52 protein-coding genes (2 of these 52 running past the window's edge) are annotated in these 57,671 nt (G+C 37.2%); 29 read left to right on the top strand and 23 right to left on the bottom strand.

The genetic code is table 11. The annotated features are described in order from the left end of the window. The 3 genes from Q0983_RS11255 to uvrB form a co-directional block, all read left to right on the top strand. Positions 1-578, top strand: partial view of a T9SS type B sorting domain-containing protein gene (locus Q0983_RS11255; RefSeq protein WP_299552919.1) — the end only. 4,327 nt of this gene lie to the left of the window's left edge; the window shows 578 of its 4,905 coding nt (coding positions 4,328-4,905); the start codon falls outside the window, past its left edge; its stop codon occupies positions 576-578. A 170-nt stretch (positions 579-748) separates the two neighbouring features. Beyond that, positions 749-6,463 carry a T9SS type B sorting domain-containing protein gene (locus Q0983_RS11250; protein ID WP_299552916.1) on the top strand — a complete coding sequence of 1,905 codons (5,715 nt, stop codon included), beginning with the start codon at positions 749-751 and terminating at the stop codon, positions 6,461-6,463. Positions 6,464-6,539: 76 nt separating this feature from the next. After that, entirely contained in the window at positions 6,540-8,543 is a 2,004-nt protein-coding gene (gene uvrB / locus Q0983_RS11245) for an excinuclease ABC subunit UvrB (protein WP_299552913.1), read from the top strand. A 67-nt stretch (positions 8,544-8,610) separates the two neighbouring features. On the opposite strand, the gene Q0983_RS11240 is transcribed toward uvrB, so the two are convergent. Further along, positions 8,611-9,024, bottom strand: coding sequence for a TerB family tellurite resistance protein (locus tag Q0983_RS11240; RefSeq protein WP_299552910.1), 414 nt, complete (start codon positions 9,022-9,024; stop codon positions 8,611-8,613). A 395-nt stretch (positions 9,025-9,419) separates the two neighbouring features. Continuing rightward, on the bottom strand, positions 9,420-10,610 hold the full coding sequence (gene sucC, locus Q0983_RS11235) for an ADP-forming succinate--CoA ligase subunit beta (RefSeq protein ID WP_299552908.1): 1,191 nt from the start codon (positions 10,608-10,610) through the stop codon (positions 9,420-9,422). Positions 10,611-10,808: 198 nt separating this feature from the next. Here sucC and lysA point away from each other — a divergent pair, with 198 nt between their 5' ends. The 3 genes from lysA (at position 10,809) to Q0983_RS11220 (ending at position 14,628) form a co-directional block, all read left to right on the top strand. Then, positions 10,809-12,044, top strand: coding sequence for a diaminopimelate decarboxylase (gene lysA, locus Q0983_RS11230; protein ID WP_299552905.1), 1,236 nt, complete (start codon positions 10,809-10,811; stop codon positions 12,042-12,044). 222 nt (positions 12,045-12,266) lie between these two features. Continuing rightward, complete coding sequence (locus tag Q0983_RS11225; protein ID WP_299552902.1) at positions 12,267-12,995, top strand: hypothetical protein; 729 nt, start codon at positions 12,267-12,269, stop codon at positions 12,993-12,995. A 334-nt stretch (positions 12,996-13,329) separates the two neighbouring features. Continuing rightward, a complete protein-coding gene (locus tag Q0983_RS11220; protein WP_299552899.1) occupies positions 13,330-14,628 on the top strand; it encodes an APC family permease in 1,299 nt (432 codons plus the stop codon). Here the strand turns inward: Q0983_RS11220 and Q0983_RS11215 are convergent, their stop codons facing one another. Beyond that, entirely contained in the window at positions 14,629-15,189 is a 561-nt protein-coding gene (locus Q0983_RS11215) for a hypothetical protein (RefSeq protein WP_299552896.1), read from the bottom strand. It abuts the gene before it with no gap. Then, on the bottom strand, positions 15,179-16,030 hold the full coding sequence (locus Q0983_RS11210) for a PPK2 family polyphosphate kinase (protein ID WP_299552893.1): 852 nt from the start codon (positions 16,028-16,030) through the stop codon (positions 15,179-15,181). Before Q0983_RS11210 ends, Q0983_RS11215 begins: the two co-directional genes overlap by 11 nt. Positions 16,031-16,506: 476 nt before the next feature. On the opposite strand from Q0983_RS11210, the gene Q0983_RS11205 reads away from it, so the two are divergent. Then, positions 16,507-17,235: a hypothetical protein gene (locus tag Q0983_RS11205; RefSeq protein ID WP_299552891.1), complete on the top strand. Its 729-nt coding sequence runs from the start codon at positions 16,507-16,509 to the stop codon at positions 17,233-17,235. A 90-nt stretch (positions 17,236-17,325) separates the two neighbouring features. Here Q0983_RS11205 and Q0983_RS11200 read toward each other — a convergent pair whose 3' ends face one another. From Q0983_RS11200 to Q0983_RS11175, 6 genes are all read right to left on the bottom strand, one after another. Further along, complete coding sequence (locus tag Q0983_RS11200; protein ID WP_299552889.1) at positions 17,326-18,489, bottom strand: sigma-54 dependent transcriptional regulator; 1,164 nt, start codon at positions 18,487-18,489, stop codon at positions 17,326-17,328. Positions 18,490-18,491: 2 nt separating this feature from the next. Further along, entirely contained in the window at positions 18,492-19,328 is an 837-nt protein-coding gene (locus tag Q0983_RS11195; protein WP_299552886.1) for a mechanosensitive ion channel domain-containing protein, read from the bottom strand. A gap of 4 nt (positions 19,329-19,332) precedes the next feature. After that, positions 19,333-20,646 (bottom strand): ABC transporter permease, encoded by a 1,314-nt coding sequence (locus Q0983_RS11190; protein ID WP_299552883.1) that lies wholly within the window; start codon positions 20,644-20,646, stop codon positions 19,333-19,335. A gap of 2 nt (positions 20,647-20,648) precedes the next feature. After that, the gene (locus Q0983_RS11185) at positions 20,649-21,575 is read right to left on the bottom strand and encodes an ABC transporter ATP-binding protein (protein ID WP_299552880.1); all 927 of its coding nucleotides are present in this window, start codon (positions 21,573-21,575) and stop codon (positions 20,649-20,651) included. A gap of 439 nt (positions 21,576-22,014) precedes the next feature. After that, entirely contained in the window at positions 22,015-23,130 is a 1,116-nt protein-coding gene (gene dnaJ, locus Q0983_RS11180; protein WP_299552877.1) for a molecular chaperone DnaJ, read from the bottom strand. Positions 23,131-23,139: 9 nt separating this feature from the next. After that, the gene (locus Q0983_RS11175; protein WP_299552875.1) at positions 23,140-23,700 is read right to left on the bottom strand and encodes a nucleotide exchange factor GrpE; all 561 of its coding nucleotides are present in this window, start codon (positions 23,698-23,700) and stop codon (positions 23,140-23,142) included. Between the two features lie 148 nt (positions 23,701-23,848). Here Q0983_RS11175 and Q0983_RS11170 point away from each other — a divergent pair, with 148 nt between their 5' ends. The 5 genes from Q0983_RS11170 to Q0983_RS11150 all read left to right on the top strand — a co-directional run bounded on the left by Q0983_RS11170 (position 23,849) and on the right by Q0983_RS11150 (position 26,723). Then, positions 23,849-24,502: a YceI family protein gene (locus Q0983_RS11170; RefSeq protein WP_299552872.1), complete on the top strand. Its 654-nt coding sequence runs from the start codon at positions 23,849-23,851 to the stop codon at positions 24,500-24,502. A gap of 79 nt (positions 24,503-24,581) precedes the next feature. Next, positions 24,582-25,487 (top strand): DUF1080 domain-containing protein, encoded by a 906-nt coding sequence (locus tag Q0983_RS11165; protein WP_299552869.1) that lies wholly within the window; start codon positions 24,582-24,584, stop codon positions 25,485-25,487. 69 nt (positions 25,488-25,556) lie between these two features. Then, entirely contained in the window at positions 25,557-26,129 is a 573-nt protein-coding gene (locus Q0983_RS11160) for a VanZ family protein (protein ID WP_299552867.1), read from the top strand. A 170-nt stretch (positions 26,130-26,299) separates the two neighbouring features. Further along, complete coding sequence (locus tag Q0983_RS11155) at positions 26,300-26,518, top strand: hypothetical protein (RefSeq protein WP_299552864.1); 219 nt, start codon at positions 26,300-26,302, stop codon at positions 26,516-26,518. A gap of 4 nt (positions 26,519-26,522) precedes the next feature. Beyond that, the gene (locus tag Q0983_RS11150) at positions 26,523-26,723 is read left to right on the top strand and encodes a type II toxin-antitoxin system RelE/ParE family toxin (protein WP_299552863.1); all 201 of its coding nucleotides are present in this window, start codon (positions 26,523-26,525) and stop codon (positions 26,721-26,723) included. A 129-nt stretch (positions 26,724-26,852) separates the two neighbouring features. Here the strand turns inward: Q0983_RS11150 and Q0983_RS11145 are convergent, their stop codons facing one another. Together Q0983_RS11145 and Q0983_RS11140 are read right to left on the bottom strand one after the other, a co-directional pair. Further along, positions 26,853-27,527, bottom strand: a complete 675-nt coding sequence (locus tag Q0983_RS11145) for a uracil-DNA glycosylase family protein (RefSeq protein WP_299552861.1) — start codon at positions 27,525-27,527, stop codon at positions 26,853-26,855. 260 nt (positions 27,528-27,787) lie between these two features. Beyond that, positions 27,788-30,304 (bottom strand): sugar-binding domain-containing protein, encoded by a 2,517-nt coding sequence (locus tag Q0983_RS11140; protein WP_299552858.1) that lies wholly within the window; start codon positions 30,302-30,304, stop codon positions 27,788-27,790. Positions 30,305-30,473: 169 nt separating this feature from the next. Here Q0983_RS11140 and Q0983_RS11135 point away from each other — a divergent pair, with 169 nt between their 5' ends. Further along, a complete protein-coding gene (locus Q0983_RS11135) occupies positions 30,474-30,617 on the top strand; it encodes a 30S ribosomal protein THX (protein WP_299552856.1) in 144 nt (47 codons plus the stop codon). 52 nt (positions 30,618-30,669) lie between these two features. Here the strand turns inward: Q0983_RS11135 and Q0983_RS11130 are convergent, their stop codons facing one another. The 4 genes from Q0983_RS11130 to Q0983_RS11115 all read right to left on the bottom strand — a co-directional run bounded on the left by Q0983_RS11130 (position 30,670) and on the right by Q0983_RS11115 (position 34,176). Next, positions 30,670-31,344: a hypothetical protein gene (locus Q0983_RS11130; RefSeq protein WP_299552853.1), complete on the bottom strand. Its 675-nt coding sequence runs from the start codon at positions 31,342-31,344 to the stop codon at positions 30,670-30,672. A gap of 51 nt (positions 31,345-31,395) precedes the next feature. Next, a complete protein-coding gene (yaaA, locus tag Q0983_RS11125) occupies positions 31,396-32,154 on the bottom strand; it encodes a peroxide stress protein YaaA (RefSeq protein WP_299552850.1) in 759 nt (252 codons plus the stop codon). Between the two features lie 408 nt (positions 32,155-32,562). After that, on the bottom strand, positions 32,563-33,600 hold the full coding sequence (locus Q0983_RS11120; RefSeq protein ID WP_299552847.1) for an RluA family pseudouridine synthase: 1,038 nt from the start codon (positions 33,598-33,600) through the stop codon (positions 32,563-32,565). Positions 33,601-33,615: 15 nt separating this feature from the next. Further along, entirely contained in the window at positions 33,616-34,176 is a 561-nt protein-coding gene (locus tag Q0983_RS11115; protein WP_299552844.1) for a PASTA domain-containing protein, read from the bottom strand. Positions 34,177-34,438: 262 nt separating this feature from the next. Between Q0983_RS11115 and Q0983_RS11110 the strand changes: the two genes are divergently transcribed. From Q0983_RS11110 to Q0983_RS11095, 4 genes are all read left to right on the top strand, one after another. Continuing rightward, on the top strand, positions 34,439-35,413 hold the full coding sequence (locus tag Q0983_RS11110; RefSeq protein WP_299552841.1) for a D-alanine--D-alanine ligase: 975 nt from the start codon (positions 34,439-34,441) through the stop codon (positions 35,411-35,413). A gap of 163 nt (positions 35,414-35,576) precedes the next feature. After that, complete coding sequence (gene coaD, locus Q0983_RS11105) at positions 35,577-36,032, top strand: pantetheine-phosphate adenylyltransferase (protein WP_299552838.1); 456 nt, start codon at positions 35,577-35,579, stop codon at positions 36,030-36,032. Then, positions 36,029-36,508: a nuclear transport factor 2 family protein gene (locus tag Q0983_RS11100; protein ID WP_299552836.1), complete on the top strand. Its 480-nt coding sequence runs from the start codon at positions 36,029-36,031 to the stop codon at positions 36,506-36,508. The genes coaD and Q0983_RS11100 overlap by 4 nt, the downstream gene beginning before the upstream one ends. Positions 36,509-36,606: 98 nt before the next feature. Then, on the top strand, positions 36,607-37,020 hold the full coding sequence (locus Q0983_RS11095; RefSeq protein ID WP_299552833.1) for a HEAT repeat domain-containing protein: 414 nt from the start codon (positions 36,607-36,609) through the stop codon (positions 37,018-37,020). A 95-nt stretch (positions 37,021-37,115) separates the two neighbouring features. Here the strand turns inward: Q0983_RS11095 and Q0983_RS11090 are convergent, their stop codons facing one another. The 4 genes from Q0983_RS11090 to Q0983_RS11075 form a co-directional block, all read right to left on the bottom strand. After that, positions 37,116-38,735 carry a SulP family inorganic anion transporter gene (locus Q0983_RS11090; protein ID WP_299552830.1) on the bottom strand — a complete coding sequence of 540 codons (1,620 nt, stop codon included), beginning with the start codon at positions 38,733-38,735 and terminating at the stop codon, positions 37,116-37,118. Between the two features lie 109 nt (positions 38,736-38,844). Beyond that, a complete protein-coding gene (locus Q0983_RS11085; RefSeq protein WP_299552827.1) occupies positions 38,845-39,210 on the bottom strand; it encodes a hypothetical protein in 366 nt (121 codons plus the stop codon). Positions 39,211-39,502: 292 nt separating this feature from the next. Continuing rightward, positions 39,503-42,928 (bottom strand): T9SS type A sorting domain-containing protein, encoded by a 3,426-nt coding sequence (locus tag Q0983_RS11080; RefSeq protein ID WP_299552824.1) that lies wholly within the window; start codon positions 42,926-42,928, stop codon positions 39,503-39,505. Between the two features lie 172 nt (positions 42,929-43,100). Beyond that, positions 43,101-43,682, bottom strand: a complete 582-nt coding sequence (locus Q0983_RS11075) for an NUDIX domain-containing protein (RefSeq protein WP_299552821.1) — start codon at positions 43,680-43,682, stop codon at positions 43,101-43,103. A gap of 130 nt (positions 43,683-43,812) precedes the next feature. Between Q0983_RS11075 and pyrE the strand changes: the two genes are divergently transcribed. Together pyrE and Q0983_RS11065 are read left to right on the top strand one after the other, a co-directional pair. Further along, on the top strand, positions 43,813-44,457 hold the full coding sequence (gene pyrE, locus Q0983_RS11070; protein ID WP_299552818.1) for an orotate phosphoribosyltransferase: 645 nt from the start codon (positions 43,813-43,815) through the stop codon (positions 44,455-44,457). Positions 44,458-44,510: 53 nt separating this feature from the next. Beyond that, positions 44,511-44,906, top strand: a complete 396-nt coding sequence (locus Q0983_RS11065) for an SRPBCC family protein (RefSeq protein ID WP_299552815.1) — start codon at positions 44,511-44,513, stop codon at positions 44,904-44,906. Between the two features lie 66 nt (positions 44,907-44,972). Here Q0983_RS11065 and Q0983_RS11060 read toward each other — a convergent pair whose 3' ends face one another. Further along, entirely contained in the window at positions 44,973-45,701 is a 729-nt protein-coding gene (locus Q0983_RS11060) for a biotin--[acetyl-CoA-carboxylase] ligase (protein WP_299552813.1), read from the bottom strand. Between the two features lie 93 nt (positions 45,702-45,794). On the opposite strand from Q0983_RS11060, the gene rsfS reads away from it, so the two are divergent. The 9 genes from rsfS to Q0983_RS11015 all read left to right on the top strand — a co-directional run bounded on the left by rsfS (position 45,795) and on the right by Q0983_RS11015 (position 52,947). Continuing rightward, complete coding sequence (rsfS, locus tag Q0983_RS11055) at positions 45,795-46,166, top strand: ribosome silencing factor (RefSeq protein ID WP_299552810.1); 372 nt, start codon at positions 45,795-45,797, stop codon at positions 46,164-46,166. Between the two features lie 9 nt (positions 46,167-46,175). Beyond that, positions 46,176-48,161: an ATP-dependent zinc metalloprotease FtsH gene (gene ftsH, locus Q0983_RS11050; protein WP_299552808.1), complete on the top strand. Its 1,986-nt coding sequence runs from the start codon at positions 46,176-46,178 to the stop codon at positions 48,159-48,161. Between the two features lie 120 nt (positions 48,162-48,281). Beyond that, positions 48,282-48,890 (top strand): LUD domain-containing protein, encoded by a 609-nt coding sequence (locus tag Q0983_RS11045; RefSeq protein WP_299552805.1) that lies wholly within the window; start codon positions 48,282-48,284, stop codon positions 48,888-48,890. Between the two features lie 149 nt (positions 48,891-49,039). Continuing rightward, positions 49,040-49,861: a phosphatidate cytidylyltransferase gene (locus Q0983_RS11040; RefSeq protein WP_299552802.1), complete on the top strand. Its 822-nt coding sequence runs from the start codon at positions 49,040-49,042 to the stop codon at positions 49,859-49,861. After that, positions 49,851-50,501 (top strand): phosphatidylserine decarboxylase family protein, encoded by a 651-nt coding sequence (locus tag Q0983_RS11035; RefSeq protein WP_299552800.1) that lies wholly within the window; start codon positions 49,851-49,853, stop codon positions 50,499-50,501. The genes Q0983_RS11040 and Q0983_RS11035 overlap by 11 nt, the downstream gene beginning before the upstream one ends. Then, on the top strand, positions 50,501-50,767 hold the full coding sequence (locus Q0983_RS11030; RefSeq protein WP_299552796.1) for an acyl-CoA-binding protein: 267 nt from the start codon (positions 50,501-50,503) through the stop codon (positions 50,765-50,767). The genes Q0983_RS11035 and Q0983_RS11030 overlap by 1 nt, the downstream gene beginning before the upstream one ends. A gap of 15 nt (positions 50,768-50,782) precedes the next feature. Continuing rightward, a complete protein-coding gene (locus tag Q0983_RS11025) occupies positions 50,783-51,922 on the top strand; it encodes a DUF6786 family protein (RefSeq protein WP_299552793.1) in 1,140 nt (379 codons plus the stop codon). After that, entirely contained in the window at positions 51,919-52,299 is a 381-nt protein-coding gene (locus Q0983_RS11020) for a VOC family protein (protein ID WP_299552790.1), read from the top strand. Before Q0983_RS11025 ends, Q0983_RS11020 begins: the two co-directional genes overlap by 4 nt. 117 nt (positions 52,300-52,416) lie before the next feature. Further along, positions 52,417-52,947, top strand: coding sequence for a DUF4468 domain-containing protein (locus tag Q0983_RS11015; protein ID WP_299552787.1), 531 nt, complete (start codon positions 52,417-52,419; stop codon positions 52,945-52,947). Positions 52,948-53,007: 60 nt separating this feature from the next. Here Q0983_RS11015 and Q0983_RS11010 read toward each other — a convergent pair whose 3' ends face one another. After that, entirely contained in the window at positions 53,008-55,641 is a 2,634-nt protein-coding gene (locus Q0983_RS11010) for a valine--tRNA ligase (RefSeq protein ID WP_299552784.1), read from the bottom strand. A 411-nt stretch (positions 55,642-56,052) separates the two neighbouring features. Between Q0983_RS11010 and Q0983_RS11005 the strand changes: the two genes are divergently transcribed. Further along, entirely contained in the window at positions 56,053-56,478 is a 426-nt protein-coding gene (locus Q0983_RS11005; RefSeq protein WP_299552781.1) for a DUF1573 domain-containing protein, read from the top strand. 52 nt (positions 56,479-56,530) lie between these two features. Here Q0983_RS11005 and Q0983_RS11000 read toward each other — a convergent pair whose 3' ends face one another. After that, on the bottom strand, positions 56,531-57,671 hold the 3' portion of the coding sequence (locus tag Q0983_RS11000; RefSeq protein ID WP_299552778.1) for an aspartyl protease family protein. 200 nt of this gene lie beyond the right edge of the window; only the last 1,141 of its 1,341 coding nucleotides appear in the window; the start codon falls outside the window, past its right edge — the gene reads right to left on this strand; it ends in the stop codon at positions 56,531-56,533.

Here is a 57,671-nt window from a genome sequence, read left to right as displayed (position 1 = left end):
ATCCGTCGGAAATTGGTGATTATTGGGTGACCGTAACCACCCCTAATTTAATTGGCAGCGATTGTGATTACACACATAATTTCACCGTATTTGAATCCCAGGAGGCCGAAATAAACTTTACGACTACCGTAGATTTTGCTGATCCCAACAGTATTACAGTGGATGTAAGCGGTATTGGAAATTATGTTTATATTCTAGATGATGGTGAACCACAAACGTCTAATGTATTTGAAAACGTAACTTATGGCCCTCACCTAGTAACTATAAGGGATTTGAACGGCTGTATGGATATCTCGGAAACCGTGGTAGTTATAGATGTTCCTAAATATTTCACGCCTAATGATGATACATTTAACGATACCTGGCATATCATAGGCATCGAAGAAATCCCGGGAACTGTGGTATTTATTTATAACAGACACGGCAAACTACTCAAAACGTTACCCCATAATTCTATTGGCTGGGACGGAACCTTCAATGGAGAAAACATGCCATCAGATGATTATTGGTTTGTTGCCAAAGTGGTTCAGGAAGGGGAGTCATTTGATGTCAGGGGACACTTCGCATTAAAGCGATAGAGAACTTTTCTTATCTATTCTTACCAGTAATTAGTGGTTTTATTCTTTTTATCTAAAAGTTTTAAACCTTTAAGGAGTATTAGGGTCTAAAATAAATTAAATATTTATTTTAGGGGTTCGTTCTGTTCAAAGCAGTCGAATTACCAACAACTAAACTATAAAAAATTGCAATGCAAACTAGCTCCCATACAAGAAACCTGCTATTTGTTTTAGCATTTCTTATTTCTGGTATTGGATATTCACAACTTAGCAAAAAGCATTATATCCCGCCTTTAACAAGTGGTCCCAATAATGCAAACCCTGAAGATCAATATATCTACATATCAACACCTACTACTTCTCTGGTGCCATACACTATAACCGAAGTTGGTGGAACAACCATTACGGGTAGCGTTTCAAATGCCACACCTCAGGTAGTAAGTATCGGATTTGGTTATGACACTCAATTGTTTCAGGATTATGATGATAGCAGTACGGTCACTAATAATAAAGGCTACATTATTGAAGCCGAAGCTCCCATTTATGTATCAGTAAGAATGAATGCCGGTAGTGCACAGGCAGGAGCTTTAGTAAGTAAAGGACTTTCTGCTTTAGATACCACTTTTAGAATAGGAACCTACACCAGTGAAAATCCACAGGCTAACTATGTCAGTTTTATATCTGTAATGGCTACAGAAGATAATACGGCTGTTACTTTTAGTAATCTTGCTGCCGGTTTAATCATTGAAAATTATGCAGGTACCACCCCAATTAATGTTAGTTTAAATGAGCATGAAAGCTATGTTATAGCTATCAAAGGAGATATTAACATACCGTCGTTAATGGATGGCCTCATTGGTTGTTTAGTTACTTCTGATAAACCCATTGTAGTTAATTGTGGTTCTGCCAATGGTAGTTTTGGTAACGGAGGAGGAAGAGATTACGGCATAGATCAAATAGCCGGATTATCCAAAGTTGGAAATGAATACATCTTTGTTAGAGGAGATGGCACCAACGATTGGGAAAATGTATTGGTTGTAGCTCATATCGATAATACTAGTGTTAGCATCAATGGTAATGCTCCTGTCACTACATTAAATGCAGGAGAATATCATGTAATTGAAGGAAATAACTACAGTGCAGCTGGAAACATGTATGTTGAAACCTCCCAGGATGTTTTTATGTATCAGGGTGTTGGTTCAACTGGAGAGGCTAATCAGGGGATGTTTTTCGTGCCTCCTTTAAGCTGTGAAACCAGGGGAAATATTGACAACATTGCTAACATTGACAGAATAGGTAGTTTAAATTATGTAGGTGGTGTCACTATAGTTACCAAAGCAGGTGCAACAGTTACCGTAAATAATCAACCGTTATCCAATTTTGCAACGGTTGGCCCTAGTGCTGTTACCGGGAATACTGATTATGAAACCTACAGAATCACAGGGTTATCCGGTAATATATCTGTTCAAGGTAATGATGAATTATACGTAGCTTATTTTAATGTAAATGGTGCCGCCACATCAGGAAGTTTTTATTCCGGATTTCAATCCAAGCCAGAGTTTAATTTTGATGTCCAGCATGCCATCTTGGGAAATTGTATTGGTAATAACTTAACGCTAACAGTAGCAAATGCGCAAAACTTTGAAAGCTTTGAATGGCAATTTGATGACGGATCAGGGTATATTGTTTTACCGGTCACAGACCCCTTCATAACTCCAACGGTTCCCGGAAAATATAAACTGGTTGGAGAATTACCATGTGATGGTGGTTTTCTTGAATCTGTGGAAGTACCAATTAGTATTTGTCCGGATGATATTGATAATGATGGAATCATCGACAATCTAGATATTGATAATGATAACGACGGTATTCTAAACTGTACGGAATCCAGGGGAGATGTAACTATCAACCTGAATAATTTAAATAACCCGGTTTTAGAGTTTCAGGATACTACCACCAATCCAACTATAACAAGTGGTACCTATACTACCAATAGTAGTTCGGGAGGCACCAATACTTTTGTTGGCGATAATTTAGGAAATTTTACCAGTACGGTAGAAGCAGCAGCAAGTGCGGAAGGAGCGTATTCAATGACTTTTACCGAATCTGTAAATGTTAAGTTATCTGAAGATACGTCTTATACCCATACATCCGTAGATGGCGAATATTACATTGTTAGGATCTTTCCGGCAAATAAAAACATAACTTTGGTAGATCCGGACGGCAGACTGGTAGTAGATTCTAACTTTGACGGTCTTTGGGAAACCGGTGTCACTCAAATTTCAGGTTCTGAGATTCATTTTAAATATAATCCAACACCCGGTGGAACCACTCCTTTTGCATTTTTTGCTAATCAGGTGGATGGATTCGAATTCGTTCATAGATTAAGTAATTTAACTGATACGTCAAACTTTCAGGCAAATATTGCCTTAACCTGTTTTAAAAAGGATAATGACAATGATGGCGTAAAAGATGAGCTGGACTTAGACAGTGATAATGACGGCATCCCTGATTTTGTTGAAAACCAGGGTATATTAGTTGCTTTATCAGGTATTGATGTGGATACCAATGGATTAGACGACGTGTATGATCTTAATGCATTACCAATAGATACCGATGTGGATACCGTTTATGATTTCTATGATCTGGATAGTGATAACGATGGTATTTATGATTTGATTGAATCCGGGCAATTAGGTACTTTGTCCGATACCAATTTGGACGGCATAGAAGATGGTCCGATCTACGGTATAAATGGATGGGCAGATGCTGCTGAGACAGCTCCGGACAGTAATCTAATCGGATACGCTCCTAATGACTTGGACACCGACACAATTTTCTCTTACCTGGATTTAGATAGTGATGGTGACACCTGTAGTGATGTTATTGAAGCCGGTTTTTCCGATGGTAATGCAGATGATCTGCTTGGTGATAATCCGGTAGTTACTGACACTAATGGTTTAGTTACCAATGCTTCTGACGGATATACCATTCCAAATAGCAATTATCTGGATTATGCGCCTATTACCATAACAACGCAACCATTAGATACAGAATCCTGTGAGCTTTCAACAACCGTAATATCATTGGTATCATCAACCTATGATACCATTCAATGGGAAGTAAGCACCGATGGAGGTTTAAATTGGAGCACTATTGTTGATGATGCCACATATAGCGGTTCACAAACAGCAGATTTAACTATTACCAACACACCTTTATCTTTTGATACCTACGAATACAGGGCTTTTTTAGAGTTGTCCGGAAATAGTTGCGGATTATATTCCGATCCTGCGGAACTCACTGTTATTCTTTTGCCTATAGCTAATACAGCACCGACTATGTTATTATGTGATGATGACAATAATGGTACCATGCCTTTTGACCTGAATTCCCAAAATAATGCCATAACTACGGTTACCGGAATGACCATTACCTATCACACCAGTCAGGCCGATGCTGATAACGACGTAAACCCCATTACCAGTCCGTTTGAAAGCGGTAATACAACGATTTATGCACGTGTTGAAAACAATGCAAATACCACCTGTTTTGATACCTCCAGTTTCGATTTGGAAGTTTATGAAAGTCCGTTCCCCTTGTTAACGGTTACACCACTTCAGGAATGTGACGATACTTCTGTAGGGACTGATATTGATGGCTTAAAAGTGTTCGATTTAACCCAAAAAGAAACCGAAATTTTAAATGGCCAAAGTGCAGCGGACTTTACGCTAACCTACTTCACCGATGCAGGTTATACCAATCAAATACTTACACCAATAGCTTTTGCAAATACGGTTCCTAACGTACAACCTGTTTATGTTAGAATGACCAATAACGCCTATAACACTTGTGTTGCAGAAACCACATTTAATGTTGAAGTTTTCACTTTACCGGTGGTCAATAACCCAAATACATATTCACAGTGCGACGATGCATCGAATGACGGGCAGGCATTTTTCAATTTAACATTGGATCAAATTAAGGAAGAGATCAATCCAAATTATATTGCCGAAGGATTAGTATTTACCTATTATTTGACGCAAGGTGATGCTCAAAATGCTGTAAATCCTATTCCAACACCGGATAATTATCAGGATTCGCCGGGATTTACTCCTGAAACCGTTTGGGTGCGAGCAGAAAACCCTAATGGTTGCTACAGAGAAGTTCCTTTAACCTTAGAAGTAACGCCATCCAGTGTCGCCTTAAGCAGTTACAGTCCGGCCCCGCTTTTCCAGTGTGACGAAACCGGTTCTACCGTTCGCGGTAATGTGGCCACTTTTGATTTGACCCATATTCACGATCATATTTCTAACGTAATTTTTTCAACATTCAACGTAACGGTCCATTTTTTTGAGACACAAATGGATGCCGAATTAGAAACTAATGAAATACCGGATATTGTTAATCATCAAAACATAAATTCACCTATTTCCCAAAGTATTTGGGTGCGCGTAAAAAGTGATCTGGGGAACAATTGTTTGGGGCTTGAAGAATTTCCAAACCTTTTAAATGTTGAGGCTTTACCCTTTGCTAATCCGGTAACCATGGCGAGACAATGTGATTCTGACACTACGGACACAGTCATTTCTTATCCGTTCGATACCGCTTTGGTAGAATCTACCGTTTTAAACGGACAATCACTGGCAGATGTAACGGTTACTTACAATTATGTTGATATAACAGGAACACCGGTTACGTCAAACACACTTCCAAATCCGTTTGTAACCGAAACTCAAACTATAACTATTACCGTTACCAATAACACAACGCAGGATCCTGATGGTGCTTGCGATGATGTAACTACCTTAGAATTTATTGTAGATGAACAACCTGTTATTGCCGACCCGGTGGATCCACAGGAAGTCTGTGACGGTGCTAACGGCGATATTGATGATGACGGTTTTTATCCTTTTGACACGTCCTCATTTGTCGGAACGATTTTAGGTACGCAAACCAATATGGAGATCTACTTTGATTATGTTGATGAAAATGGCGTTCTTGTTTTAGACAGTCCTACACTACCAAACCCATTGGTTTCAGAAAATCAAACCATTAACGTTGAAGTTATCAACCCGATCAATACCGGTTGTTTTGCAAGTACTTCCATAGATTTGATCGTCAATCCCTTACCGGAGTTTTATATAGATTCAGAACATATAGTTTGTACTTCAGACCCAACGTTCACTGTTGAACTGGATCCGGTAGAGGCTAGTGTTATTGAAACGTTCACTTATGAATGGCGCTGGACGAGTTTAGACGGAAGTACTGTAAATCAATTATTACCGGAAACAACCCCAACAATTTTTGTTTCTACTCCAGGCACATACCATGTAACGCTTACAAAAACGGATGGCACCGGATGTTCAAGAACCAGGGATATTTTTGTAAACGCTTCAGAGATAGCAACTATTACGGAAGAAGATATAACTGTTGTTGATTTTACCGAAAACAATAACACGGTCACTATAGACCCCACAAATCTTGGGCAGGGAAATTATGAATATGCTTTAGTTGAAGAAGATTCCAACTTTATTATTTACCAGGACGAACCGGAATTCACTAATGTCAGACCCGGCTTTTATACTATTTCTGTAAATGATAAAGATGGCTGTGGCGTGGCTACTTTAGATATATCCGTATTAGGATACATGAAATTTTTCACACCAAATAACGATAGCTATAATGACTACTGGCAAATAATCGGTGTTAATGAATCCTTCCAAACTAACAGCCGAATTCTGATTTTCGATCGCTACGGAAAACTTATAAAGCAAATTTCCACCTTACAAGACGGTTGGGATGGTACATTTAACGGCAATCAAATGCCAACGGACGACTATTGGTTTAAAGTGTTTTTAGAGGATGGCAGAGTGTACTCAGGGCATTTTACCTTAAAACGTTAAATCATAAATTTTTAAATACGTATTCCAAAATCCAACTTCTTTAAGTACTTTTAAAAAAGACTTATAAAGAAGGCCTATGCAGTTTAAAATTGAATCAGATTTTGGTCCGACCGGTGATCAACCCGAAGCTATAGAACAATTAGCAGAAGGCATTAATACCAACGAAAAATACCAGACTTTATTAGGCGTAACAGGTTCAGGTAAAACCTTCACCGTGGCCAATGTTATTGAAAAAGTACAAAGACCTACGTTGGTTTTAGCTCATAACAAAACTTTGGCGGCGCAATTATATTCTGAATTCAAACAGTTTTTCCCAAATAATGCGGTTGAGTATTTCGTGTCGTATTATGATTATTACCAACCCGAAGCCTATATTCCGGTTTCGGGCGTTTATATTGAAAAGGATCTGTCTATAAACGAAGAAATTGAAAAAATGCGATTGAGCACCACGTCTTCCCTACTCTCCGGTAGAAGAGATGTACTGGTAGTAGCGTCGGTATCTTGTTTGTATGGTATAGGCAACCCGGTAGAGTTTCAGAAAAATGTGGTCACGCTGGAAAGAGATCAGGAAATTTCCAGAACGAAGCTTTTACACCAACTCGTTCAAAGTTTATACTCAAGAACGGAAGCAGAATTTAACCACGGAAACTTCAGAATAAAGGGTGATACGGTGGATATTTTTCCGAGTTATGCCGATAACGCCTATCGTATTCATTTTTTTGGTGATGAGATTGAAGAGATAGAATCTTTTGACATTCAAACAAACCGGGTTATTGAAAAATATGATCGACTGAATATTTACCCGGCAAATATGTTTGTTACCTCTCCTGAGGTGTTACAAAATGCTATAAAGGATATTCAGGACGACCTGGTAAAGCAACATGATTATTTTAAAGAAATAGGCAAACACCTGGAAGCAAAACGCCTAAAGGAACGCACAGAATTTGATTTGGAAATGATCCGTGAATTAGGGTATTGCTCAGGTATTGAAAATTATTCCCGCTATTTAGACGGCAGACAAGCCGGATCAAGACCGTTCTGTTTACTAGATTATTTCCCGGATGACTTTTTAATGGTTGTTGACGAAAGCCATGTCACCATTTCACAAGTTCATGCCATGTACGGTGGTGATAGAAGCCGAAAAGAAAATCTGGTTGAATATGGTTTCAGACTCCCGGCGGCTTTAGATAACAGACCTTTAAAGTTCGAAGAATTTGAAGCGTTGCAAAATCAGGTCATTTATGTAAGTGCCACACCTGCTGATTACGAACTACAAAAAACCGATGGCGTTTATGTTGAACAGGTTATTCGCCCAACGGGGTTGCTGGATCCCGAGATTGAAGTACGTCCAAGTTTAAATCAAATAGATGATCTAATTGAAGAAATTCAGCTACGGGTTGAAAAAGACGAGCGCACCCTGGTTACCACGCTTACCAAACGCATGGCAGAAGAATTGACCAAGTATTTGGATAGAATTCAAATTCGCTGCAGATACATTCATAGTGACGTGGATACTTTAGAACGTGTAGAAATCATGCAGGATTTACGCAAAGGTCTATTTGACGTTTTGGTTGGTGTTAATTTGTTGAGAGAGGGGTTAGATCTACCGGAAGTATCTCTTGTTGCAATTTTGGATGCCGATAAAGAAGGCTTTTTAAGATCGGCGCGTTCACTGACACAAACTGTTGGCAGGGCTGCCAGAAACATTAACGGAAAAGCCATTATGTATGCTGATAAAATAACCAACAGTATGCAAAAGACCATTGATGAAACTAACTACAGGCGGGACAAACAAATGGATTACAACACGAAACATAATATAATACCAAAAGCTTTAAACAAAAGCCTCGATAATGCCCTGGCTAAAAATTCAGTAAGTACCTATAAATATGAAATGGACGCTTTAAAAGCTGCCGAACCGGAAAGCGACTACCTGAGCAAACCCGAATTAGAAAAAAAGATAAAGGAAAAACGCAAACAAATGGAGGCAGCTGCCAAAGCTTTGGATTTTATTGTTGCAGCTAAATTACGTGATGAAATTAAGGCCTACCAAAATAAACTGGAAAAGCTAAAAGTTTAAACTTTTAGCTTTTCCATTACCCAAAAGGGTTTCCACAACACTAATATAATATACTTAGCAGATTTTATTAATTGTATTGTGTTTTAAAAATATCAATCAACACGTCAGGGGGTACTATTTTATTCGGAAAACTTTCCATTAAATACAATACTTTGGTAATGGATTCATGACTTAATCCCATACGTAAACCAAAATTGTATAGCTTTATAACTCCGGAAGAATTATTTTCTCCTCCGTATTCCTGTTCAATATTCATTAGCAACACTAACCTATGAAACTGAACAATGCGTTCGCTATGTGACTTTAAATGGGTATAACTTACAGGGTGCTCTATCAAATATTCAAAATCTTCTCGCGAAATATCAAGCTGTTTTGCAACACCTAATAAAAAGTTATACTCTATTTCCTTTATGTCTTTATCATACTTTGCAAAAGCGATCATTTCAGATAAAAGACTCAATTTTTCGACTCTATTAATCATTATCGTGGGGATTAATTAATTACATTATAAAGGTACACAGAAGACCATTTTAATAATCGTGGATATAATGTAACTTATCGAAAAACAGGGCGTTTTTAATCGTAGTTTTTATTTAGTTCATCTCATTTTGACTTAAAAAAACAAAATAACCGGCCATTTTTCAAGTTAACTTCTCTTAGATGAATTTGCATTAATAATTTGAAAATCAACATTTTAACACTTTAAAACCCAATTCAAAAAGACTTAATATAGAATTAACTTTAAGGTAAACTGGTCAAAAACTCGAAAAACGCTAAAAAGGACCGGGTGTTACTGCAAAATCGATGAAATGCAAGGTGAGAACAAAAAAAGGAGCAACACCTGTTGCTCCTTTAATTATATAATATAAAAATGCCTTAAGACAATACTTCCTGTACTTTGTCAGCCGCTTCCTGGAACTCAGTAGCACTTAATACCGCTAAACCGGAATTATCAATTAATTCTTTTGCTATATCGGCATTGGTTCCCTGTAGACGCACAATAATAGGCACGTTAATATTACCCATGTTTTTATAGGCATCAATAACACCTTGGGCTACGCGATCACAACGTACAATACCTCCAAAAATATTGATCAGAATAGCTTTTACAGCAGGATCTTTTAAAATGATCTTAAAAGCAGCCTCAACACGAGCCGCATCTGCCGTACCTCCAACATCCAAAAAGTTGGCCGGCTCACCTCCTGCTTGTTTAATTAGATCCATGGTAGCCATGGCTAAACCGGCTCCGTTTACCATACAACCAACATTTCCGTCTAAATCAACATAATTCAAGCCAACCTCTTTAGCTTCAACTTCAATTGGGTTTTCCTCACGTAAATCTCTTAAATCTACATAATCCTTATGTCTGTAAAGCGCATTGTCATCAATAGTCACCTTAGCATCAACTGCCAAAATTTTATTATCGCTTGTCTTTAAAACCGGATTAATCTCAAATAAAGACGAATCAGATTTCACATAAGCCGTATAAAGTGCCGTGACAAATTTGGTCATTTCTTTAAAAGCAGTTCCCGATAAACCAAGGTTAAAAGCAACACGTCTGGCCTGGAATGGTAATAAACCAACAGATGGGTCAACCTCTTCCGTAAAAATTAAATGCGGTGTTTCTTCTGCAACTGTTTCAATATCCATACCGCCTTCAGTAGAATACATGATCATATTGCGTCCCGTTCCCCTGTTTAATAAAACAGACATATAGTATTCCTCTGTGTCACTTTCTCCCGGATAATAAACATCTTCAGCTACCAAGACCTGGTGTACTTTTTTACCTTCTGCAGAGGTCTGAGGCGTGATCAGGTTCATACCTATAATTTGGCCTGCCAGCGTTTCTACTTCCTGTAAATTTTTAGCAAGCTTAACGCCTCCACCTTTTCCACGTCCCCCAGCATGTACCTGTGCTTTAATTACATGCCAGCTGGTACCGGTTTCATTCGTTAATTGTTTTGCAGCAACAACAGCCTCATTTGCATTTTGGGCAACAATACCGCGTTGGATACGCACTCCAAAACTGCTTAATATTTCTTTACCTTGATATTCGTGTAAATTCATAATTTGCTCAATATTTTAAGAAAAGCAAATGTATGTAATAGCAATTACTTTCGCTAATATTTAAATGCGAAAACTATCAATATTTATAAAGTTTTTTCTAAAGTTAAATAATTAACAAATTGTTTAATTTGTATAATTTTTTAGTTATTTATTTTTTATTCGGTTGAATAAAATATCTTTGGCAAAAATTTGAAAACTATGACGGAAAATCAATTGCTTAAAATAGCACAAGATTTTGGAAGCCCTGTGTATGTATATGATGCAGAAAAAATTGAAGGGCAATATAAAAGGCTTACTAATGCTTTTAAAAGTGTAAAAAGTTTAAAAATAAATTATGCGGTCAAAGCATTATCAAATATATCCGTATTAAAACTTTTAAATAGTCTGGGCTCCGGTATTGATACCGTTTCCATACAAGAAGTACAACTTGGTTTGGCTGCCGGATTTACACCGGAACAAATTATTTTTACTCCTAACGGCGTTTCTTTGGATGAAATTGAAGAAGCCGCTAAATTAGGTGTAAAGATCAATATTGATAACCTTTCCATATTGGAACAATTTGGAACAAAACATCCTGATATACCCGTATGCATCCGTATCAATCCGCATGTCATGGCAGGAGGAAATGCTAAAATATCTGTTGGTCATATCGATTCTAAATTCGGGATCTCCATTCATCAGATTCCTCATATTTTACGTATTGTAGAGAATACCAGCATGACCATTAATGGTATTCACATGCATACCGGAAGTGATATTTTAGATATTGAAGTGTTCCTGTATGCCAGTGAAATATTATTTGAAACAGCTAAGCAATTCAAGAATTTAGATTTTATTGATTTTGGTTCCGGTTTTAAAGTCCCTTATAAAGCGGGTGATATAGAAACCAATATTGAAGAACTGGGTAAAAAACTATCGGCCAGGTTCAACGCATTTTGCAAAGAATACGGTAAAGAATTAACACTGGCTTTTGAACCGGGTAAGTTCCTTGTAAGCGAATCCGGACACTTTTTAGTTCAGGTGAATGCTGTTAAGCAAACCACGTCAACGGTTTTTGCTCAAGTTGATTCTGGTTTTAACCATTTAATAAGACCTATGTTCTATGGGTCTCACCATGATATTGTAAACATTTCAAACCCTAAAGGGCGTGAACGTTTCTATACCGTGGTAGGCTATATCTGTGAAACCGATACTTTTGGAAGCAACAGGCGTATTAATGAAATTAGCGAAGGGGATGTTCTATGCTTTAAAAATACCGGTGCCTACTGCTTTTCCATGGCAAGTAACTACAACTCCAGGTATAGACCCGCTGAAGTATTATGGTACAAAAACAAAGCACATTTAATTAGAAGAAGAGAAACATTTGATGATATTATCAAGAATCAAATTGAAGTAGATTTTACTTCAAAAAAAGAAAAAGAATTGGTTAAATAATCCAAGGTTAAATCTTAGTTAAAAATGCTCAACACATGTTGGGCATTTTTTTTACATATAAAAAAACCCTATATTTAGTATCGAAATCTATAATAGCAGACTACTTTCTCCCTTCCCTAATAGCAACAATTAACCCGATTGCCCTAGATTAATTTTAATACATAATGATGTTAGAATCGTTCTGACACGTGTATATATATTAATAATTTAAAACCAACCAAAATGAAAAAATTATTGTATTTAATGTTACTACTCCCCTTACTGGTAGTAGCACAGGAAAATGAATCCTTTTTATTAAACCTATCGGAGATTACCGTAAAAACAGGCCATGACGCCCAATTTGTTGAAGGTGTCAAAGCATGGAAAGAATGTTATCTGGAAAATAAGGGAGAAGACAACTGGAATATGTGGCGACGTGTCCAGGGAGAAGGCAATGTTTACACTATGACCAGTGTCATGGCTAATTGGGCTGAAATGGATGAAAAAGGCGACCCGGCAGGAAAGGAATGCAGAATGATTGTTGTTAACTTGATTATGCCTCATGTAGAAAGTGTGCATTATAATATAGCACGTTCTAAACCCGATGTCAGCAGAAGTGCTCCGATGCCTGAAGATACCGGATTGGTATGGGTCTATAGCGTACAGGTTAATAATTCTACCGATTTTAATGAGGTCGTATCCGAAATTAGTAAAGCGGTTAAAAAAGCCGAAGGAGACGGGCGAGGTACCTGGTATAACGTTATGGGAGGCGCACCGGAAGTTCCTCATTACTTTATCGGTATCCCATTTAAAAACTTTGCGGCCTTAGATGTTGAAAGGGATGGGGTTTGGAAGGTTTATGAAAAAGCCCATGGTAAATCTAAAACGGATGCGCTTAGAGCTAAATTCAGAGCTTGTGTAGACAAAGATTGGTCTTACATGTATACGCTCCAAAAAGAATTATCAAACTAAGTTTTTAAAATCCATATGATTCATAAAAAAGTCCATCTAAATTGTTGGACTTTTTTATGTGTACCTCTATTAAATACATTTTAAACCAAAAATAATTAACCACTAAACCAACCACAATGAAAACCACTTTAAAGCCTTTACTTTTCTCAATGCTTCTTTGTGTTATATCTTGTAAAGATGTACAAGTTGAAAAAAACATTACCATGTACTCCGATGTTTGGCCATTATGACATTTTTATTGGTTATTGCCCAGGGCAGTGGTGAACAATTTATTTATTTTCAGTTTTAAAACAAATAAATGATATTTGAGCTATTTGCATAACAAGAGTAATCTATGAAACAACAAGAAGAAGGACTAAAAAGGCGTATTGGTGTCATCGGTTTATCCGCCAACGTTGTAAATATCATTATAGGTGCCGGTATTTTTGCACTTCCGGCCATTATAGCATCCAAAATGGGAGCTTCCAGTATTATTGCCTATGCTTTTTGCGGTATTTTAATAGCGCTTGTCATGCTATGTTTTGCTGAAGCGGGAAGTAAAGTAACCAATACCGGAGGCCCCTATACTTATATAGAAACAGCCTTTGGAAATTATGCAGGCTTTTTAGGAGGCATTTTTGCTATTGGAGCAGCTTTGTTTGCTGATGCTGCCGTTTCAAATGCCCTGGTGAATATTTTAGCTACTGCGGTTCCTTTTTTTGAAAATGGTTATGTTCGCCTGTCTTTTCTTGTTCTTATTTTCTCAGGCTTTGTGTATGTTAATATTATAGGCATTAAACAAGGTATTGGCCTGGTGAAGTTCAATACTATAGCGAAACTTACACCGTTGCTGATATTAGTAACTATTGGATGGATTGGTGCCGATATGACCAACTTAAAAATGGATGGTTTTCCGGAAATAAAAACCATAGGAGAAACTTCGTTAATCTTATTTTTTGCTTTTCAGGGTGCAGAAACCGGATTGGTGGTTGGAGGTGAAGTTTTAAATCCGAAAAGGACGATCCCCAGGGCTATTTTTATTAGTATTTCGGTAGTCATAATAATGTATCTTTTAATTCAGTCCGTATCCCAGGGCTTGTTAGGAGATGAATTACCAAATTTTGAAGCAGCCCCCCTGGCGGAAGCAGCAAAAGTGGCCTTTGGGCCTATAGGCTTCTCCCTGCTGTTTATCGGTGCGGTTGTGTCTATGTTCGGGTTTTTAAGTGGGTCCATACTGAATAACCCACGTATATTGTACGCCCTGTCAAGAGATCGTGTTATCCCGATAAAAGCACTTTCTAAAATTCATAAAACGTTCGCTACGCCCCATATAGCAATAATCTGTTATGGAATCATTGGTTTTATATTGGCCGCCACCAGTAGTTTTAAAACGCTTGCTGTTATAGCCAGTAGTGCTATGTTGTTAGTTTATTTGGGCGTGGCCTTATCGGTCATCAAACTAAGAAGATCACAAAAAAAACATGATACAGCATTTAAAATTCCGGGAGGTTTCACAGTACCTGTACTATCCGTCATAATAATCCTGTATTTCCTATCTAATATTTCTGCTAAAGAAATGATCGGAACCACAATTTTTATCGGCGTTCTATCTCTGATCTTTCTGATAATTAAGGTCGCTTCAAAAAGAACGTAATTATTCTCTGAGCTTACCCTGAAACACCGATACTTTAGAATTAAACGGATTCCCGGAAGCACGCCTTAACATAACCACTTGTCCGCAATGCCATAAAGCATCCGATATTGGGCCATTAATAATATTCCAAAAAGGAACCGACGTAGCTTCAAACTTAAATGTTTCTTTCGAGTTTTTAAACGCATCCGATACCACTTTCAAATTTAAAAGTGTTTGTTTGCGTTTTTCAGCAAAATCTAATTCGCTTTTATTTTCGTCTTTATTATGTTCTAAAACACTATTTCTTATAAACCGTGATAATCCGTAAATATGGTCAATGGTTTCTTGTGAAGTACGACCGGATTCACTGGGTTTATAAGCCAAATCAATGGCTCTTAGCCCTTCTGTAGCCCAATAATACCTGAATCCAAGGCCATCAACCATTCTGGCTACTATTAAATTAGAATTGTAGGTTTCGGGATACGCCTCTATTTTGCTAAAAGGTAATGCTTCAGAATCGTTTTGAGAAAAGCTTGGGGTTGTTAATAACAAAACGAAAATTAAAATTAATCTATTCATCATTTAATTGCTGTTTATATAGTTCTATATTGGCTTTAATATCATCCTCTAACTCAGGTTCAGCTATATCAGTATATGTTTTAAGTGTATCGTAAATAATTTTAGCCACCATATATCTTGCTGATGGCTTATCATCTGCCGGAATGGTATACCAGGGGGCATATGGCTTTGATGTTCTGTTTATAGCCTCTTCGTAACACACTTGATATTTATCCCAAAGTTTGCGTTCCTTTAGATCGCCCGGAGAAAATTTCCAATTCTTTTCCTGTTTGTTCAGGCGTCTTAAAAGACGATACTTTTGCTCTTCTTTAGACAGGTTCAAAAAGAATTTAAAAATGATGGTTCCGTTATCAGCAATATGCTTTTCAAAGTTGTTTATTTGTTCAAATCTAGCATCCCAAAAGGCATCATTGATATCGTCTACCGAGTGAACCGCTGGTATATTTTCACTTAATATATAACCCGGATGTACCCTGGTAACCAATACATTTTCATAATGGGTTCTGTTAAAAACCCCAAATTTTCCTCTTTTAGGCAATGCAATATAGTGCCTCCAAATATAATCGTGTTTCAACTCTAATTCCGTAGGTACCTTAAAACTATGCACCTCGACGCCCCTAACATTAAAGTCTTTAAAAACCTCTCTGATCAAACTGTCCTTTCCAGCAGTATCCATACCTTGTAAACACACCAAAACGGCATACTTACCGTGGGCATACATAGTATCCTGAAGTTTTCCCAGTTTCTTTCTTATTTGCTTTAATTCTTTCTCGGCATCATCAATAATTACCCTGGTTGGCCTGTCTTTTAAGGAAATATTTGAAGTTACTTTATATTCACTCATATGGATTAAATTATATTTTCCCTAAAGATACTAAAACCCGTAGTATCTCAAATGCAAGAAAAAGTACATCATCATAACACCAAAACAGCCTAGAGAACAGAACTTCTATTACACCGGGATTATAAAATATCTAAGGAGACAAACTCTAATGTAAAAGAATCATTTATATTTTTTTAATAATGTTCTAATAGCAAGAATGATTAATATCAAGGAAACCACAACGAGAAAAAAAGGGAAATCTCCTGTCTCATTAATAGGTGTCGATTTAGGGTCAACAGGGCCACTAAAAGGTTTGCCTTTTTGCAATGAAATACAAATCATAATATCAAAATATAGTAAAGCTTAAAAAAAATAGTTAAACAAAAGTATCTAATATTTAAACACTCTAATTTTATAATTTCGATGAAATGCACGCCCATTAAATATGTTTTTTATACTTTTGAACGAACCTACTTACTAACCAACCCCAAATTACGATGAAAAAAGCCTACATTTTTTTACTCGCACTTTTAACGGTTTCACAGATTTTTGCACAGGATTTTTGTTCTGATGCCGATTCCAATCTGATATATGCCTATTCCAATGTAAAGGATGCCTACGAATCAAATAATTTAGATCATTTAAAGTATTATTCAGAAAAGTCCTTAAAGTCTTTTGAAAAGGCAAAAGTCAATTTAAAGCAATGCGGTTGCGAGTCCGCTTATAATTTGGCTTATAAAGGCGCAGAGTTATTGTCAAAAGTAGCACATGCCGAAACTTTTGAAGATGGTCGCTTCTTTGTAAAAAGAGCCAAAGAAATTGGGCAACAAACCATAACCGCCTTAAATGAATTTACAGCTGAAGCCGGTGCAGGTAAAGCCGATGAATTAAATGCCTTGCAGATTGAAAAAGAACGATTGGAGCAACAGCGGCTTGAATTAAAACGAAAAGAGGAAGCTATTGCCAAAAAGCTGGAGGAGCAAAAAGTAAAGGCTTCTAACCTTGAAAAAGAAAAACTTATTAAAAAATATGAAGAAGCCCTATCTTTAAATATTGAAACTTATAATGAACTTTTAAGAAGGTACGGAAGCAGTTCTGAGCTTTCTGTCAGCAATAAAAGTAAAGATGAATTATTAAGTGAGGAACCTGAAGACATTAAAGCTTACTTCATTGATAATATTAAAAAAGTAACCAATTCCTATTTAGCGGAATTGAATAACATTTAAAAAATGTCATTCTGAACGCAGTGAAGAATCTCTTAATTAGTTTTGTGAAAGATGCTTCACTGCGTTCAGAATGACAAACAGCTTTTTATTTTACTTTGCCGCAAAAAGTTTTACATCCTGTTCACTGACTTCACTACCTCCAAGAATGATCAAACGTTCAACTACATTTCGTAGTTCACGAATATTACCCGTCCAGTCATAGTCTTGAAGCAACTTGATGGCCTTGTCTGAAAATGCTTTTTTAGCGGTTCCCTGCTCTCCTGCTATTTTATCAGCAAAATGATTTACTAATAACGGAATATCATCCCGTCTTTCATTTAAAGCCGGTACTTTAATAAGTATGACCGCTAACCTGTGATACAGGTCTTCCCGGAATTTACCGTCTTCTATTTCCTTTTTTAAATTTTTGTTGGTTGCTGCTATGACGCGTACATTCACTTTGATGTCTTTATCACTTCCAACACGTTGAATTTTGTTTTCCTGCAATGCCCTGAGCACCTTTGCTTGCGCCGACAAGCTCATATCACCAATCTCGTCCAGAAAAATAGTACCGCCATTGGCCGCTTCAAATTTTCCGGCTCTGTCTTTAGCAGCACTTGTAAAAGCACCCTTGACATGACCGAACAATTCACTTTCAATCAATTCACTTGGTATGGCAGCACAATTTACCTCAATCATATTACCTTTGGAACGTTCACTCTTTTCATGCAGCCAATGCGCTACAATTTCCTTACCGGTACCGTTTGGCCCTATAATTAAAACACGGGCATCTGTTGGTGCTACTTTTTCAATAATGTCCTTTATTTGAGAAATGCCTTCACTCTCGCCTACCATTTCATACTTCTTACTGACCTTTTTCTTTAGTATTTTGTTTTCTACAACTAACTCTTTTCGGTCTAAGGCGTTTCTAACCGTATTCAGTAACCTGTTTAAATCCGGTGGTTTCGATATATAATCATAGGCTCCCAAACGCATGGTATTTACAGCCGTATCCAGATCACCATGACCGGAAATCATGACAATAGGAATTTCAGGTTTTATCTTTTTAACGGCTTCCAGTACTTCAACACCATCCATTTTTGGCATCTTAATATCACAAAGCACTAAATCGAAATCATCATTTTTTATTTTTTCTATTCCGGCCAAACCATCTTCGGATTCTTCTACCTGATAGGTGTCACTTTCTTCGGAAAGAATTTTAACAAGTACTCTTCTAATAGCCGCTTCGTCTTCAATTACTAATATTTTAGGCATTCTTATGGGTTTTGATTATACAGATACACATCTCTTTGCGGAAACGGTATCTTAATATTATTCTCATTAAATGTTTTGTCTATTTTATAACGCAAATCACTTTTTATAAGTGGTACGTTAAAACTATCGCTTATATAGAAATGCAATTTAAATTTTAAAGCACTATCGCCAAAATCCTCAAATAATACAATAGGCTCGGGATTGTTTAAAATAGCTTCTTCCTGAACCGCTATTCCTAAAAGCAATGCTTTCACTAAATCAACATCCGTACCATAAGCTACACCAACCTCAACAAATTCCCTGGTCACCACATTATTTTGGGTCCAGTTGTATAAAATTTCGGTTAAAAATTTATGATTAGGAATTACAAGGATCTTATCATCATTGGTCACCGCTTTCGTAGTTCGTAAATTTATCTCGGTAACCTTTCCCACTTTTTTATCTATTTCAATAACATCATTTATAGCCACCGTTCTATCGACTAAAATAAAAATACCGGAAATAATATCCTGAAACAGCTTCTGCATGCCCAGACCAATACCGACAAACAATGCTGTAGAGGCTGCCAAAATAGCTGTTACCTGAACTCCGGAAGAGTCTAAAGCAACTACAATTACCACACAAAAAATGAGGTATTTTAAAAAGGAGAAGACAGCTTTAAACCTGTATTTATCTTCTTCCTTTAATTTTCTGGTTGTAAAGACTCTTATAGCCTTTAACATCAAATGGGTTAGAAAAAGTACAACGATCAAAAGCACCACTGTACCTACAGTGATTCTAATGGTTTCATCAGCATTTTCAATGAGTACTTTAGATAAAAATTCTTTTATTGTCTCCATTAACTTAGTATTTCATCCACTTAATCAGTTCTTTATAACCTGGTTTTTTACCGTACATTAATATACCAACCCTGTAAATTTTTGCTGCGAACCACACTGTAAACATAAAAGTTCCTATTAAAATTAATAGTGATAATAATTGTTGCCATATGGGAACACCAAACGGAATCCGCATAAGCATCACCACCGGGGATGTTAAAGGTATATATGAAAATACCGTTGAAACGGTACCATGCGGATCTTCAATAACGGTAAAAATACCAATATAAACTGCCAGAATTAAGGGCATTAAAATGGGCAACATAAATTGCTGGGTGTCGGTTTCATTATCCACGGCGGCTCCAATGGCAGCATACAAGGAGCTGTATAACAAATAGCCACCAATAAAGAAAAAAATAAAGGCTACAATGAGGTTCATTAAAGGCATATTAGTTAAAGCCTGTTTAAATGATTCGAAATAGAATTCCACGCCCTCACGTTGTGATGCCATTTCCATAAGTTCTTGTTGCGGCATTGAAGAATCTATTAAACTTATTCCTAAAACAAGAGAAACAATGGTCATTAAAAGGCCTCCGAATATCACCCAAATAACAAATTGTGTAATGCCCGCCAGGGATGTTCCGATAATCTTCCCTAACATAAGCTGCACCGGTTTTACCGAAGAAATGATCACCTCAATAATTCTGCTGGTCTTCTCTTCAATAACACTACGCATGATCATGTTCCCGTAAATGATGATGAACATGAACAACAAATAACCCGCGGCACAACCAAAAATAAGTTTAATGATGCTATCCACTTTTGAAGATTCCTCACCTGAAAAATTCTCTTGTCCAATATTTATATAGACTTTGGAGGCTTCTATTTTTGAAATATCAATGTCGGCTTCTTCAAGTTTTAAATTGGTAAAGTGATTTCCAAGTTTTTCTTCCAGGTCTGTAATTAGCGGTAATGATGGTGATTCCTCGGAATAAAACTTAATATGCTTTGAAACAGAGTCCAGATCCGTAAACTTTTCTATATGAAGTAACCCGTAACTAGAACTTTCATCCACCAGTTCTTTGGCAACGTCTAAGGACATCCCTTCCAGGGGATCATAAGTTGTCTTATCCGTGCTTTTAAAAACGTCTTTAACCAAACCGGATTCATCTAATATGGATATGACCCTTACTTTTTCACTATTAAGATTAGATAAATAGGCCACAACCGCAATAAGTGCTATCATGATAATAGGACTTAAAATAGTCATTATTATAAACGATTTGTTTTTAACCTTGGTTAAATATTCCCGTTTTATGATGAGTGGAAGGTGGTTCATAATTAATTATTCTGTACGGTTTGAATAAAGATATCGTTAGCACTTGGTATGACTTCTACAAAATGGTTAATATGTGCCCGTTGGTTTAAAAATGAGATCAGGTCCTGGGCAGATCCACCATTTTCAAGCTTAATATTTAATTTTAGATCATCATTTAACGACTTAAAACTAGCTTCGGAAACCGTAAATTTTTCGGTCAAACTCGATTTTAAAGCCGATTTGTTTTCAGCCTCCAGGCCTACTTCAAACGTATTGGTTTTGTACTGTCTTTTTATATCGGTCAGTTTCCCTTCCAGTATTTTGTTCGACTTATGAATTAAAGCAATATCATCACACAATTCCTCGACAGATTCCATTCTGTGGGTTGAAAAAATAACTGTAGCGCCTTCTTCACGCAAGCGCAGGATTTCGTCTTTAATTAAATTAGCATTTATGGGATCGAAACCGGAAAAAGGTTCATCAAAGATCAATAGTTTAGGTTGGTGTAAAACGGTTACTACAAACTGTATTTTTTGAGCCATTCCCTTTGAAAGTTCCTGTATTTTCTTGTTCCACCAATCCCCTATTTCCAAACGGTCAAACCAATATTTTAAGCGTTGTTTCGCTTCGGCTTTACTTAAGCCTTTTAGTTGTGCTAAATACAAGGCCTGCTCTCCTACTTTCATAGATTTATACAGTCCGCGCTCCTCCGGTAAATACCCAATATCTTTTATATGTGAAGGGTTCAGGGAATCACCGTCTAAATGTACGGTTCCGGAATCCGGCATAGTAATTTGGTTGATGACTCTGATCAAGGTCGTTTTTCCTGCACCATTAGGCCCCAAAAGCCCAAAAATACTCCCTTTAGGAACCTGTATTGATACGTTATTGAGTGCTTTAAAGTCTCCAAAATTTTTAGAAACTTCATGAACTTCTAATAAGTTGCTCATACTTTTTTAAACAGTCTTGTTGGTTTGTAAATATATTAAATGTTTGTCTGAGACTTTTAGGAATAGTTACAAATTAATCATTTAATAAACATTAGGTATTCAGAGGGAAACTCAATGCAAGCCCTTACATATAAATTCTTATACAGAAAAATACAAAACAGACCCCGCTCTATTGCGGGGTTAATTCAACTTACGATGTTGGGAACCTTTAAAGGCTCCCCAACATAGAGTTTCATTAAAACAAAACCCATCCTTAAAACAATATTAAGGATGGGAAAAAAATTGCTATGAAAAAGAAAAATTACCACTAATATAAATTAGTGATACATCAAATATAGTTCTTTTTTCAATACTTTTAACATTTATAGCCTATAACTTGTATTTTAATCGTTTAAAGGTTTTAATAAGAAATACCTGATCAGTACTTAAAACACTGGTCTTAAGAGAACATATCTTTTACTTTTTCAAAGAATGATTTATCCGAACTTTCCGGTTTAGGCTCAAAATGTTCATCTTCTCTCATATTTTCGAAAAATTCCCGCTGTTGTTTGCTCAATGTTTTTGGGGTCCATACATTCACATGCACCAATAAGTCACCTTTTCCGTAACCGTTAATACTGGGGATCCCTTTTCCGCGTAAGCGTAATATTTTACCGGATTGCACGCCGGCTTCCACTTTAATACGCACCTTTCCGGTAACCGTATCTATTTCTTTGGAAGTTCCTAAAACAGCATCCGGATAACTCACATACAGATCGTAATGTAAATTATCGCCTTCCCGCTGTAATTTATCATGCACCTCTTCTTCAATAACCACTAAAATATCACCTGAAATACCATTCCCCGGAGCTTCGTTCCCTTTTCCCGACACTTTAAGCTGCATACCATCTACCACACCGGCAGGTATTTTTATTGAAACCGTTTCTTCCGTAACTTTTAAACCCTGGGCATCAGCGTCAGCCGGTTTCTTATCAATGATTTCACCTGTACCTCCACAGACATTACAGGGTGATGACGTTTGCATTCTACCTAAAATCGTATTGGCTATACGGGTTACCTGTCCGGTACCATTACAGGTAGAACAGGTTTTGTACGTGGTTCCAGGTGCTTTAACTTTACGCTTAACCTTTATTTTCTTTTCAACACCATTGGCAATCTCTTCCAGTGTTAATTTTACGCGAATACGAAGATTACTTCCCTTGACCCTGCGTTGGCCGCCACCACCGCCAAAACCGGAAAATCCGCCACCAAAAGCACCACCGAAAATATCACCAAACTGACTGAATATGTCTTCCATATTCATGCCACCGCCACCAAAGCCGCCGCCATTTTCAAAGGCCTGATGACCAAACTGATCGTATCTGGCTTTTTTATCGGCATCACTCAATACCTCATAGGCTTCAGCAGCTTCTTTAAATTTTGCTTCGGCTTCTTTATCATCCGGATTCTTATCCGGGTGAAATTCTATCGCTTTTTTCCGATATGCCTTTTTAATTTCAGAAGCACTGGCGCCTTTGCTAACGCCTAATACCTCGTAATAATCTCTTTTTGCCATGTTCTTTTTTTATTGCCCGATAACCACTTTAGGGAAACGAATTACTTTATCCCCTAACTTATAGCCTTTCTCAATAACATCAATGATCTTGCCTTTTAAATCTTCAGCAGGAGCAGGGATTTGAGTCACCGCTTCATGATCGTCTGCATTAAAATCGTCTCCTTTTTCCACTTTTATTGGTGCCAGTCCTTTTTGCTCCAAGGTTGATAACATTTTTTGATAAATAAGCACCACGCCCTTACGCAATTCTTCAGCTTCTTTATCTTCTTCAATATGCATTAAGGCTCTCTCAAAATCATCAATAACAGGTAGTAAGGCAACCATAACTTCTTCACTGGCCGTTTTAAACAAATCTAGGCGCTCTTTTGATGTGCGCTTTTTATAGTTTTCAAACTCAGCGAATAATCGCAAGAACTTATCTTTTTCCTGCTTTACTTCTTCGTGAAGCTTTTCTTCAACGGTTAGTGTCTCTACCGGTTCTTCAACTTGCTCCTCTACTTCAACAGTCTCAGTCTGTGCAGACTCCATCTGTTCTTGTTCCATATCTGTATTTTTATCTTTTTTGCTCATCGCTAAATTTAATTTAAGCCATTACTAAAATGAATTGGCAAAAGTACTGCCATTATTATAAAAATGTCAAAATGTCACCAATTATTTTTTAATTTTTTTTGTAAAAGCAATTAACTAACTTTACCCATAGAACACTAAAATTTAAATCATGAAAAAAAGTCTTTTATCTATTTGTATTATGGCAACTATAACCGTCATGGTTTTTGGTTGCAAAGACAAAGCTAAAGAAGCTGAAACCAAAGCCGCCGAAGAAACAGCCGTTGCTGAAGCGTCTTCTGAAAAATACACCGCCAATGTTGCGGAATCTTCTATTCAATGGCAAGGTTTTAAACCCACCGGGAAACACAACGGCACTATTAATATTGCTAAGGGGGCTTTTGATGTAAGCGATGGCAAAATAGCCAGCGGCAGTTTTACTATTGATATGAACTCTATTGTTGACCTGGATATGCCTGCTGATGATGAATACAATGCTAAATTAGTTGGGCATTTAAAAAGCGCTGACTTTTTTGATGTTGAAAAATTTCCAACAGCGACCTTTGAAATTACCGGTGTTGAAGAAAGTGAAGGTAAAACCATGCTTTCCGGTAATTTAACTTTAAAGGAAAAAACCAACAACATAACATTTCCAGTGAATGTTTCTACAGCAGACAACGCCTTAACACTTACCAGTGAAACCTTTACCATAGACCGTTCCAAATGGGATGTAAAGTATGGCTCAAAATCATTTTTTGATGATTTAGGAGATAAGTTTATTAATGATGACATCGAGTTAACCGTATCTGTAAAAGCAACAAAATAATAACTTTTTAAAGTTTATTTATGCTATCAAACCACTTTATGACTATAGAGTGGTTTTTATTTTTTTAAAATTAAAAATCATGAAGCGCTTTTTAACCATCATCTTACTTGTTTCCATTTTTCTTTCCTGTCAATCTGCAAAAAAACAGACAAATCCGGACACTGAGCAATGGATTTCTCTGTTTAATGGAAAGGATCTAACGGGTTGGGATATTAAATTTTCAGGGCATGAGTTAAACGACAATTACAAGGAAACCTTCTTTGTTCAGGACAGTATGCTAAGAATCAGTTATGACAAGTATGAAAACTTTGATGATAAATTTGGGCACATGTACTACAAAACGCCCTTCTCTTATTACAAACTAAGTTTTGATTATCGTTTTACCGGTGAACAAATACCGGGAGGGTCTCATTGGAATGTCAGGAACAGCGGCGTCATGTTGCATTCACAGTCAGCGACAAGTAATGAAATCGGGCAAACCTTTCCGGTATCTGTAGAATTGCAATTATTAGGCGGACTGGGCGAAGAAGACAGAACCACCGGTAATATTTGCACACCCGGAACCGCTGTTGTTATGAACGACGCTATTAATTTTGACCATTGTATAAAATCAAATTCCAAAACCTATCATGGGGACCAGTGGGTGCATGTAGATGCTACGATTATGGGTGGCGAATCCATGGAATTCATTATTAATGGCGAATCTGTGCTACGTTTTGAAAAGCCTCAAATAAATGGTGGTTTTATTAATGAAAATCAACAAGGCAAAGATTGGGAACATGCTAAAATTATTGAAAACAGAGACGACTGGATCGCTAAAAAAGGCACTATTTTAACTGAGGGTTATATTGCTTTACAAGCGGAAAGCCATCCCATTGATTTTAAAAACATAAAGCTATTGGACCTTTGTGGCTGCATGGATAAAAAAGCTAAAAACTACAAGTCTTATTATGTAAAGGACAAGCCTGAGAGTTGTGAGTATTGATGCTGAATCATTCTCAATTTCCATTATTTTTGTTGGTATGCTATGCTACCCTAAATATGAGGGAATCAAATGAAAAGAAAGTCTTCTTTTTTTACTTCTACACGTGAAAAACGCCTTTGGTTTTGGGCCTTTGCTGTTTTTGCAGCTATTTTTTCAACACTTTTCATTGGACAACCTTTAGCAAATCAATCAAGAGATCAAAACGTACAGGCTGTCTTTTTTGTTTTTGGAATGTTACTGATTGCAATAGCAGTGGTAATGCATGGATTAAAAACGAAACCAAGCAAAATTGAATTAACGATTATTTTGGGAATCATTGCGGTTTATGTTATGTTTATTTTTAGGCTAGGCGCTCCCGAACGCAGTCACCTGATAGAATATAGTATACTAACCATTTTCATACATAAAGCCCTTACCGAAAGGGCAAATCAAAGAAAACTAATGCTTAAACCTGCTTTTTTCGCATTGGCACTTACCATATGCATAGGAGCATTTGATGAAACTATCCAATTGGTTTTACCAAATCGTGTGTTCGACCCTATAGACATCTTGTTTAACGGAATAGCGGCAACCATGGCCATTGCTTCCAGTCTAATTTTAATTTGGGTACGTGAACATGTTACAAATCGGAAAAAACAATAAAATAATCATAGCACAATCCTACCTCGTTACCATTAAAACCAGTGTAACGAAACTAAAAAAACGCCTGATACTGCAGCACCCTAAAATCAAAGGTGGTGAAAATCTGAAATTTAGAACTCATAATAAGATGAGGTGTTTTTTTTGTAAATTTGTTTAAATAAAATAGAAAAATGGACATTCAAACAACAAAATTAATGTTACTCAAAATTATCTTGGAAAATGAGAATTCTGAGTTTATTCAGCGTGTGGCTGATTTTGTTAAAAAGGAAACACCTGATTTTTGGAATGAATTAAGTTTATCTGAACAAAAGGAAATTAAACAAGGCATTAAGGAATTAGAAGATGGTCAAAGAGTTTCCTATGAATCTTTCCTAAAGAAAATTTCTTAGTGGAATGAAAGTATTCCTATCTGCATTGGCAGAATCCAAACTTTTAGCACTTTCGGAATATTTGTTAGACAATTGGGATTTAAAGACTCGGAACAAGTTTATTTCCAAACTAAAGGAAAAAATTGAACAAATCTCTGAACAACCAGACAGCTGCCCTAAATCATCTGAATTTGACAATCTTTATAAATGTGTTGTTACCAGGTAAACCACATTTTACTACAGGGTATTAGTTGAAAAGAATGAAATAGAAATCATTACAGTTTTTGATACCAGGCAACACCCGGAAAAGCTGAAAAAAGATTTAAAATAAAGGATTAAAAACTCACAAACAAACCTAAAAAAACTCCCGATACTGCCTCACTCTAAAATCAAAAGTGGTGAAATCGGGATTTTTAGCTTTTAATTCCTGATATAACTTCATACTGCCAATGGCTCGGTTGGCACTACCGGAAGCTGAGGTTAGGGAGACGGTTTTTATTAAACGAGATTCTTCACTACGTTCAGAATGACATAGGGAAAATTGATGGATTCTTGGAATGTCATTATTCACCAATGCTAATTTCAAGCCATAATCTTTGATATGTTTTCTAAAAAAATATTCAGGGCCGTTTTTGCTATTGCCGCCGGTAAATAAAATAGTGTCAATATTTGGATACTGTTTTAAATAACCAACAACGTCGCGCAGTTTAATATTGGTCATTCCTAAATCGGAGGCATCCACCTTTTCGCGTTCCGCACTTGCAACAATATCACAAACGCCTATTTTGTGCTTGATCAAAAACTGTTTACGTTCTTCAATGGCTTCCAGTGAATTATCATAACGCAAACCTAAATTGTGGATCTTATCAATGTATAGCCATAAGGAATTGTAATAACTACCATAGCAGAAATTTACGTCCTTTTCCAATAAGTCACCCGTTGAAAATCGGGGCGGCGGTAAGGTTCCTACGATCAATTTGGTGGTATCCTCTTGTATAAATGGCGGGTATGGATGTTTGTGTATAAACATGTGGCTTTTTAGTACATGAATATACACAAATATTCCATGTTCTTCTTGATATAATCACGCTTGGTGTGATCACTCGATGTGACAAGGTGGCTATTTTTTCCATTTGTCAGTTCGAGTGTTTTTTTCGTAAAGCATTGGAGAAAAAAATGTATCGAGAACCTTGGTTTGACGGAGACCTAACGGATTTGATATGGTCTGATCAATTACTTCTCGATACAATTTCTCGTATCTCAAAATCACTCGAAGAGACATTTACTTATTTATTTCTTATCCCCAAAACCTCTAGCCCTTGGTATTTGTGTACCACTTTGGTAGCTATCTCCGGTATAGTCATCGAAGAAACGGTAATAGTTCGGATACCCATATTTAGCTTCGAGCTTATGACGTTCATCGCGCCATTTTTTGAACTTTTTAGTAGCTTCCTGTTGGTCACCAATTAAAAAGAAATAATCGTTTTTAGAAACCACATTTCCCGAAGCATCCGTGAGCTCAAGCTCCACAAAGAAACGCTTATCTACCTTACTTAAAACATCGGCAGAGATATCCTCAAATTTTAAAGCACTGTTCGCTTTAACCGTACCAATTTTAAAGGTTTGAGATTTTAGTTTTTTACCATGATCGTCCTTAAGCACAATACTTGCCTTACAGCCGCTATAGTCTTTAAACAAATCATTGATCACCCATAATTCACCAATAAACGGTTCTTCTTTAGACCACCTACGCTTTTTAAACCCAAGGTTAATCAATAAGGGTTGGTAAGCCTTTTTTACAAAATTATAAGAACGTTTCGGCTCCTGGTAATTGTCTATAATACCCCATTTCATATCCGGCCAATAGGTTATATAATGACACAGTGCGATACCACTTAAGTTTGGTTTTTGTCTTCTAAAATATTCAATCCCGTTTTGGAATATAATCCCTTGAGTATCTTGAGAGGCATTCACAAATTCCTCTAAAGACCCCGTCATTTCGTCACCAAACACATCCCAGTTTTGCATACGCAAGCGCACCAAATCGGCCCAGTGATGCCCCCAACTTAATCCTGGCGTCCACAACTCCTCCTCAGGAATAAACTTCTTCAAACTTTTCACAGAAGGTACGGAAGTGATGGCAAATTCAGGTATAATGGGATATTCCAGGGTTTGCAACCAATCTTCGTGAAGGAAGGTCCCCATGCCATAGAAGTACCTTAAAGCATGTTTTGCTTCTTTTGGTTTAAATCCGGCTTCCTGAGACACTTCACAAGTCAATGGAGAATCCGGTACATAAGGTAACCTGGCATAAGCCTGTAACGAATCTCCCAAGCGTTCCAAAAAGGCCCTTCCAAAGTTAGGATCCCGTGTTCTTAACATCATTTCTTCACCACCTTCCATCATAATCAACGACGGATGGTTTCTGCGTTCCTTGATCACACGAACGCCTTCATTAAAAATTTCGGCAAGTACTTTTTCATCATTTGGAATATTACCGGTTCCTAGCGGAATAATGTCCTGCCAAACGGTAATACCCATTTCGTCACAATACTGGTAAAATTCAGGGATCTCAGGGGGATGCCACCCAAAGATTCTAATATTATTCATATTGGCTTCTTTAGCCATCTGAATCAGTTTTTTGTATTCATGGATATTGGTTCTACCAACAAAGATGTCTGGCGGACCTCCCCAACAAGCAGATCGAATGAAGTGGAATTTACCATTGATATAGGTAGACCTCGGGAAACTTACATCAACATCTTTTACAAACCCGGGATTCCATTTGGAAGTGACTTCACGGATACCGAAGGTAGTTTCATTAAAATCCTGATTGATCTCCCCATCCTTTAAGGAGATCCTTAGCTTATATAAATTGGGTTTTCCCATATCCCAGGGCCACCATAATTGCGGATCTTTAATATGAATATCATGCTCCACTTTATGGATTCCAGGTCTTACTACAGCCGAAAACTTCACCGTCTTTACATCCGAACTAAAGTTTTTGCCTTCAACCGTAGCGATAAAGTTCATGGTTTTAGCTTTGGCTTCGGTATTTTCAACGGTCAGTTCCAATTTCACGTTGGCCGAGCCATCTTTATTGATGGAAGTATTGGCATACACATCTTCAAAGCGTACTTTTCCTGAGGATACCATTTTCACTTTTCTATGGATCCCAAAAGGCGCCAAATCCCTCCAGTAATCCCCAAACCAAGGGGTCTTTTTACCGGCAACCAAAGCATTCACCTGCGGAGGTGGATCCAACTTAACCATAAGCATATTGGTACTTGGTAATCGTTTTTTTGCGATGCGCAAATAATCCGTAACATCAAATGAAAAACCAGAAAAAGCACCTTCATGCCTTCCTAAGTGATGACCATTCAACCAGACATCGCAGGCATAGTCCACACCCTCAAATACGATTTTAACCACCTTATTATCTACAGACTCTGTTACGTTAAACTGATAGGAGTACCACCATTCGTATTGTTGTACCCATTGGGCTTTGACACTATTTCTTCCAAAATAGGGGTCTTCAATGACACCTGCTTTCCATAAGTCGGTGTAAACATCACCAGGAACTTTGGCGTGGTTCCACACATGGGTTTCAATATCTTCAGGTGGGATTTTATGCAATCCTTTTTTAACCCCTTCCCCGGGAAGCATCATTTTCATGGTCCATTTTACTCCACTTAGGTCCCGAACCAATTGACTGTTCTCTTCATGGGAAATTACGGTATTGGGTTGACCAAATGCCGTTACGGCCATAAAAAATAGTAGTGTACATAATTTTAGTTTAGTTAACATTTTCATTTTTTTTCTTTTTATCTCGGGTAAAATTATAACTATGGAATACAAAATTACATGACATTGATCATTTTTAAATCATATATGAAATATATTTTTATATACAAAAACTATACAGGTCTTACTAAATTTAAAATATTTTTATTATTTTGATGAAAATCAATTAATTATGGGAAAAGGCGATAAAAAATCCAGACGCGGAAAAATAACAAATGGTACTTACGGTGTAAGACGTCCGCGAAAAAAGAAGGTTAAAACAGTGGTAAAAAAAGCTACAACTAAAGCCAAAAAAGCTAAGGCTGAAGCCAAATAATCAAGGTGTCTTCGTCCTATTTTGACAGGAATCACCTGAAGTGATGTTCTAATTATAGTGTTTGCAATACTTTTTCAGCCTCTAAAATAGTAGTTCTATACAAGCGCCTATTGGGCCTGGTCATGTGTTGGGCTTCAGAAGCTATAGCTTCCAGTATGTCTTTGGCTTCCGTGTTCTTATTTCTGCTTAACAAAAACTTCGCATAAATTAGACGTTCGTTATAAAACGAAAAACGAACATCAATACATTTTAAATTGTCCTCGGCATCATCTGGTTTCCCTTCTTTTTCTAGTGCCAATCCGTACAAAAATTGCGTTCTGGACTTTTTAAATTCAGAATGCGTTTTTATACTTTCGGCATATTCTAAAACACCTTTGTAATCTCCTAACTTGTAAAACGCCTCTATCATATTTTTGATAACATAAAAGTCGTTTTGAAAATTCCCATCCAAGGCATCTTTATAATGCCTTATAGCATTTTCATAATCACTGTTTTCTAAATAGGCATCAGCTAAATTCACCCGGTTTTGATACGATTCTGAAAACGCTAACTGCTTTTCCAAATCTTTGATCTTTTTAGTTGGATTGATGATATGTGTGATCTCACTCGTAATTTTTTCAGCATCGCGCTTATTGTAAACCTGGGTGACCAAATAAATAATAGACCCAACAACCGGAAGAAATAAGATCAAAAATACCCAATAGTACGGATTTCTGTATTTAATCATATGATAAATACAATAGCCCTGAAGGAAAAGAATTAAATAGTACCACATAGACTATCTAATAAAAACCAGCTCAGTATCAGACGACATGTCTTCACTAAAACCGTAGCCTTCATAATTAAAGCCTTTTACATCATCAAGCGTATTGGCATTGGTATCAATAATATAGCGTGTCATATAGCCTCTGGCCAGTTTGGCAAAGGTCATAATGGTTTTATATTGTCCGTTTTTAAAGTCTTTGAAATTAGCTGTAACCACCGGCACTTTTAAAGCCTTGGCATCAATGGCTTTAAAGTACTCATTACTGGCCAGGTTCAGGAATAGTTCATTATCATCCAATTCATCATTTAAAGCTGATGTAATGGTCTTTTTCCAGAACTCATATAAGTTTTTGTTTTTCCCTACAGGAAATTTGGTTCCCATTTCCAGACGGTATGGTTGAATTAAATCAGTTGGTTTAAGCAAGCCATATAGCCCTGAAATGATACGAATCGTATCCTGAAGTTTTTCCAGTTTGTCCTGCGGTATGGTATAAGCATCTAACCCTCTGTAAACATCACCGCTAAACGCATAAACAGCAGGCCTTGCATTATCTGCCGTAAAGGGTAATTGCCAATCCTGATTGCGTTGATAATTTAACTGCCCCAACGCATCTGAAATACTCATAAGTTTTGATAAACTTCTGGCAGATTTCTTTTTTAACAGTTTATTTAAGCGTTCCGCTTGTTTTAAAAAACAGGCTTCGGTATTTAATGTGGTTGGTAATTCACTTTCAAAATTAAGTGACTTGGCAGGTGACAGTACTAGTTTCATAAATATAGGCTTCTTTGTCATTTCCGTGAAGACGGAAATCTTTTCATAATAAAACCAAAGTTACAACTACTAAAAGACTTTTGAAAATAAGATTACAATCTTGAATTTGTAGAAACTTTCGACTAATTCACCTTTATCAGTTTGGTTGCCATTTATTATTATTGAGTTGCATTATAACAATAATAAACCCTAAATAAATGACTTTGCTAAACTAAGGGCTAGCGCTCGACTCTCTCGGACGCTATTTTATTACGACTTAAAACAATAACATTTGTTGTAAACGAGCGCCGTCCGTGGATTCCTGCCCAAGTTTATCTTGAGCGAAAGCCGAAAGGCAGGAATGACAGAATGCAACTCCCTACTCCTCAAAACAATTATGATAAATTCAGAATCACTGGAAGTGACGTTTTAGTCTACTTCCTGATGCTTTGAATACCCTTTCCACTTATCAATACACTGCAGCATATCATCCGGAATGTCTGAAGTAAATTGCATAAACTCGCCTGTTCCGGGATGTGTAAATCCAAGTGTTTTAGCATGTAATGCCTGACGTGGCAATACTTTAAAGCAGTTCTCTACAAACTGTTTGTATTTGGTAAAGGTAGTGCCTTTTAAAATTTTTTCGCCACCGTAACGTTCATCGTTAAACAAGGTATGCCCAATATGTTTCATATGCACGCGAATTTGGTGTGTACGCCCGGTTTCTAACTTACAAGACACCAAAGTCACATAGCCCAAACGCTCCAGGACTTTGTAATGCGTTATGGCCGGTTTGCCTTTTTCAGCTTCATCACCAAGAAACACGGTGTTTTGTAACCGGTTCTTTGGATGCCTGCCAATATTGCCTTCAATGGTACCTTCGTCGGCTTCAACATTACCCCAAACCAGCGCTACATATTCCCGTTCACTGGTTTTTTCTGCAAACTGTAGTGATAGATCAGCCATGGCTTTTTCGGTTTTGGCAATCACTAAAAGCCCGCTGGTATCTTTATCTATCCTGTGAACCAATCCCGGGCGTTCACTGGAATTGTTAGGCAAATTATCAAACCTGTAGATCAAAGCATTTATTAAGGTCCCGGAATAGTTACCATGCCCCGGATGCACCACCATACCGGCAGGTTTATTGACCACCAACAAGTCATCATCTTCATATACCACATCAAGCGGAATGTCTTCGCCAATAAGTAAATTTTCATACGGGGGATGGGTAAACAACACCCTGATATCGTCATTCGGTTTTACTTTATAACTGGCTTTTACCGGGGTGTCATTAACGTAAATACTACCATTTTTTGCAGCCGCCTGAATTTTGTTTCGGGTAGCATTTTCTACAAAATTCATCAGGTATTTATCTATGCGCAAGGGAGTCTGCCCTTTTTCAACCTTAAAAGCATAATGCTCATACAGGGTATCTTCATCGGGCAATTGTGGCGTATGGTCTTCCATTAAATAGTGCGGGCATTATTTTCTTCGACGCTTTCCGTTTCCAAGCACCAGGTCTATCACAGATGTTTTTGCAAGTTTATCACCCGGTTTTAAAAGCTTTCCTTTATGATACATCTTTAAAACCAGATCTCTACCAATATTATCTTCATAGCTTATCTTCCCTACTTTAAATTCCAGGGCCTCTAAATTGGGCTTGGCCTGCCTAAAGGTACGCTCTCTTAGATCCGGTACTTCAATTTTTCTGTATCCGGACGGATTAAGCGTTAAGTATATCTTTCTGTCTTCCTTGACCTGGGTTCCGGCAACAGGCTCTTGCTCTATTACTGAAAACCTGGGGTAATCCGGATTAAAATTGGCTGAATCCTGAATTTGCATCACCAAATTATTCTCATCCAATTCCAGTTGCGCCACGCTTATTGACTTGCCTTTTAAGTCCGGAACGGTTTCAAAATCACCATGATTGGTATAGCCTTTTAACCACCATAACATTAAAACACACAATACGATTACGGCAACAACAGCCAACAAAATTTGTTTGAAAAATGTTTTACTAACTAAGAATTTAACAAGGCTCATGTGTAGAATTTTGAATACCGCAAAAGTACATGATTTTTTTCATTTGAAAATTCGCTGACAAATGAAAAAAATCATGTATTAGCAAAGCGTTTCTTGAGGTAAAACTAAATTTTGTTGATTTTTAAACAAAATTCAGTTTTCACCGAAAAAATATATAAAAACAGAACTGCTTTTTCTTTTGCAATATATATGATATTTTAGCTTAACTAATAATAGATACGATTTATTGTAGGTTTTAGATTAATACTTAAAATTTAATTCTGTGAAAAAAAACATCGCCATTATCATGGGAGGCTATTCCAGTGAATACCAGATCTCATTAAAAAGCGGCAATGTGGTTTTTGAAACTTTAGACACTTCAAAATACAATGCTTACCGAGTTCATATTTTTAAAGATAAATGGGTTTATGTTGATGACAACAATACTGAGTTCCCAGTAGATAAAAACGATTTCTCAGTGAATGTTAATGGCGAGATCATCACATTTGATTGTGTTTTCAATGCTATTCACGGTTCACCGGGCGAAGATGGTTTTATGCAGGCTTATTTAGAATTATTGGGCATTCCTCATACCAGTTGCCCTATGTATCAGGCCTCAGTAACTTTTAATAAACGTGATTGCTTAAGCATTTTAAAACCTTACGGTATTAAAACAGCTGAATCTTATTATTTGAATCTTGGAGACTCTATTGACGAAAGAGCTATTATTAACAAAGTAGGCTTACCCTGTTTTGTTAAAGCGAATAAGGCCGGAAGTAGTTTTGGTGTGACAAAGGTTCACAAAGCCGAAGACTTACAAAGCGCTATTGATATTGCTTTTAACGAAGATGATGAAATCATTATTGAATCGTTTTTGGATGGCACCGAGGTATCTGTGGGCGTGATATCCTATAAAGGGGAAACTAAAGTGCTTCCGATCACTGAAATTGTAAGTGAAAATGATTTCTTTGATTATGAAGCGAAGTACCTGGGAAAATCCCAGGAAATAACCCCTGCAAGACTTAGCAAAGTGCAGGAGGAAAAAGTAAATACCGTGGCCAAAAAAGTTTATGAAACTTTAAAAATGACCGGTTTTTCAAGAAGTGAATATATTTTTAAAGATGGAGATCCGCATTTATTGGAAGTAAACACTGTTCCCGGTTTGACCAAAGAAAGTATTTTGCCGCAACAGGCTGCCGAAGCAGGTATTCCTTTGGCTGATTTGTTCGATAATGCTATTGAGGAAGCCTTAAATTGAAACGTGACTTCTTTAAAACAAAAATGACCTGAACTTTATCTCTCAAAAAAAATTGATGAATTTGACAGCAAAATTCAAAAATTACAACAAAAAATTTCTAACTTAATAGACAAATTAGAGAATTGATTATCTTGTATCTAAAGAATCCTGAATCAAATTTGGAATGAAGCGAGCCATATTTCCCGGATCATTTGACCCATTGACTTTGGGGCATTACGACATTATTAAACGGGGTGTTACACTTTTTGATGAACTTATTGTGGCCATAGGTGTTAATGCCGATAAAAAATATATGTTCTCACTTGAAGAACGTAAAGCATTTATAGAAGAAGCTTTTGCTGATGAACCTAAAGTTAAAGTCATGACCTACGAAGGCTTAACAGTAGATTTTTGTAAGGAAATCGGTGTTGAATTCATTCTACGCGGCTTACGAAATCCCGCAGATTTTGAATTTGAAAAGGCCATTGCCCACACCAATAGAGATTTAGCTCCTATTGAAACGGTGTTTTTACTAACTTCAGCGGACACATCATACATTGCATCCTCTATTGTACGAGATGTTATTAGAAATAACGGAGATTATACTAAATTAGTTCCGGACAGTGTAAGAGTGACATGAAACAAATTCTTTTATATGGTTTTCTGCTTTTAACAATGCTCAATGGCTTTGCTCAGAACTCCCTAAATAAACAAGAAAAAGAAGCCATCATTTCAGAGGTTCAGGGCATGCTCAATAATTACCACGATGCTATAGTTAAAGGCGGTATCAATGAAGGGCTGAAATACTTAGACCATTCTTCAGACTTTTTCTGGGTGCCCCCACGTTATACCGAGGCATTAGATTACGATACCGTTAAAGATATCTTATTGGAAAACTCAGGGGATGTTAAATTCATAGACTTTTCCTGGGAAAAAGTTCAAATAGTTCCCATAACGCATTCTGTTACCAACTATACCGGCATTGTAAAGTGTGTTGAAGTTGACAAAAATAATCAGCCAATGACCTTTAGAATTATTGAATCCGGCACCCTCATAAAACGAGATGACGGTTGGAAATTCTTAAGTGGTCAAACCAGAAACCTCCCTAAGCATTAGGCTGCTTTCCTGTAACATTTCTTATCTGTTCCATACTTATAAAGTAAGAATAAGATTTCATGTTACATCATATTAAATACTTTCTCTTTAAACTTAAAATGGCTCAGCCATCTGGAAACGATATTGACAAATGGATGCAGCATAGTTATGCCGAAAGAATTGAATATGCTTTGGAACATGGTAATTACGAAACCCGAAAATTAGCTGCCGAAGCTTTAGGAAAACTAGGCTTCAGCTCCTCAATTCCCGTTTTATTTAAAACTATTGACGACAAGGTTCAAAACGTTTCTATTGCGGCTCTGAATGCCCTTGAAAAAATTGGTTGCCGGGATGAATTAGGTGCCATCATTATCAAAAAGCGCTTTAATTGGGTTAAAGAAGTGCAGGAAAAACAAGCTAAATGGGAAGCCACTAAAAATAAAAAGTATCACATTTACCGTTGGGAACGTACCAGTAAAAAGAATTTTGAATTGGTAAAAGAACGTTTAAAACGCCCTATACGTTGGTCATAATTGCTCTCGCAAAGACGCTAAGTCACCAGATGTAATAAGCTTATAACTCTGAACTCAAAACTTTAAACTTTGAACTTTGAACTTTGAACTTAAAACTACAACTTATACTCTGAAAGCCCTTTGGTAAACGCCTCAGGGTTTTCGGCTAAATGATAGCGCGGATCATCAATATCTTCTACAATAACCTCCCTGAATTTTGGACTGGATTTGTATAACAGGACCTTACAGTCTTCACTTAAATGCTTCAGTTTGATGGATTTCCCTTCGGCTTCATATTTATGGACTAAATTGAAAATAGCTTCAATGGCTGAATGATCGCTCACCCTGGATTCTACAAAATCCACTTCAATATTTTGCGGATCGCTTTTAGCATCGAATTTTTCGTTAAACGCTTTAATAGAACCAAAGAAAAGCGGGCCCCAGATTTCATAGACTTTGGTACCATCATCCTTCATGCGCTTACGTGCTCTAATACGCTTGGCATTTTCCCAGGAGAACACCAAAGCACTGATGATGACACCAGCAATTACGGCAACAGCCAAATCTTTCCAAACGGTAATTAAAGAAACCGCTATTAATACAACAGCATCGGTTACCGGGATTTTTCTTAATATCCTGAAACTACTCCAGGCAAACGTACCAATAACTACCATAAACATCACACCAACCAAAGCTGCAATTGGAATTTGCTCTATATAAGCCGAAGCAAACAGGATAAACACCAATAGTAAAACAGCTGCAACAATACCTGATAACCTGCCACGTCCGCCACCTTTTATATTGATTATGGATTGCCCGATCATGGCACAGCCTCCCATACCCCCAAATAAACCTGTGATTATATTAGCTCCTCCTTGTGCCATACATTCTTTGTTGGCATTCCCCCTGGTCTCGGTAAGTTCGTCAACCAGGTTAAGTGTCATTAAGGATTCTATTAATCCAATGGCCGCTAATATCACAGCATATGGGCCAATAAATCTAATGGTTTGCCAATTGAACGGAACATTGGCAAACAGCTCTAATTGAAATTGTGGTAGACCGCCTTTTAAGCCTTCGCCCCCACCCTCTCTAATAAAACTACCAACAGTGGCTACGTCCAGTTTCCCAAAAATCACGATGGCAGAAACCACCAGGATACCTATTAAAGCTTCAGGTAGTTTTTTAGTCCATTTGAATTTAGGTAAGACGAACATGATACCCATGGTTAAAGCCACGAGACCAATCATTGTATATAACTCAGAACCCGAAAAATAGCTCCCGTCAGCACCTCTGAACATCTTCAATTGGGCCATAAAAATAACAATGGCCAATCCGTTCACAAAGCCCATCATTACCGGGTGCGGAATAAGCCTTACAAATTTACCCAGTTTAAAAACACCGGCTAACATCTGTATGACACCCATTAAAATAACTGTTGCGAACAAATAATAAAGCCCCAGGTTGTCTTCAGGTGCTCCCATGGCATTTCCTTCCGCCACCAATTTGACCATGACCACTGCCAATGCTCCGGTAGCACCACTGATCATTCCCGGGCGACCTCCAAAAACAGCGGTGATCAACCCAATCATAAAAGCTGCATACAACCCTACTAACGGATCTACACCAGCAACAAAAGCAAATGCTACGGCTTCCGGCACCAAAGCCAGTGCCACGGTCATTCCACTTAAAATATCATTTTTGGCATTTTTAGCGCGCTTTCGGATAAATTCTGTCATGGCTTATTTTTTGTAAGGTGCAAATTTAATGTTAATAAAGGAAGCGGCAAGTAATTTACTAGAATTCAATAGGTAACAACACTAAAACGTTTGAGTTTCAAACAGATAATCATTGGTTAGCTATCCACCCAAGAGCTTTATCCCTTTCTTGAAATATATAAATATTCCAATCACTGTCATTATTAAGGTTTATCATCGTCTCTGTTGACATTAAAGCTCCGCTTGTAGCAATAACAACGGCTATGGCTTTAATTTCCTTTAATTTTCCGATAAGACGTTGTGCTTTAAACGTATAACTATAAGAATATTTTCTGTTTATAAGAATTGAAAACGGGGCGGCAAGGTTTTGCAACAAAAATTCATGAAACTCATTGACCAAAGTCTCATTCATTTCAATACCTTCATCTGTGATAACCTCAGCTAAGTTATCACTAATGATGATAATAGTACCAAATGTTAGTTTATAACTTTTCAAGTTAAATGTAATTTTAGATATTTAAAAAATTACAACTAACTTCAAAAAAATAATCCCATAGCAATTATAAGCGTTTGCTTACAGGTCTAAATTACTTATTTTTCTCTAATTTTTTAAATATCTTAAAGAAATTAATGACAAATTAATCATAGATTTATCAAAAATTGGGTCAGCACTACAATAATTGATTTTTTATTTAGGAATTTTGTGAAAAGTAAATGAATCATTAAAAAATAATAAAGGGTTGATATTTAACATCAACCCTTTATTCATAAATGCAATTTTCCTTTTTCTATTTATTAACTATTATCTTTTTGGTTAACTGCCTGTATTGTGAAATTAACTTAATCATATATATACCGTCACCCAGGGTATTTGTCGTAATGGTTTCGGCACCGCTGCCCAGATATTCTAACTTACCGGATTTAACTTGCCTGCCACTAACATCTGTAATAGTATAGTTGACTTCTTCATCGCCATATAAAGTCATACTAACGTTTACTCTATTAACAACCGGATTAGGGAATAATTTTACTTCGCCATTGTTAAATTTACCTGCTTCGTCATTACTTAAAATAGCATTTAGATCGGAAGGAAGTTCATCAAGCGTTAAGCTATCCGATCTGTTGTTGAAGATCTTACTAAAATAGTCGCAAAACCATCTTGAACGAATCACCAAATTAAGGGACCCGTGGACATCTAAAGAGGCACATATATTATTCTCTGTTACAAGATTAACAACATCATAGCCGGTTGTTACACCAAACTCCACAACACTTAAATCCAAAGTATCCGGATTATAAACCAAGCTATGAATCCTATAAAAACCAGGCTTTTCCACATCAAAATCAGGTTCATTTGAAACGGCGAGAATTGTTAATGTAAATCCTTCTGTGAGTACAAATAATTGTTGATACCCTGCCGGTATATCTGCAGGCTCATAAGCCTGGGCAGTAATCATTACTGTACCCCCATCAAAACAACTTATGGGGTGGCTTGAAAACATGGTTCCGGAATTTGCCAAACAGGCTTCACTTTCCTCTACCATAATGGGTGCTCCCGCAGCATCCAGTGAGGCACAGATGCCTGTGGCTCCAACTAAATTTAATACATCTACCCCAGTAGTGACTCCGAACTCTACAACGCCCAGGTCTAAATAATTAGGACTATCAGCATTGCCATCATATACCAAAGTATGGATGGTATATAAACCGGACATGTCAACCGTAAACTCCGGACTGCCACCTACCTGCTCAATAACCAAACCTTCACCGGAGGTTAACACAAATAAACTACTGTAGCCGTCTGGTATGTAGATATCTCCATTAGGTGTGGCGCTTATCACAGCTTCGCCGCCTGTTAGGGTCACCATGTCAGCATCGGCTGTCAATGTTCCTGCATCGGCCATACATTCTTTAGCCATAATAGGTGCCCCTGCAGCATCCAGTGAAGCACAGATGCCTGTGGCTCCTACTAAATTCAATACATCTACACCGGTAGTGACTCCGAACTCTACAACGCCCAGGTCTAAATAATTAGGACTATCAGCATTGCCATCATATACAAGGGTATGAATGGTATATAAACCGGACATGTCAACCGTAAACTCCGGACTGCCACCTACCTGCTCAATAACCAAACCTTCTCCGGAGGTTAACACAAATAAACTGCTGTAACCGTCCGGTATGTAAATATCTCCATTAGGGGTAGCGCTTATCATGGCTTCACCTCCCGTCAATGTAACCATATCAGCATCAGCTGTTAAGGTTCCGGCATCAGCTGCACACTCCTTGACCATAATGGGTGCCCCTGCAGCATCCAGTGAGGCACAAATGCCTGTGGCTCCTACTAAATTCAATACATCGACTCCTGTAGTCACTCCAAACTCTACAACACCCAGGTCTAAATAATTTGGACTATCGGCATTACCATCATATACCAACGTATGGATGGTATATAAGCCTGACATGTCAACCGTAAACTCTGGACTGCTGCCTACCTGCTCAATGACCAAACCTTCACCGGAGGTCAGTACAAATAAACTGCTGTAGCCGTCAGGTATATAAATATCTCCATTAGGGGTGGCACTTATCATGGCTTCTCCACCTGTTAGGGTCACCATGTCAGCATCGGCTGTTAAAGTTCCGGCATCTGCCATACACTCCTTGACCATGATCGGTGCTCCTGCCGCATCCAGTGAGGCACAGATGCCTGTGGCTCCTACTAAATTCAATACATCTACCCCAGTAGTGATTCCAATCTCTACAACACCCAGGTCCAAATAATCCGGACTATCGGCATTACCATCATATACCAAAGTATGGATGGTATATAAACCGGACATGTCAACCGTGAACTCAGGACTCCCGCCTACCTGCTCAATAACCAAACCTTCTCCGGAGGTCAACACAAATAAACTACTGAAGCCGTCCGGTATGTAAATATCTCCATTAGGGGTGGCGCTTATCATGGCTTCGCCGCCTGTTAGGGTAACCATCTCAGCATCAGCTGTCAATGTTCCTGCATCGGCTGTACACTCCTTGACCATGATCGGTGCTCCTGCTGCATCCAGTGAGGCACAGATGCCTGTGGCTCCTACTAAATTCAATACATCCACTCCGGTAGTAACTCCGAACTCTACAACACCCAGGTCTAAATAATTAGGACTATTGGCATTACCGTCATATACAAGGGTATGAATGGTATATAAGCCTGAACTTGTTACCGTGAACTCAGGACTACCCCCTACCTGCTCGATAACCAAACCTTCACCAGAGGTCAGTACATATAAACTACTGTAGCCGTCCGGTATGTAAATATCTCCATTAGGCGTAGCGCTTATCATAGCTTCACCGCCTGTTAAGGTTACCATGTCAGCATCGGCTGTCAAGGTGCCCGCATCGGCCATACACTCCTTGACCATGATCGGTGCTCCTGCTGCATCCAGCGAGGCACAGATACCTGTGGCTCCTACTAAATTCAATACATCTACTCCGGTAGTGACTCCGAACTCTACAACCCCCAGGTCTAAATAATTTGGACTACCGACATTGCCGTCATAGACCAAGGTATGGATGGTATATAAGCCTGACATGTCAACCGTAAACTCTGGACTGCCTCCCACCTGCTCAATAACCAAACCTTCACCGGAGGTCAACACAAATAAACTACTGTAGCCGTCCGGTATGTAAATATCTCCATTAGGGGTGGCGCTTATCACAGCTTCGCCGCCTGTTAGGGTAACCATCTCAGCATCAGCTGTCAATGTTCCTGCATCGGCAGTACATGGAGGTCTTATTGTAAATGTTATGGATTTTGAATCGCATTCCCCAATTCCAAAATAGAATTTATACACCTTAGCAGTTAGCTTAAAGTTCCCATGTCCCAAATACCATGGTTTGTTACCGGCCGGAAAAGTAAAGGGTGGCAGGTTCTCTGTTATCTTAAAGGTGTCGCCCGTATCCAGATTTTCAACAATGTAACGTACACTTTTAGATTTTCCACTAACCTTTGTATTAATATAAAATCCGGAGGGTAAATCTGAAATAATGTAATTTTCTCCGTCCATTAAACTAACGGTTTCATCGCCATTGGTAAATTCAAAACTTTCTATTTGACCACAATTATCACCTGCAAAAGCATACAGAGAGAGGCACAAAAACAATGAAGTAAGTAGGTATTGAAGTTTGGGAGTCTGTTGATGTAGAACTACTTTCATGATTTTTTGTTTAATTAATTTTCATTAAATTTAAACAAAAATAATTTAATGTTTAATATTATTATTTAAAAATTAAACAAAATGATATAATTCATCGATAAAGTGCATTTAAAACCAATAAATACTTACAAAAAAATGAAACGATTACTGTGAAGAAAATTAAGATTGTGTGCTACACCAAAGCCCTGATATTAGCATAAGAGTTTTTAAGGGCCTTTACAGACTGCTTTTTATCTAACCACTCCACTTTTGTAATACCTTCCTTTTCCTGAGGATAAAGCTTGCCGTTAAAAGTGGTTTTCATTTCAAACCAATAGGTGATTTTAATTCGGTGGCGTCCGTTACGTTTAAATATATGATAGGTAGTCTCCAAAGGCTTGGTAATTTCCAAACCTTCAACACCGGTTTCTTCTTCAACTTCTCTGATGGAGGTTTCTTCAATGGTTTCTTTTCTTTCGGCTTTTCCTTTAGGTAAATCCCACTTATCATTTCTATAAATGAATAGCACTTCTCCTTTATCATTAAAAACCTTTCCGCCACCGGCAATAACATTAGGTAGTTTTTTTAAGAATTTGCTTAAGAGTTTGTCTTCATTTTTATGGATAAGCCTAACTTCACGCAACGAAGATTTATTGAGCTCTTTAATTACTTTTCCAATATTTACCGTATCCAGTAAATAATTTTTAAAGTGGGTTTCCTGTTCAACTTTGGTAGTTAAAATTATAGGTTTATCACCAACAAAAACTTTATGCATATGTAGTTTTTAACATTACGCCTTGGTAAAAATATCATTTTTAGTCGCAAACCAACCATTGTTGAAAAAAATATTTTTATTCATAATACACATCTTATAAAAAATTAAATTAATCCGTATTTTTGGCAACATGATTTTTAACAAACACACTGCCAGAAAAACAGCCGAAGTTTTATTGCAGGTAAAAGCTATAAAGCTTAGCCCAAAAGAACCATTTACCTGGGCTTCCGGATGGAAATCACCTATTTATTGTGACAATAGAATTATCTTGTCCTTTCCTCCTATTCGTAACTACGTAAGGGAAACGATGGCTAAACAAATTGAAAAGCAATACGGAAAACCCGATGCTATTGCCGGAGTTGCAACTGGGGCTATTGGTATTGGCATGCTGGTAGCTGAATATATGGGCCTGCCATTTATTTATGTCAGACCGGATGCTAAAGGTCACGGCCGTAAAAACCAAATTGAAGGTTTTATTGAAAGCGGGCAGAATGTTGTTGTAGTTGAAGATTTGATCAGCACCGGAAAAAGTAGCTTAAATGCTGTGAAAGCATTAAGGGATGCCGGTATTAATGTAAAAGGCATGATTGCCATTTTCACTTACGGATTTGATGTAGCTGCACAAAATTTTGAAGATGCTAATGTCAGGTTACAAACTTTAGGTAATTATGATAGTTTGTTAGACCAGGCATTACAGACCAAATATATTACCGAATCCCAGTTAAAAACCTTATCGGAATGGAATACCAATCCGGGCGAATGGAATGGCATCTAATTTTAATGTAAGCTCCTACTAAACCGCTTAACAAATAACAACCAAACAGTATTATGCATTTAGAATCACCAAAAATAAACGTTGAAAAATCTCCTGAAGCTGTTTTTGAGTTTTTAGCCGATGTTAAAAACTTTGAAGCTTTAATGCCTGAAAACATCAGTAAATTTGAAGTTTTAGAAGACGACACCTTTGTATTTGCTTTAAAAGGTATGCCGGAAATCATACTTAAGAAGAAAGAAGTGACGCCTCCTAACAAAATTGTTTTAGGTGCTGCCGGTGGAAAAATAGATTTTTCTTTAACCGGACATATTGTTGCAACCGGGGATGCTTCCAGCGAAGTACAATTACAATTCTCGGGTGATTTTAACCCCATGATGGCCATGATGATCAAAGGCCCGATCACCAAGTTTATTGAAACACTGGTAACAAGTATCCCAAAAGCCATTTGACTTTGAGACCCTTAGGCTCACAACCATCCGTTTATATTAAAAACACAAACCCCCAATGACCAAATACTAGTACAGCAACTGTACTTCTTTTAGATCAAACTTTTTCACAACTTCGTCTTCTAAAATTACCATAAGCTTACCGTATTTGGTAACACCTTTTACAAATCCGGAAAACAGGTTCCCTTCAGCATCTTTAAATGTTGAAGGTTTGCCTTTTCTAAACAAATTAGCTTCATATTCGTTTTTAACCGTATCATATGCTCCCTCCTGTAAAAGCAAAGAATATGCCTTTGTATGGGTCATTATACGATGTAAGACCTCATCCAAATCGTAATGAACACCCGTTATATTTTTTAAAGATGCCGCTTTCGGAAGTCCATCAAACCTGGTCTGGTTTACATTAACTCCAATACCTATAATGGTGGAGTCTAATTTATTTTTTATGACATTTTCGATTAAAATGCCGCAAATCTTTTTGTCTGCTGACAAAATGTCGTTTGGCCATTTAATACGTAAATCCGGAATATTAAACGATTTTAATGCCTTTAAAATGGCCAGAGAAATAGCCATACTAATATAAAAAGGGAACTCTACAACATGGATGCTTAAATCCTTAAACATGCTAAAAGTGAGGTTCTTAGACGCTTCTGAATTCCAGGAAGTGCCCATTTGCCCTCTTCCGTTGGTCTGTTCATCTGCTATGACAACTGTATAATCTTCAACCTTATTCTTAGCCAGATACCTGCGCAAATAACTATTTGTAGAATCGATGGCATTAAGTTTGATTATATGCATGAAAAGGTTATTGTTAAGCTTTAAAATCTTATGATTTTTTTAAAGTATAAAGAATTAAAAAAATAATAACTTTGTACAAATTAAATAAATTTAATGGCGAAAGAAAAAATAAGCGCAGATCAATTAATATCAGTAATTATAAGTGGCATTGAAGATGTTAAAGGGCAAGAAATAAATATTTTAGATTTAAGAGATATTGAGAATACTGTTTGCGACTACTTTATAATATGTGAAGGGACTTCAAACACTCAAGTAAACGCCATAGTTAACTCCATACATAAAAGAGTAAGTAAAGAGCTTAAAGACAAACCTTGGCATACGGAAGGTGTAGACAATGCAGAATGGGTTTTAATAGATTACGTTAATGTTGTTGTACATGTATTTCAAAAGCATGTTAGAGAATATTATGATATTGAAAGTCTTTGGGGGGATGCTAAAACAACAGTAATAGAAACAAGTTATTAAAAAGATTACATGGCAAACGATAAAAAAAATATAAAAGAGAAGAAACCAAAATTTAGTCCTTACTGGATTTACGGTATTTTAATTGCTCTTTTTTTAGGATTTCAACTGTTTGGTGACAGCAGCAGTAGCGGTGGTTCTAAAACTACAACCTCAGATTTTTTCAAATTTTTAGCCAATGGCGATGTTGAAAAAATAGATATTGTAAAGAATACCCGTGTTGCAAGAGTGTATTTAACAGATGAGGCCGAATCTAAAGAGGAACACAAAAGCTCAAAGCAGCAACCGTTTATCCCGTCGGTAAGTGCGTTACCCAACTATAAGTTTGAATTTGGGGACCTTCAAAACTTTGAAAACCGTTTAAACGAAATCATTGAAGATTTAGATACTAAACCGGTTGTTGAATTTGATACCGAAACCGATACTTTTGGAAATCTGCTTATCGGAATACTCCCTTTTATCCTGTTGATCGGCGTTTGGATTTTCATTATGAGGAGAATGTCCGGTGGTGCCGGTGGTGGCGCAGGCGGACAAATTTTTAACATTGGAAAATCCAAGGCAAAACTTTTTGACCAGAACACGGAAGTAAAGACATCATTCAAAGATGTAGCCGGTTTGGAAGGTGCTAAGGAGGAAGTTCAGGAAATTGTGGACTTCTTGAAATTCCCTGAAAAATATACCACTTTAGGTGGAAAAATCCCTAAAGGAGCTTTACTTGTAGGGCCTCCGGGAACCGGAAAGACCCTCCTGGCAAAAGCTGTTGCAGGTGAGGCCAAAGTACCTTTCTTCTCATTATCAGGTTCAGATTTTGTGGAGATGTTTGTGGGTGTGGGAGCATCGCGTGTCCGTGATTTGTTCAAACAAGCCAAAGAAAAATCACCCTCCATTATTTTTATTGATGAAATTGACGCCATTGGTAGGGCCCGGGGAAAGAATGCCATGTCCGGAAGCAACGATGAACGTGAAAACACATTAAATCAGCTTTTAACAGAAATGGATGGTTTTGGTACCAATACCAATGTGATTGTATTGGCTGCTACCAACAGAGCCGATATTTTAGATAAAGCGTTGATGCGTGCCGGCCGTTTTGACAGGCAGATCTATGTGGACCTTCCCGATGTTCGCGAACGCAAAGAAATTTTTGAAGTACACTTAAGACCCTTAAAAAAGGCTAAGGACTTAGATACCGATTTTCTTTCAAAACAAACCCCCGGTTTTTCAGGAGCCGATATTGCTAACGTTTGTAATGAAGCCGCTCTAATAGCGGCCAGAAATGGTAAAAAAGAGGTTGACAAACAAGACTTCCTTGATGCTGTCGATAGAATTATTGGTGGTTTGGAAAAGAAAAATAAGATCATTACGCCTAGCGAGAAAAAAGCGGTTGCTTTCCATGAAGCAGGCCACGCCACTGTAAGCTGGATGTTGGAACATGCAGCACCTTTGGTAAAAGTTACTATTGTACCAAGAGGTCGTTCCTTGGGAGCTGCCTGGTATTTACCGGAAGAAAGACTGATTGTCCGCCCGGAACAAATGTTAGATGAAATGTGTGCCGCCCTGGGAGGCAGAGCTGCGGAACAGGTTATTTTTGGTAAAATATCTACAGGCGCTTTATCTGACCTGGAAAAGGTTACCAAACAGGCCAGAGCTATGGTGACCATTTACGGGCTTAGTGATAAAATTGGTAACCTTACCTATTACGATTCTTCCGGCCAAAGCGAATATGGTTTTACAAAGCCGTATAGCGAACAGACCGCCGAATTAATTGACAAAGAAATCTCGGATATCATTGAAGAGCAGTATGACAGGGCTGTGGCACTTTTAGAAGCTAACAAAGATAAACTTACGGAACTTGCCGAAGAACTTCTTGATAAAGAAGTGATTTTTAAAGATAACCTGGAACGCATTTTTGGTAAACGTGCTTTTGAAAAAGAAGAAGCAGAAGTAAAAAGCGAAGAAAAAACCGAAGGCTCTGAAACGACAGAAGTTTCGGGCAAATAAGCTGAAATACATATATTTTGTTAAGCTTTTAGTAAAAATCTTAAATTAACCTTAAGGTTAGTTTAAGATTTTTTATCTTTGATAATCAACAAAAAGAATTGGGTTAATAGCAGTCACTAAATGAGTCTTTTTAGAAAAATTTTTGGTTCCAAATCTGAACATTCAAAGGCGGAATTAAAATCTGAAGAAAGAGGCAAATACATGCCGGAAATTAAGCTGCCAATAGACGAAAGGTTTACCATAAACTTTAAAGCTAATGGTGGAAAGTTCCTGTATTGTGAAGACTTAAACGAAGTTTTTCAAAATCTGGATAATATCATTGAAGAAAACAAATGGCATGATAAAAAAGTGTTACTTCTTGATGAAAACTTAAAAGATAAATTCAAAGACTCAAACCTGGACCCAACTTTAAGAATTACAGAATCTACTTTTTTCCTTACCACTTGCGAGAATTTAATAGCCAATGACGGGTCCTTATTAATATCCTCAAAACAGATTTTCGAGAAAAAATTAATAGAACTGCCTTTTAATTTTATTGTATTTGCTACCACCAGCCAAATAGTTGAAAACATAGGAGAAGGCCTTCGCGGTATTAAATCAAAGAACAGGCAAAAAATCCCTACTAACATCACCACCATAAAACATTTTAAATCTGGTGATGAAAAAGATTTTTTAAGTTATGGTAGCAGTGCAAAAAATCTTTACTTACTGCTTTTAGAAGATCTGTAAAAAAAAACGAACATTTAAAAATTTTAAAAATATATTTGCAAAAAGGAATGCTTAAAATTTTTAATGTTAGAACGCAGTGGTTGTCCCGATAGCTATCGGGATTCTTAATTTTATAATTTATAATATTGTAATTATTAAAATTTAAACGTGTGAAGGAAATTCTTATCAGAGGCTTCTCCGGCTTGCTTTATATTTCATTATTAATTATTTGTTTGCAAAACGAACAGGCCTTAATCATTCTCTTTTTTGTTTTTGGCTTGATTTGTTTAGCCGAGTTTAAGAAACTCATTCAATTAAAAAGCCTAATCCCTTATGCTGTTTTTGTTATCATCTATTTCGTTTTTGTGTATTGGAAACTGGTACTTAACACCCAATTTGGATTAGATGAAGCCACCCAAATACTAATGGTAATCACCATTTTTGTTGAGCTCTTTTTAATTAAAGATCTCTTTTCAGAAAAAACCATACCCCTCTTTGCTTCAAAAAGATTCATCTTAACAACCTTTTATTTATCAAGCGCGTTTGTGTTTTTAATATTGATAGCTAACTATCAAAACACTTACAACTCAAATATTCTGCTGGGGTCGTTTATTCTTATTTGGGTAAACGATTCGTTTGCTTTTCTGGTTGGAAAGAACTTTGGTAAACAAAAGCTATTCGCTAAAATTTCGCCCAAGAAAACCGTTGAAGGCTTTTTAGGCGGTTTATTTTTTTCATGCGTAGCAAGTTATTTTATTACTAACTTTACAGAGACCTTAAGCTTTACTAATTGGCTAATTTTAAGCATTATCATTAGTGTATTTGGTACGCTGGGAGACTTAATAGAATCTAAATTCAAAAGACAAGCCGGCGTTAAGGACAGTGGTGTCATTATGCCTGGCCATGGTGGTCTGTTGGACCGATTAGACAGTATTATTTTTGCTGCCCCGTTTATATATTTATTTTTAAGACTTTTACAATATGTTTCATAAAGAAGGCCATAAGATCATATTTATAACATTCGTTATCATTGTTGCTGCATTTTTACTGGTTGATAGTGTTATTACCATTGCCTGGTTAAGAACGTTGGTGCTAATCGCCCTATTGGTTTTATTGATCCTGATCCTTCAGTTTTTTAGAAATCCCAAAAGGCAAACGGTTTTAAACGATAAACAGGTCATAGCACCTGTTGATGGCAAAGTAGTTGTTATTGAAGAAGTTTTAGAAAAAGAATATTTTAAGGAAAAGCGGCTTCAGGTGAGCGTATTTATGTCGCCAATAAACGTACACGTAACGCGTTATCCTATTAGTGGCAATGTTATTTTTAGTAAATACCATCCGGGGAAATATTTAGTGGCATGGCATCCTAAGGCCAGTGAAGAAAATGAGCGTACCACCGTAGTAGTTGAAAACGAAACCTACGGTAAAGTGCTTTACAGGCAAATTGCAGGTGCCCTGGCAAAACGTATTGTAAATTATGCCAAACAAAACCATAGGGCTGAGCAAGGTGCGGATGCCGGTTTTATCAAATTTGGTTCCAGGGTAGATTTGTTTTTACCGTTGGATACCAATATTAAGGTGGCATTGAATCAAAAAGTTCGTGGAGGTGAAACAGTTATTGCGGAAATGTAATGAGTAAGGACCAGTTAGACATAGAATTTCAGGAAGCAGTTGCCAGAGTAAACGCTCATACCGAGCCTTTTCCGGCAGACACGCTTTTAAAGTTGTATGCCTATTACAAAAAAGCTACTAATGATTACGGCAGGCCCAGAAGCAGGGAAGCTTTGATCAATGCTTTTAAAACGAACGCTTTATTCCAGGCTAAGGACATCACGGAAGATGAAGCCAAAAGAAAATATATAGAACTGGTTAATAAGTACTTTTTGTACAGAGAATAAACCAAGGCTGGTTCCATGAAGCACTTATTTTATATTTTCTCTTTTCTGTTTTTAACAATAAGCTGCTCCGCTCCTACCAAAAAAAATTATAACTATTACCTGAATCTTCTTGAGTCCGAACATGAGGTTATAGAATTAACTTCTAATGAAGGAGATGCCAGAATTCTTATCTCGCCATTTCATCAAGGCAGAATACTCACCAGTACTTATGACAATGTTGAAGGCGTCAGCAATGGCTGGATAAACGAAAAGGCACTTGAAGATCCTGCCAAAAGCATTGGTGGTGAAGAACGGTTGTGGATTGGCCCGCTGGGAAGTCAGTTCTCATTTTACTTTCAACAAATAAAGCCCATTCACGATGATAACTGGAACGTTCCGGCCACCATGGATGCAGCACCTTATGATCTGATCCATCAAGATGCAAAGCATGTAACATTATCAAAAAAGATGCAGCTTACCAACTTTGTTGGTACTACATTTAACCTGGAGGTAAATAGAAAGATCGCCATACTTTCAAAAGAAACAATCGAAGACCATCTAAACATTGAACTGAAGCATGTTACTAATCATGTGGCGTTTGAAACAAAACACAAACTCACCAATTTAGATACAGTGGCCTGGACCAAAGCCACCGGTTTACCTGGTTTATGGAGTGCGGGTATGTATCCCGGTGACGATTCAATCGTAATTATACCGCTTAAGAACAACGGAAAAAAATCAGATGTTCTAACTTATCTGGCAACCATGGACAGTAAGCGATTGACCGTAAAAAACAATACGGTTCTATTTAAAGCGGACGGACAATACCGAAGCAAAATTGGAGTTCCACCGGAGTTTGCCCCCAATATTTACGGTTGCTACTCCAAAGCAAAAAACAAACTCACTATTGTTGCATACAAAAAGGAACATGACACCTTATATTCAAACTCTTATGTGAGTATTCAGGAAGAACCTTTTAAGGGTGAAGCCATTCCTATTTATAACAATAGCACCGATTTTTTCGAACTGGAGTCTAATGCGCCATTAAAAGAAATGGATCCGGGGGACTCCACAACACATTGGCAACGAGTGTATCACCTTTCCGCTACGCCTTCTGAACTAAATAGGATAGCACTTGAATTACTAGGTATTTCATTAAAAACAGTGGAGCTATGAAAATTGAACACATAGCTATCTGGACCAAGGACATAGAGGCCATGAAGGCGTTTTACCTTAAGTACTTTGAATTAAGTTCAAATGAGAAATACTACAATCCCATAAAGCAGTTCAGTTCTTATTTTTTATCATTTAAAACCGGTGCCAGAATAGAATTAATGCACAAACCTGACATGTCCGAATTTATGAAAAATACGAACTTTGGTTTAACCCATTTTGCCATTTCTGTTGGAAGCAAAGAAAAAGTAAATACCTTAACCGAATTAATTAGAGAAAACGGACATAAAGTTGTTGGTGAACCCAGAACTACCGGGGATGGTTATTATGAAAGCGTCATTGAAGATATTGAAGGCAATTTAATTGAATTAACTGTGTAAGCAGTACGGATTTTCATAGTTTCAATCTTAGCTTTCAATAATATGCGATTACCTTCGTTTAAATGTGACAAGTTTGCTAATCATTTTCTTTATAATCTATTTCCGAATCACAAAATAATGACTGTAGATAAAACAATTAAAAATTTAATCCTCTGTTTAAACTTGTTATTAACTGTTTTAGTTTACGGCCAGGATGAATTTGCCATCAACTACAAGGGATTAACTCCAAAACTTTCGATATCAAAAATTGATTCTTTGTCTAAAAGTGCATTGTACCTAAAAACCTTAGAATGGATTGAAGAAAATGAAACTAAATATCGACTACTTGTAGATAGCAAAATTGAAAATGAGGCCATCCTTGTAATCCTTATTAAAGAAAATGCTGTGAATTTAAACAAGCAGTATTACAATGTAAAATATAAGATTAATATTAGTTTTGAAAAGGAACAATACAAGTTTGAACCCACCCGAATCCAACTAAAGCTTAACAGTAAATATGATATGGGCTGGAAAGATTTTGACCTTACTAATGGTGCTATCTTCTTCGATAAAGAAAAAGTGATAAAAAAATATAAATATTATCTTAAAGACATTACCCGTTCATTGAATGAACTTAGCATGCAACTAAACGCCGGGTTAAAAAACTAAAAACATTAATACCTTTCGGGTTTATTAGGGGTTTGGTTTCTTCCTGTATTTTTAAAAACCCTATTCCAAACTCGCCAAACTGGCTTTTAAAGTTTCTATTTTGGCTAAGGCATCGGCTTCTTTTTTCTTTTCACTGGCCACTACCTGTTCCGGTGCGTTGTTTACAAAACGCTCATTAGACAGTTTCTTTTGTACGGACTTTAAGAACCCTTCGGTATAATTTAACTCGTCTGTAAGCTTTTTAATTTCAGCCTCTAAATCAATAGCACCAGCCATTGGTATAAAATATTCATTTGATTTCACACGGTATGTCAAGGCGCCATCAATAGTTTCATTTACATATTCAATACTTTCAAGATTTCCCAACTTCTTGATTACCTCATCAAAAGTATTAGCTACATTTTCGTTATTAATGACTGAAAACGTGATAGCATCTTTAAAAGCTATATTCTTTTCCTTTCTAATGGTTCTGATACCTGATACCACTTCTGTTGCAAAATCAAATTCAGCAATCAACCTTTCATTAACCGGTTTTAATTCCGGCCATTTAGCCACAATTAAAGCATCTTCCGGGGTTCTTTCCGTAATATATTGCCAGATTTCCTCTGTTAAGAAAGGCATAAACGGATGTAATATCTTTAAATTATCTTCTAACAAACCAATAACAGCATTGTAAGTAGTACTATCGATCGGTTGCTGATAAGCCGGTTTTACCATTTCCAACAACCAGGAACAGAAGTCGTTCCAGATCAATTTATACGTTTCCATTAACGCATCACTAATGCGGTATTTGCTGTAGTGGTCTTCAATTAATGCTAAACTTTTCCGGAATTTATTAGTGTACCAATCTATACTCACTTTAGCATAATCTGGTTGTTCTAGATCAGCTACCTCCCAACCATTGATCAATCTAAAGGCATTCCAAACTTTATTACCAAAAGCTTTTCCTTGTTGACACAGGGCTTCATCAAACAATAAATCGTTACCAGCCGCAGAACTCAACAATAAACCAACACGTACGCCTCCGGCGCCATAATCTTCAATCAATTTTAGCGCATCCGGTGAATTCCCTAACGACTTGCTCATTTTTCGACGTTGTTTATCACGTACCAATCCGGTTAAATAGACATTTTTAAAGGGCTCTTTCCCTTTATATTCATAACCGGCAATGATCATACGCGCCACCCAGAAAAACAGAATATCCGGCCCCGTAACCAAATCGTTGGTAGGGTAATAATACTTTATATCCTCATTTTCAGGGTTTCTGATGCCGTCAAACACACTCATAGGCCATAACCAGGAGGAGAACCAGGTATCCAGGGCGTCAGAATCCTGTCTTAGGTCCGAAGCTTGAAGCCCGGAGTTGGAAGTTTTTTCCTGAGCTAGTTTTACGGCCTCTTCAATGGTTTCCGCAACCACAAAATCTTCTTTGCCATCGCCATAATAGTATGCCGGGATTTGTTGTCCCCAAAGCAACTGACGTGAAATGTTCCAATCGCGGATGTTTTCCATCCAATGACGGTAGGTATTTTCAAATTTCTTTGGGAATAACTGAATATCGTTATTTTCCCCTAAAACCGCTTTAATAGCCGGTTTTACCAGGTCTTCCATTTTAAGGAACCACTGGTCACTTAATCTTGGTTCAATAATGGCTTTGGTTCTCTCTGAAATTCCAACACGATTATTATAATCTTCAATTTTAGAGATCAGTCCCAAACCTTCCAGCTCTTTTACAATGGCCTTTCTAACTTCAAAACGGTCCAGGCCTTCGTAATGCAAACCATAGCTGTTCAGTGTAGCATCTTCATTAAAGATATCAACAACTTCTAGCTTATGCTTATCGCCCAAAACCTTATCGTTTTCATCATGCGCCGGTGTTACTTTTAAACATCCGGTACCAAATTCCACATCCACATAATCGTCTTCTATAATAGGGATCACACGATTACAGATAGGCACAACAGCCTTTTTACCTTTTAAACTGGTATGACGTTCGTCATTCGGATTGATACAAATAGCCGTATCTCCCAAAATAGTTTCCGGTCTGGTTGTGGCTATGGTCAACACCTCTTCAGAACCTTCAACCTGATAATTTATATGATATAACTTCCCTTGCTTGTCAATATACTCAACCTCTTCATCAGATAAGGTTGTTTTTGCTTCCGGATCCCAATTGACCATACGGTAGCCTCTGTAAATAAGGCCTTTGTTATACAGGTCGACAAACACTTTGATCACCGCTTCGCTCATATCCCCATCCATGGTGAATCTGGTACGTTCCCAGTCACAGGAACATCCCAGTTTTTTTAGCTGCTCCAGAATAACACCACCATATTCATGGGTCCAGTCCCATGCATGCTTTAAAAACTCGTCTCTTGTTAAATCGTTCTTATCAATGCCCTGTTCCTTTAATTTAGCAACCACTTTAGCCTCGGTAGCTATAGAAGCATGGTCCGTACCCGGAACCCAACAGGCATTTTTACCCTGGAGGCGTGCACGGCGAATCAATACATCCTGAATGGTATTATTAAGCATATGCCCCATATGCAGAATGCCAGTAACATTTGGAGGCGGAATGACTATGGTATAGGGTTCTCTTTCATCGGGCTCCGAATGAAAATAATTGTGTTTCATCCAGTAATCATACCACTTACTTTCTACCTGACTGGCATCATATTTAGACGGAATTTGCATACTTTGGAACAGTTTTTGACTTTGTGCGCAAAAGTACTTATATTTCTTTTTCTGTGAAAACTATTATCAGGCTTTAATTGTTAATAAAAAACTTACAATTTAACTATTTTTTAATGCAGAACCGAGAAAGTAATACGTACCTTTAACCAAGTTAAATATGTTAACATACGTGTATTTTGTCTAATATTTTTGCTGATTGTGGAAAAAGTACCTATGTTTACGAAGAATTTAAAAGATAAAAGTAATGAAACGAACCTAAATTTTCTTCGTTCTACTTTTAAATAAAGAATGATTAAAATTTATGTGAGTTCCTGAAATCGAAGATTCACGAATACAAAAACATAAAAGCAAAAGCTAATGAGTAATGTATTCAATTTTTTTGGACATTTTTAGGAAAAAAAATTTAAACAAATGAAACATTTAATTACAATTTTATTTATCGGGTTAATCAGTTTTTCTGTTACGGCTCAGGAAAAAGTAGCTGAAATAAAGTTTAAAACTGAAACCATTGATTATGGCACTATTGAGAAAGGATCTGATGGTGTTCGAGTTTTTGAATTTACTAATACCGGAAACGCCCCACTTATAATATCTGATGTTAAATCATCTTGCGGGTGTACGATCCCTTCAAAGCCAAAAGAGCCTATTATGCCTGGTAAAACCGGAGAGATCAAGGTAAAGTATGACACTAATAGAGTAAATCCTATAAGAAAGACCATTACTGTGATTTCTAATGCTAACACACCAACCGTTGCCCTTAAAATCAAAGGTTTGGTGGTTGATTCCAGTAAGGCAAGTATCCTTGAAAAGAGAAATAAAAGTGTAGTACAACAGTAAACGTTTATACTTAAAAAATTAAAGGCTTGAATCCAAGATTCAAGCCTTTTTTTTATTCCAATAAACTCTCTAATTTAAAACTATAGCTTAAAACACGGGTATCTCTTTCCACCTTCAATTTCATAAACTTTCCCGAATGGCCATAGAACATGATCATAATTTGCTGTAAAGACAGTTGGTGCGTGGATTTACCATTGATTGACAAAACAACATCCCCTTTTTGCAACCCGGCTTTTTCCGCCGGTGACCCTTCTCTGAGCTCCACAATAGCGTAAGCAGGTTTTAATGCCATTTTATATTGCCTGTCAAAAACTATTCGCACCCCATCATTGTTAGCGCTGTTTCCCTGATTTTCATTAAATCTATACTTGATCGCCTCGTACTCTTTAACAAATCTAACGCCATTATGAGCCAGCTCAATACCACTCTTGTTGTATCTGAACTTTTCATTAAAATTTTTATTCTTTTTTAGCGTAATCAATGAATTTCTATAGTCCATTATAATATTAAACCGCTTTAGAATATTTCCTGACATGCTTCCATTTCTACCTTTAACTTTTTTGGCAAAAACAATGGACGTAGCATCGGGATACGCCACATTCGGTTCTTTAAGTTCGAAACTTTTCAACAAAAATGAGGCTGCTTTTCCACGCTTTCCATAAACACTTCCGCTTAAACCATGGCCTAAAAAATCCCTGAAAAATTTATCACCTGAATCTATGCCCAATGAATCATCTTCAAATAACCATAAACTGTCACTCCCTCCGGAATCAATCAACAGCTTCACAGGGATTACTTTATTATTTAAAGAAACTTTACCATTTATATAGGGTTTATCGTTGTAAAACTCCAGGTTAAAGCGTTCACATTTTTTACAGCTTTTATACTTATACTTATGGGGTTCTGTCAACTTAATGTATTTTGATATATAATTGATCTCCACCACAAAATCTCTAAACAGGTCCAAACCTATAATACCATGGATAGGGACGCCCAGTCTGGGTCCAAAATTCATCCCTAAACCATAAACGGCATATAAATCCTGATCCAGTTTTATAGCATCACCAATTCTAAAAATATTGCCGGATGACTTTAAAGCTTCTACGGGCTCTCCGGCTCCCAACCCACGTATAAAGAAAGTTTCCGTATTTTTTATCTTTAACGTATCAGACACATTTAAGAAATTGAAAATA

This window comes from Seonamhaeicola sp., from assembly GCF_028281565.1.
Lineage (GTDB): Bacteria > Bacteroidota > Bacteroidia > Flavobacteriales > Flavobacteriaceae > Seonamhaeicola.
The sequence above is the reverse complement of the archived record's forward strand: the minus strand, read 5'-3'. Positions and strand labels throughout refer to the sequence as shown.

Excerpts from the sequence above, each read along its gene's own strand:
- Q0983_RS11250 (WP_299552916.1), top strand. The coding sequence starts at position 749 with ATGCAAACTAGCTCCCATACAAGAAACCTGCTATTTGTTTTAGCATTT.
- uvrB (WP_299552913.1), top strand. The coding sequence starts at position 6,540 with ATGCAGTTTAAAATTGAATCAGATTTTGGTCCGACCGGTGATCAACCC.
- Q0983_RS11240 (WP_299552910.1), bottom strand. The coding sequence starts at position 9,024 with ATGATTAATAGAGTCGAAAAATTGAGTCTTTTATCTGAAATGATCGCT.
- sucC (WP_299552908.1), bottom strand. The coding sequence starts at position 10,610 with ATGAATTTACACGAATATCAAGGTAAAGAAATATTAAGCAGTTTTGGA.
- lysA (WP_299552905.1), top strand. The coding sequence starts at position 10,809 with ATGACGGAAAATCAATTGCTTAAAATAGCACAAGATTTTGGAAGCCCT.
- Q0983_RS11225 (WP_299552902.1), top strand. The coding sequence starts at position 12,267 with ATGAAAAAATTATTGTATTTAATGTTACTACTCCCCTTACTGGTAGTA.
- Q0983_RS11220 (WP_299552899.1), top strand. The coding sequence starts at position 13,330 with ATGAAACAACAAGAAGAAGGACTAAAAAGGCGTATTGGTGTCATCGGT.
- Q0983_RS11215 (WP_299552896.1), bottom strand. The coding sequence starts at position 15,189 with ATGATGAATAGATTAATTTTAATTTTCGTTTTGTTATTAACAACCCCA.
- Q0983_RS11210 (WP_299552893.1), bottom strand. The coding sequence starts at position 16,030 with ATGAGTGAATATAAAGTAACTTCAAATATTTCCTTAAAAGACAGGCCA.
- Q0983_RS11205 (WP_299552891.1), top strand. The coding sequence starts at position 16,507 with ATGAAAAAAGCCTACATTTTTTTACTCGCACTTTTAACGGTTTCACAG.
- Q0983_RS11200 (WP_299552889.1), bottom strand. The coding sequence starts at position 18,489 with ATGCCTAAAATATTAGTAATTGAAGACGAAGCGGCTATTAGAAGAGTA.
- Q0983_RS11195 (WP_299552886.1), bottom strand. The coding sequence starts at position 19,328 with ATGGAGACAATAAAAGAATTTTTATCTAAAGTACTCATTGAAAATGCT.
- Q0983_RS11190 (WP_299552883.1), bottom strand. The coding sequence starts at position 20,646 with ATGAACCACCTTCCACTCATCATAAAACGGGAATATTTAACCAAGGTT.
- Q0983_RS11185 (WP_299552880.1), bottom strand. The coding sequence starts at position 21,575 with ATGAGCAACTTATTAGAAGTTCATGAAGTTTCTAAAAATTTTGGAGAC.
- dnaJ (WP_299552877.1), bottom strand. The coding sequence starts at position 23,130 with ATGGCAAAAAGAGATTATTACGAGGTATTAGGCGTTAGCAAAGGCGCC.
- Q0983_RS11175 (WP_299552875.1), bottom strand. The coding sequence starts at position 23,700 with ATGAGCAAAAAAGATAAAAATACAGATATGGAACAAGAACAGATGGAG.
- Q0983_RS11170 (WP_299552872.1), top strand. The coding sequence starts at position 23,849 with ATGAAAAAAAGTCTTTTATCTATTTGTATTATGGCAACTATAACCGTC.
- Q0983_RS11165 (WP_299552869.1), top strand. The coding sequence starts at position 24,582 with ATGAAGCGCTTTTTAACCATCATCTTACTTGTTTCCATTTTTCTTTCC.
- Q0983_RS11160 (WP_299552867.1), top strand. The coding sequence starts at position 25,557 with ATGAAAAGAAAGTCTTCTTTTTTTACTTCTACACGTGAAAAACGCCTT.
- Q0983_RS11155 (WP_299552864.1), top strand. The coding sequence starts at position 26,300 with ATGGACATTCAAACAACAAAATTAATGTTACTCAAAATTATCTTGGAA.
- Q0983_RS11150 (WP_299552863.1), top strand. The coding sequence starts at position 26,523 with ATGAAAGTATTCCTATCTGCATTGGCAGAATCCAAACTTTTAGCACTT.
- Q0983_RS11145 (WP_299552861.1), bottom strand. The coding sequence starts at position 27,527 with ATGTTTATACACAAACATCCATACCCGCCATTTATACAAGAGGATACC.
- Q0983_RS11140 (WP_299552858.1), bottom strand. The coding sequence starts at position 30,304 with ATGTTAACTAAACTAAAATTATGTACACTACTATTTTTTATGGCCGTA.
- Q0983_RS11135 (WP_299552856.1), top strand. The coding sequence starts at position 30,474 with ATGGGAAAAGGCGATAAAAAATCCAGACGCGGAAAAATAACAAATGGT.
- Q0983_RS11130 (WP_299552853.1), bottom strand. The coding sequence starts at position 31,344 with ATGATTAAATACAGAAATCCGTACTATTGGGTATTTTTGATCTTATTT.
- yaaA (WP_299552850.1), bottom strand. The coding sequence starts at position 32,154 with ATGAAACTAGTACTGTCACCTGCCAAGTCACTTAATTTTGAAAGTGAA.
- Q0983_RS11120 (WP_299552847.1), bottom strand. The coding sequence starts at position 33,600 with ATGGAAGACCATACGCCACAATTGCCCGATGAAGATACCCTGTATGAG.
- Q0983_RS11115 (WP_299552844.1), bottom strand. The coding sequence starts at position 34,176 with ATGAGCCTTGTTAAATTCTTAGTTAGTAAAACATTTTTCAAACAAATT.
- coaD (WP_299552838.1), top strand. The coding sequence starts at position 35,577 with ATGAAGCGAGCCATATTTCCCGGATCATTTGACCCATTGACTTTGGGG.
- Q0983_RS11100 (WP_299552836.1), top strand. The coding sequence starts at position 36,029 with ATGAAACAAATTCTTTTATATGGTTTTCTGCTTTTAACAATGCTCAAT.
- Q0983_RS11095 (WP_299552833.1), top strand. The coding sequence starts at position 36,607 with ATGGCTCAGCCATCTGGAAACGATATTGACAAATGGATGCAGCATAGT.
- Q0983_RS11090 (WP_299552830.1), bottom strand. The coding sequence starts at position 38,735 with ATGACAGAATTTATCCGAAAGCGCGCTAAAAATGCCAAAAATGATATT.
- Q0983_RS11080 (WP_299552824.1), bottom strand. The coding sequence starts at position 42,928 with ATGAAAGTAGTTCTACATCAACAGACTCCCAAACTTCAATACCTACTT.
- Q0983_RS11075 (WP_299552821.1), bottom strand. The coding sequence starts at position 43,682 with ATGCATAAAGTTTTTGTTGGTGATAAACCTATAATTTTAACTACCAAA.
- pyrE (WP_299552818.1), top strand. The coding sequence starts at position 43,813 with ATGATTTTTAACAAACACACTGCCAGAAAAACAGCCGAAGTTTTATTG.
- Q0983_RS11065 (WP_299552815.1), top strand. The coding sequence starts at position 44,511 with ATGCATTTAGAATCACCAAAAATAAACGTTGAAAAATCTCCTGAAGCT.
- Q0983_RS11060 (WP_299552813.1), bottom strand. The coding sequence starts at position 45,701 with ATGCATATAATCAAACTTAATGCCATCGATTCTACAAATAGTTATTTG.
- rsfS (WP_299552810.1), top strand. The coding sequence starts at position 45,795 with ATGGCGAAAGAAAAAATAAGCGCAGATCAATTAATATCAGTAATTATA.
- ftsH (WP_299552808.1), top strand. The coding sequence starts at position 46,176 with ATGGCAAACGATAAAAAAAATATAAAAGAGAAGAAACCAAAATTTAGT.
- Q0983_RS11045 (WP_299552805.1), top strand. The coding sequence starts at position 48,282 with ATGAGTCTTTTTAGAAAAATTTTTGGTTCCAAATCTGAACATTCAAAG.
- Q0983_RS11035 (WP_299552800.1), top strand. The coding sequence starts at position 49,851 with ATGTTTCATAAAGAAGGCCATAAGATCATATTTATAACATTCGTTATC.
- Q0983_RS11030 (WP_299552796.1), top strand. The coding sequence starts at position 50,501 with ATGAGTAAGGACCAGTTAGACATAGAATTTCAGGAAGCAGTTGCCAGA.
- Q0983_RS11025 (WP_299552793.1), top strand. The coding sequence starts at position 50,783 with ATGAAGCACTTATTTTATATTTTCTCTTTTCTGTTTTTAACAATAAGC.
- Q0983_RS11020 (WP_299552790.1), top strand. The coding sequence starts at position 51,919 with ATGAAAATTGAACACATAGCTATCTGGACCAAGGACATAGAGGCCATG.
- Q0983_RS11015 (WP_299552787.1), top strand. The coding sequence starts at position 52,417 with ATGACTGTAGATAAAACAATTAAAAATTTAATCCTCTGTTTAAACTTG.
- Q0983_RS11010 (WP_299552784.1), bottom strand. The coding sequence starts at position 55,641 with ATGCAAATTCCGTCTAAATATGATGCCAGTCAGGTAGAAAGTAAGTGG.
- Q0983_RS11005 (WP_299552781.1), top strand. The coding sequence starts at position 56,053 with ATGAAACATTTAATTACAATTTTATTTATCGGGTTAATCAGTTTTTCT.